This is a genomic window from Nitratireductor aquibiodomus (assembly GCF_900105565.1).
GTDB lineage: Bacteria > Pseudomonadota > Alphaproteobacteria > Rhizobiales > Rhizobiaceae > Nitratireductor > Nitratireductor aquibiodomus.
In genome coordinates this window covers 1,770,001-1,826,416 of the sequence record NZ_FNSL01000001.1, presented here as the reverse complement: position 1 = coordinate 1,826,416, position 56,416 = coordinate 1,770,001, and the positions used below count along the sequence as shown (strand labels likewise).

53 protein-coding genes and 1 tRNA gene (2 of these 54 running past the window's edge) are annotated in these 56,416 nt (G+C 61.1%); 36 read left to right on the top strand and 18 right to left on the bottom strand.

Features of this window, described 5'->3' with window-relative positions:
• The 3 genes from BLW55_RS08620 to BLW55_RS08610 all read left to right on the top strand — a co-directional run.
• A protein-coding gene (locus BLW55_RS08620) for a hypothetical protein (protein WP_007010096.1) crosses the window boundary here: on the top strand, positions 1-338 show its 3' portion. The gene continues 295 nt to the left of window position 1, outside the view; the window shows 338 of its 633 coding nt (coding positions 296-633); its start codon lies beyond the left edge, outside the window; it ends in the stop codon at positions 336-338.
• Positions 339-405: 67 nt separating this feature from the next.
• Positions 406-948 (top strand): hypoxanthine phosphoribosyltransferase, encoded by a 543-nt coding sequence (gene hpt, locus BLW55_RS08615; protein ID WP_007010095.1) that lies wholly within the window; start codon positions 406-408, stop codon positions 946-948.
• A 71-nt stretch (positions 949-1,019) separates the two neighbouring features.
• Positions 1,020-1,385, top strand: coding sequence for a response regulator (locus BLW55_RS08610; RefSeq protein WP_007010094.1), 366 nt, complete (start codon positions 1,020-1,022; stop codon positions 1,383-1,385).
• Between the two features lie 38 nt (positions 1,386-1,423).
• Here the strand turns inward: BLW55_RS08610 and BLW55_RS08605 are convergent, their stop codons facing one another.
• From BLW55_RS08605 to argH, 4 genes are all read right to left on the bottom strand, one after another.
• Positions 1,424-4,003 carry a TIGR02302 family protein gene (locus BLW55_RS08605; protein ID WP_090328249.1) on the bottom strand — a complete coding sequence of 860 codons (2,580 nt, stop codon included), beginning with the start codon at positions 4,001-4,003 and terminating at the stop codon, positions 1,424-1,426.
• 122 nt (positions 4,004-4,125) lie between these two features.
• Positions 4,126-5,397: a diaminopimelate decarboxylase gene (gene lysA / locus BLW55_RS08600; protein WP_090328246.1), complete on the bottom strand. Its 1,272-nt coding sequence runs from the start codon at positions 5,395-5,397 to the stop codon at positions 4,126-4,128.
• A gap of 74 nt (positions 5,398-5,471) precedes the next feature.
• The gene (gene lptM / locus BLW55_RS08595) at positions 5,472-5,675 is read right to left on the bottom strand and encodes an LPS translocon maturation chaperone LptM (RefSeq protein WP_007010092.1); all 204 of its coding nucleotides are present in this window, start codon (positions 5,673-5,675) and stop codon (positions 5,472-5,474) included.
• 36 nt (positions 5,676-5,711) lie between these two features.
• Positions 5,712-7,133: an argininosuccinate lyase gene (gene argH, locus BLW55_RS08590; protein ID WP_040665461.1), complete on the bottom strand. Its 1,422-nt coding sequence runs from the start codon at positions 7,131-7,133 to the stop codon at positions 5,712-5,714.
• 32 nt (positions 7,134-7,165) lie between these two features.
• Here argH and tlpA point away from each other — a divergent pair, with 32 nt between their 5' ends.
• Complete coding sequence (gene tlpA, locus BLW55_RS08585; protein ID WP_090328245.1) at positions 7,166-7,846, top strand: thiol:disulfide interchange protein TlpA; 681 nt, start codon at positions 7,166-7,168, stop codon at positions 7,844-7,846.
• Between the two features lie 66 nt (positions 7,847-7,912).
• On the opposite strand, the gene BLW55_RS08580 is transcribed toward tlpA, so the two are convergent.
• Positions 7,913-8,269, bottom strand: a complete 357-nt coding sequence (locus BLW55_RS08580; RefSeq protein ID WP_007010089.1) for a 6-pyruvoyl trahydropterin synthase family protein — start codon at positions 8,267-8,269, stop codon at positions 7,913-7,915.
• A 272-nt stretch (positions 8,270-8,541) separates the two neighbouring features.
• Between BLW55_RS08580 and BLW55_RS08575 the strand changes: the two genes are divergently transcribed.
• Together BLW55_RS08575 and BLW55_RS08570 are read left to right on the top strand one after the other, a co-directional pair.
• Complete coding sequence (locus tag BLW55_RS08575; protein ID WP_007010088.1) at positions 8,542-9,069, top strand: putative pterin-binding protein; 528 nt, start codon at positions 8,542-8,544, stop codon at positions 9,067-9,069.
• 44 nt (positions 9,070-9,113) lie between these two features.
• Positions 9,114-11,510, top strand: a complete 2,397-nt coding sequence (locus BLW55_RS08570; protein WP_036539288.1) for a putative bifunctional diguanylate cyclase/phosphodiesterase — start codon at positions 9,114-9,116, stop codon at positions 11,508-11,510.
• 37 nt (positions 11,511-11,547) lie between these two features.
• On the opposite strand, the gene BLW55_RS08565 is transcribed toward BLW55_RS08570, so the two are convergent.
• Both BLW55_RS08565 and BLW55_RS08560 read right to left on the bottom strand, forming a co-directional pair.
• Entirely contained in the window at positions 11,548-13,173 is a 1,626-nt protein-coding gene (locus BLW55_RS08565; RefSeq protein WP_090328242.1) for an AMP-binding protein, read from the bottom strand.
• Positions 13,174-13,222: 49 nt separating this feature from the next.
• Positions 13,223-13,307, bottom strand: a tRNA-Leu gene (locus BLW55_RS08560).
• Between the two features lie 156 nt (positions 13,308-13,463).
• Here BLW55_RS08560 and BLW55_RS08555 point away from each other — a divergent pair.
• Positions 13,464-14,045, top strand: coding sequence for a YqaA family protein (locus BLW55_RS08555; RefSeq protein ID WP_090328240.1), 582 nt, complete (start codon positions 13,464-13,466; stop codon positions 14,043-14,045).
• A 9-nt stretch (positions 14,046-14,054) separates the two neighbouring features.
• Positions 14,055-14,561, top strand: coding sequence for a disulfide bond formation protein B (locus BLW55_RS08550; protein WP_090328237.1), 507 nt, complete (start codon positions 14,055-14,057; stop codon positions 14,559-14,561).
• Between the two features lie 53 nt (positions 14,562-14,614).
• Here the strand turns inward: BLW55_RS08550 and BLW55_RS08545 are convergent, their stop codons facing one another.
• Complete coding sequence (locus tag BLW55_RS08545) at positions 14,615-15,172, bottom strand: HNH endonuclease (protein WP_065818220.1); 558 nt, start codon at positions 15,170-15,172, stop codon at positions 14,615-14,617.
• Positions 15,173-15,304: 132 nt separating this feature from the next.
• A complete protein-coding gene (locus BLW55_RS08540) occupies positions 15,305-15,949 on the bottom strand; it encodes a DNA-3-methyladenine glycosylase family protein (protein WP_090328234.1) in 645 nt (214 codons plus the stop codon).
• Between the two features lie 88 nt (positions 15,950-16,037).
• Here BLW55_RS08540 and gluQRS point away from each other — a divergent pair, with 88 nt between their 5' ends.
• Positions 16,038-16,940, top strand: a complete 903-nt coding sequence (gene gluQRS, locus BLW55_RS08535) for a tRNA glutamyl-Q(34) synthetase GluQRS (RefSeq protein WP_007008804.1) — start codon at positions 16,038-16,040, stop codon at positions 16,938-16,940.
• Here gluQRS and BLW55_RS08530 read toward each other — a convergent pair.
• The gene (locus BLW55_RS08530; RefSeq protein WP_025029214.1) at positions 16,924-17,214 is read right to left on the bottom strand and encodes a hypothetical protein; all 291 of its coding nucleotides are present in this window, start codon (positions 17,212-17,214) and stop codon (positions 16,924-16,926) included. The genes gluQRS and BLW55_RS08530 overlap by 17 nt on opposite strands.
• Before the next feature lie 133 nt (positions 17,215-17,347).
• Between BLW55_RS08530 and BLW55_RS08525 the strand changes: the two genes are divergently transcribed.
• Positions 17,348-18,253, top strand: a complete 906-nt coding sequence (locus BLW55_RS08525; RefSeq protein ID WP_090328232.1) for a DMT family transporter — start codon at positions 17,348-17,350, stop codon at positions 18,251-18,253.
• Here BLW55_RS08525 and BLW55_RS08520 read toward each other — a convergent pair.
• The gene (locus tag BLW55_RS08520; protein WP_025029216.1) at positions 18,217-19,071 is read right to left on the bottom strand and encodes a YihY/virulence factor BrkB family protein; all 855 of its coding nucleotides are present in this window, start codon (positions 19,069-19,071) and stop codon (positions 18,217-18,219) included. The genes BLW55_RS08525 and BLW55_RS08520 overlap by 37 nt on opposite strands.
• Before the next feature lie 99 nt (positions 19,072-19,170).
• Here BLW55_RS08520 and BLW55_RS08515 point away from each other — a divergent pair, with 99 nt between their 5' ends.
• From BLW55_RS08515 to BLW55_RS08485, 7 genes are all read left to right on the top strand, one after another.
• Complete coding sequence (locus tag BLW55_RS08515) at positions 19,171-20,004, top strand: SDR family oxidoreductase (protein WP_007008807.1); 834 nt, start codon at positions 19,171-19,173, stop codon at positions 20,002-20,004.
• Positions 20,005-20,023: 19 nt separating this feature from the next.
• Positions 20,024-20,224: a twin transmembrane helix small protein gene (locus BLW55_RS08510; protein ID WP_007008808.1), complete on the top strand. Its 201-nt coding sequence runs from the start codon at positions 20,024-20,026 to the stop codon at positions 20,222-20,224.
• A gap of 8 nt (positions 20,225-20,232) precedes the next feature.
• Positions 20,233-20,814, top strand: a complete 582-nt coding sequence (locus BLW55_RS08505) for a cob(I)yrinic acid a,c-diamide adenosyltransferase (RefSeq protein WP_007008809.1) — start codon at positions 20,233-20,235, stop codon at positions 20,812-20,814.
• A gap of 40 nt (positions 20,815-20,854) precedes the next feature.
• On the top strand, positions 20,855-21,622 hold the full coding sequence (locus BLW55_RS08500) for a rhomboid family intramembrane serine protease (RefSeq protein ID WP_007008810.1): 768 nt from the start codon (positions 20,855-20,857) through the stop codon (positions 21,620-21,622).
• 187 nt (positions 21,623-21,809) lie between these two features.
• Positions 21,810-22,559, top strand: coding sequence for an electron transfer flavoprotein subunit beta/FixA family protein (locus BLW55_RS08495; protein ID WP_007008811.1), 750 nt, complete (start codon positions 21,810-21,812; stop codon positions 22,557-22,559).
• A gap of 19 nt (positions 22,560-22,578) precedes the next feature.
• Entirely contained in the window at positions 22,579-23,508 is a 930-nt protein-coding gene (locus tag BLW55_RS08490; protein ID WP_007008812.1) for an electron transfer flavoprotein subunit alpha/FixB family protein, read from the top strand.
• 202 nt (positions 23,509-23,710) lie between these two features.
• Positions 23,711-24,592, top strand: a complete 882-nt coding sequence (locus BLW55_RS08485; RefSeq protein ID WP_007008813.1) for a 3-hydroxybutyryl-CoA dehydrogenase — start codon at positions 23,711-23,713, stop codon at positions 24,590-24,592.
• 18 nt (positions 24,593-24,610) lie between these two features.
• Here the strand turns inward: BLW55_RS08485 and BLW55_RS08480 are convergent, their stop codons facing one another.
• From BLW55_RS08480 to secA, 4 genes are all read right to left on the bottom strand, one after another.
• Positions 24,611-26,896: an acyl-CoA dehydrogenase gene (locus BLW55_RS08480; RefSeq protein ID WP_090328230.1), complete on the bottom strand. Its 2,286-nt coding sequence runs from the start codon at positions 26,894-26,896 to the stop codon at positions 24,611-24,613.
• Between the two features lie 87 nt (positions 26,897-26,983).
• Positions 26,984-28,249: a GNAT family N-acetyltransferase gene (locus BLW55_RS08475; RefSeq protein WP_090328227.1), complete on the bottom strand. Its 1,266-nt coding sequence runs from the start codon at positions 28,247-28,249 to the stop codon at positions 26,984-26,986.
• Complete coding sequence (locus BLW55_RS08470) at positions 28,246-29,658, bottom strand: lipopolysaccharide biosynthesis protein (protein WP_177175057.1); 1,413 nt, start codon at positions 29,656-29,658, stop codon at positions 28,246-28,248. Before BLW55_RS08470 ends, BLW55_RS08475 begins: the two co-directional genes overlap by 4 nt.
• A 254-nt stretch (positions 29,659-29,912) precedes the next feature.
• Positions 29,913-32,642, bottom strand: coding sequence for a preprotein translocase subunit SecA (gene secA / locus BLW55_RS08465; RefSeq protein ID WP_090328224.1), 2,730 nt, complete (start codon positions 32,640-32,642; stop codon positions 29,913-29,915).
• A 244-nt stretch (positions 32,643-32,886) separates the two neighbouring features.
• Between secA and BLW55_RS08460 the strand changes: the two genes are divergently transcribed.
• The 6 genes from BLW55_RS08460 (at position 32,887) to BLW55_RS08435 (ending at position 37,105) form a co-directional block, all read left to right on the top strand.
• The gene (locus BLW55_RS08460) at positions 32,887-33,798 is read left to right on the top strand and encodes a peptidylprolyl isomerase (protein WP_090328221.1); all 912 of its coding nucleotides are present in this window, start codon (positions 32,887-32,889) and stop codon (positions 33,796-33,798) included.
• A gap of 180 nt (positions 33,799-33,978) precedes the next feature.
• Entirely contained in the window at positions 33,979-35,220 is a 1,242-nt protein-coding gene (gene argJ / locus BLW55_RS08455) for a bifunctional glutamate N-acetyltransferase/amino-acid acetyltransferase ArgJ (protein WP_090328219.1), read from the top strand.
• A 3-nt stretch (positions 35,221-35,223) separates the two neighbouring features.
• Positions 35,224-36,027: a GNAT family N-acetyltransferase gene (locus tag BLW55_RS08450; protein WP_081784697.1), complete on the top strand. Its 804-nt coding sequence runs from the start codon at positions 35,224-35,226 to the stop codon at positions 36,025-36,027.
• Complete coding sequence (locus BLW55_RS08445; protein WP_007008820.1) at positions 36,024-36,437, top strand: (deoxy)nucleoside triphosphate pyrophosphohydrolase; 414 nt, start codon at positions 36,024-36,026, stop codon at positions 36,435-36,437. Before BLW55_RS08450 ends, BLW55_RS08445 begins: the two co-directional genes overlap by 4 nt.
• Before the next feature lie 103 nt (positions 36,438-36,540).
• Positions 36,541-36,861 carry a hypothetical protein gene (locus BLW55_RS08440; RefSeq protein WP_090328217.1) on the top strand — a complete coding sequence of 107 codons (321 nt, stop codon included), beginning with the start codon at positions 36,541-36,543 and terminating at the stop codon, positions 36,859-36,861.
• A gap of 76 nt (positions 36,862-36,937) precedes the next feature.
• Positions 36,938-37,105 carry a Flp family type IVb pilin gene (locus tag BLW55_RS08435; RefSeq protein WP_007010843.1) on the top strand — a complete coding sequence of 56 codons (168 nt, stop codon included), beginning with the start codon at positions 36,938-36,940 and terminating at the stop codon, positions 37,103-37,105.
• A gap of 20 nt (positions 37,106-37,125) precedes the next feature.
• On the opposite strand, the gene BLW55_RS08430 is transcribed toward BLW55_RS08435, so the two are convergent.
• On the bottom strand, positions 37,126-37,995 hold the full coding sequence (locus BLW55_RS08430) for a methyltransferase domain-containing protein (RefSeq protein ID WP_090328215.1): 870 nt from the start codon (positions 37,993-37,995) through the stop codon (positions 37,126-37,128).
• Between the two features lie 125 nt (positions 37,996-38,120).
• On the opposite strand from BLW55_RS08430, the gene BLW55_RS08425 reads away from it, so the two are divergent.
• The 4 genes from BLW55_RS08425 to BLW55_RS08410 are packed head-to-tail and all read left to right on the top strand — an operon-like array spanning position 38,121 to position 40,440.
• On the top strand, positions 38,121-38,864 hold the full coding sequence (locus BLW55_RS08425) for a ComF family protein (protein WP_244509025.1): 744 nt from the start codon (positions 38,121-38,123) through the stop codon (positions 38,862-38,864).
• A 27-nt stretch (positions 38,865-38,891) separates the two neighbouring features.
• Positions 38,892-39,158: a glutaredoxin 3 gene (gene grxC, locus BLW55_RS08420; RefSeq protein ID WP_025030550.1), complete on the top strand. Its 267-nt coding sequence runs from the start codon at positions 38,892-38,894 to the stop codon at positions 39,156-39,158.
• Positions 39,155-40,018, top strand: coding sequence for a carbon-nitrogen hydrolase family protein (locus tag BLW55_RS08415; protein ID WP_007010839.1), 864 nt, complete (start codon positions 39,155-39,157; stop codon positions 40,016-40,018). The genes grxC and BLW55_RS08415 overlap by 4 nt, the downstream gene beginning before the upstream one ends.
• Positions 40,015-40,440 (top strand): DUF1178 family protein, encoded by a 426-nt coding sequence (locus BLW55_RS08410; RefSeq protein WP_007010838.1) that lies wholly within the window; start codon positions 40,015-40,017, stop codon positions 40,438-40,440. The genes BLW55_RS08415 and BLW55_RS08410 overlap by 4 nt, the downstream gene beginning before the upstream one ends.
• Positions 40,441-40,446: 6 nt before the next feature.
• Here BLW55_RS08410 and ubiG read toward each other — a convergent pair whose 3' ends face one another.
• Complete coding sequence (gene ubiG / locus BLW55_RS08405) at positions 40,447-41,196, bottom strand: bifunctional 2-polyprenyl-6-hydroxyphenol methylase/3-demethylubiquinol 3-O-methyltransferase UbiG (RefSeq protein ID WP_007010837.1); 750 nt, start codon at positions 41,194-41,196, stop codon at positions 40,447-40,449.
• A gap of 394 nt (positions 41,197-41,590) precedes the next feature.
• Here ubiG and BLW55_RS08400 point away from each other — a divergent pair, with 394 nt between their 5' ends.
• From BLW55_RS08400 to BLW55_RS08360, 9 genes are all read left to right on the top strand, one after another.
• The gene (locus tag BLW55_RS08400; RefSeq protein WP_090328210.1) at positions 41,591-42,865 is read left to right on the top strand and encodes an aspartate kinase; all 1,275 of its coding nucleotides are present in this window, start codon (positions 41,591-41,593) and stop codon (positions 42,863-42,865) included.
• Between the two features lie 74 nt (positions 42,866-42,939).
• Positions 42,940-45,210, top strand: a complete 2,271-nt coding sequence (gene ptsP, locus BLW55_RS08395) for a phosphoenolpyruvate--protein phosphotransferase (protein WP_007010835.1) — start codon at positions 42,940-42,942, stop codon at positions 45,208-45,210.
• 21 nt (positions 45,211-45,231) lie between these two features.
• Entirely contained in the window at positions 45,232-46,311 is a 1,080-nt protein-coding gene (gene prfA / locus BLW55_RS08390) for a peptide chain release factor 1 (protein ID WP_090328207.1), read from the top strand.
• Entirely contained in the window at positions 46,304-47,188 is an 885-nt protein-coding gene (prmC, locus tag BLW55_RS08385; RefSeq protein WP_090328204.1) for a peptide chain release factor N(5)-glutamine methyltransferase, read from the top strand. Before prfA ends, prmC begins: the two co-directional genes overlap by 8 nt.
• Positions 47,189-47,506: 318 nt before the next feature.
• The gene (locus BLW55_RS08380; protein WP_090328201.1) at positions 47,507-48,196 is read left to right on the top strand and encodes a DUF4167 domain-containing protein; all 690 of its coding nucleotides are present in this window, start codon (positions 47,507-47,509) and stop codon (positions 48,194-48,196) included.
• A 214-nt stretch (positions 48,197-48,410) separates the two neighbouring features.
• Complete coding sequence (gene clpB, locus BLW55_RS08375) at positions 48,411-51,032, top strand: ATP-dependent chaperone ClpB (protein WP_090329928.1); 2,622 nt, start codon at positions 48,411-48,413, stop codon at positions 51,030-51,032.
• A 23-nt stretch (positions 51,033-51,055) separates the two neighbouring features.
• The gene (locus BLW55_RS08370; RefSeq protein ID WP_090328199.1) at positions 51,056-51,421 is read left to right on the top strand and encodes an MmcQ/YjbR family DNA-binding protein; all 366 of its coding nucleotides are present in this window, start codon (positions 51,056-51,058) and stop codon (positions 51,419-51,421) included.
• A 128-nt stretch (positions 51,422-51,549) separates the two neighbouring features.
• Positions 51,550-53,052 (top strand): L,D-transpeptidase, encoded by a 1,503-nt coding sequence (locus tag BLW55_RS08365; RefSeq protein ID WP_090328196.1) that lies wholly within the window; start codon positions 51,550-51,552, stop codon positions 53,050-53,052.
• A gap of 77 nt (positions 53,053-53,129) precedes the next feature.
• Positions 53,130-54,689, top strand: coding sequence for an MFS transporter (locus tag BLW55_RS08360; RefSeq protein WP_177175056.1), 1,560 nt, complete (start codon positions 53,130-53,132; stop codon positions 54,687-54,689).
• Positions 54,690-54,697: 8 nt separating this feature from the next.
• Here BLW55_RS08360 and BLW55_RS08355 read toward each other — a convergent pair whose 3' ends face one another.
• Positions 54,698-56,416, bottom strand: the 3' portion of a protein-coding gene (locus tag BLW55_RS08355) for a M23 family metallopeptidase (RefSeq protein ID WP_007010827.1). It continues 219 nt past the right edge of the window; only the last 1,719 of its 1,938 coding nucleotides appear in the window; the start codon falls outside the window, past its right edge; the stop codon is at positions 54,698-54,700.

The window sequence follows — 56,416 nt, the reverse complement described above, 5'->3', positions numbered from 1 at the left end:
TATCCGGCGGTCACAGCCTTGTTCGGGGCATGGATGTTTCCAGGGTCGAAAACCCAGAACAGGTTCTCCGGCTTGTTGATGTCACATCGCGGGTGGAGCGGCAGGGGGGCAATGCCCTGCTCATCGTCGACGGCGCTGCGCTCAACGGTGGCGATGGGCTTGTCGCGCTGCCGCCGATCTCGATCAACGTTCTGACGGAAAACGGCTCGACAACACGCTATTTTTTGGGGACAAACGACCAGCATCTCGGTCCCGGCGCGCGCTTTCCCTTCTCGAGCCGGCTTGTCGCGCCTAGGGAAGGGGTCAAGTCCGTCTCTGTGACGTTTCACGCGTCGTAGGTCATCTGGTTTATGCGTTCCGGACAGCAAGTGCTGCCGGAAGTGCCCTGACAGGAGTTCGCCGCCCATGCCTGTTGTTCGCGGCAAGGAAATCGAGGTTTTGTTTTCTGCCTCGACCATCGCCAGGCGCAATCTGGAACTCGCCAAGGACATCGCTTCGCGCGAGTATGACGATCTTCTGGTCATTTCCGTTCTCAAAGGGTCGTTTATCTTTGCGGCGGACCTGATCCGCGCAATGCACGATGTCGGCATTTCGCCGGAAGTGGAGTTCATCATGATCTCCAGTTATGGCGCCGGCACCGAAAGCGGCGAGATCAAGGTGCTGCGTGACATCGACAACGATGTCAGCGGCCGTGACGTTCTGCTCATCGATGACATTCTGGAATCGGGCAAAACCCTGAAGCACACCCGGGAACTGATGCTCTCGCGGGGCGCAAAGTCTGTTTCCATCGCGGTGCTGCTCGACAAGCATTCGCGGCGGCAGACGGAGGTCGATGCCGAATTCGTTGGCTTCGAATGCCCTGACTATTTCGTGGTCGGCTATGGAATGGACGTGGCCCATGCCTTCCGCGAACTGCCTTTTGTCGGCGTCGTGAAGGGCGATGCCTGAGCGGCGGTATTTTAGACAAGTGAAGGCTGGCTCGTTTACCGAAGCGTAATCGGATGGGGCGAAAACAGGCCATGGCTAAGCTTTTGATCGTTGAGGACGATGAGTCCGTCCGTACTTTTACCGCCCGGGCACTGAGTGCCGCCGGTCACACCGTGGAAACCGCGGGTGACGGCCTTGAGGGGCTTGAGAAGATCAGCGCCACGGCCGGCGATTATGATCTCGTTCTTTCGGACATCCGTATGCCGGCGATGGACGGTATCGAGATGGCGCGTGCCGTGGCCGACGCGTTTCCCGGTCTCCGACTACTTCTGATGACCGGCTATGCGGATCAGCGCGAGCGTGCCGTGGAACTGGAAGGCACGGTTTCCGGTGTCGTGAACAAGCCATTCACGCTGAGTGAGCTGCGCCAGCGCGTTGGCGAGGCACTGGCCGCCTGATGCCCGCGCTGTAACGGTCAGCGCCCCTTCACTGGGGCTCACTGCATATCGAGCAGCCGTTCCAGATATTCTTTTTCAAGCGCGGGGCTCAGGGCATCGCCGAGGCGTTTGCGGATTGCTTCGAGAATGCGGCGCGCGCGCTGCGTATCAATTTCATCCGGCACCTCGACCGAATCGCCGAAATCGGGGCCCGTGGTCGACTGCGGGCGGCCGAGCGGGTCGCGTCCGTTGTTGCCCTGCCGATAACCCTGATCGCCACCGCCCTGCTCGCCGCGCATGGCCTGCTGCAACTGGTTCATCATGTCCTGCGCGCCGCGCCGCAGTGCTTCCAGCGCGCGGCCCTGCTCACCGACGGCCTGTTCGCCTTCGCCTTCGCCGAGCGCGCCTTCGGCTTCTCCCATGGCTTCGCCGGCTTCGCCAAATCCTTCTCCGGGTTGAATGCCGAGCCCCTCAAGCCCCTGCATGAGACTTTCGAGGTCCTGCCGAAGCGTGCCCTGACCCTGCTGTAAACCGCGCATGGCATCGGCGAATTCCTGAGGTGACATGCCCTGACCCTCGCCAGGTTGCTGACCCTCGCCAGGTTGCTGACCCTGGCCGGGCTGATCCTGTCCCTGCTGACCCCGTTCGCCCTGCTCCCCCTGCTGTCCGCGCTGCATCTGGTCCATGCGGAAGGTCTCGTTCATCAGTTCCTGCTGGCGCCGCATCAGATTGCCGAGCTCGTCCATCTGCTGGCGCATCTCCGATTGCTGGTTGCCGGACTGCCCCTGCTGCGAGCGCCCCGCCTGCAGATTGTTCATCATGTTTTCGAGCTGGGAGAGAAGCTCGCGGGCCTGATCACGCGCGCCGGACTTGGCCAGTTCCTCGATCTGATCGAGCATGCGGTCCAGATCGTTCTGGCTTAGCATCTGGCCGTTCTCCGGCAGTTGCTGGGCCATGTTGGGGTTCTGCTGTGCACGCTCAGCAAACTCACGCAGGAACTCCTGCATGGCGCTGCGCAATTCGTCCATCAGGCGGGCGATCTCTTCGTCGCTCGCACCTTCCTCAAGCGCCTTCTTCAATGCTTCCTGTGCCTGCCGGAGGCGTTTCTCGGCGGCCGTCAGATCGCCGTCCTCGATGATGAGTGCAATTTCCCACAGGTAGTCGACGACATCGCGGAGCTGGTCATCGGTCCGGGCTGTCTTGAGCCTTGAACGCGCGGCGGAGACCCCAAGAAACTGCGACAGGTCCTTCAGCGTTTCTTCGGGCCATGTCATGACGGCATCCATCATGGCCAGCACGCGCGGTTTCCTGGTCGCGTCGAGTGCCAGCGTGCGCCGCTGCTCGATGAGAGCCTTGGCGAGAGGATTGGTGAAGGTTCGCTCGGGCAGCGCGAACACCTTCGCTTCGCTCTTTGCTTTCTGCCCCGCGTCGTCAACGGCACGCAGGATCATCTTTACCGAACTGCCGGCCCAGGGGTGTTCTGTCAGGTCGCGCGAGGTTTTCGCGGCGATTGTGCGGCCATCGCGGCGGGGCAGCGTCAGGGGCAGGTCGGGCGCTTCGTAAAGGGGGCGGGCGTTCGGGGCTTCATAGGTCTGCTGGAAGATCGCCTGTGCCTCCGCGGGGCCGTAGTCGTCTTCGATTTCATAGGCGAGTTCCAAAGCGCCACTCACAGCCCGTTTCGGCTCCTCGGCAAATCGGATGTCCGGCGGGCTGTCGGGCGTTACGGAGAAAAGCCAGCTTTCGATTTCCTGGCCGTCACGCTTCAGGACCAGTTTTCCGTCTTCGTTCAATGTGCCGGCGAAGCGCCGGGCGGCGGTGTCTGCCGAGAGGGCCTCGCTCTGTGATGCACCTTCGGGTGCGATCGGGGTCTCGGTATCGCTCGAATCGAGGAAGGACAGGGTTTCGCTTCCCGAGCCACCGGTTACCCGCAGAGCGAGTATGCTGCCCTGCGGAACGGTGAAGCTCTTCGTCTCCCGGTTTGCCTCTGCTGTGAGATAGACCGGTGCACGACGGGTATAGGTCGGCGGGGTGACCCAGGCATCAATGCGCGGTGGGACGATTTCGGCACCGCCATGCGCCCGGAACGCATCCATGACGCTGCCACCATAGGGGCCGGTGGAGAACGTCGCGGCAATCACCAGGAGCAGGGCGGCGGCGGCGCGCAGGCCCCACGGATCTTTTTCCGGCACCCCGGTTTTGGGCAGGTCGCCATGAAGATTGTCGAGCCTGCCCGCCATGCGTTTCTGGTGCTCTTTCCAGAGCGCTTCGGCAAAACCGTCGCGATTTCCGGCGAGCCGGTCGGACTGGACTGCGACAGGTTGATGCGCCAGCTGATTTGCACGTTCGATGCGTCTGTCGATCTCAGAAGGGCCGGGACGGCGGAAACGACGAAGGGGCCATAATGACGCAAGGCCCAGCAGCCCAAGAACAGCGATCACGCCGTAACGGGCCGCGTCGGGCATAAGGCGGAAGAGACCCAGCCATGAAATGCTGAGAAACAGGCTGATAAGGACGAGGAGTGGCAGAATGAGCGGCCAGAGGCGCTCCAGCACCATGACGAGGCGCGTGGCAAACCGGGTGCGGGCGAGCCGGGAAAAGCGACTGCCTGTGCGCTCATGCCTTGAAGTTGTTTCAGCCATAGACGCTCTCAGCACGGTGCCGTAGCGCACGTGAATCGCACGCCCTGTCGTTCACAAGGATAGCAGCAAACCGGGCGAAGGCGAGGCGGCACGCGAAATTGTGATCCGCGCGCCCTGCGATTTCAGTCTGTCAGCCAGTCGGGTATCGAATCAAGTTCGATAAGCTCTTCGTGGCTGGGGCGGGCCCGGATCACATGGAACCGGTCGCCGTTGACGAGCACTTCGGGCACCAGTGGGCGCGAATTATAGGTGCTCGCCTGGACAGCGCCATAAGCACCCGCGGAGCCTATGGCGATGAGATCGCCAGCCTTGAGTGCGGGGAGCCTGCGGTCCAGCGCGAGATAGTCACCCGTCTCGCAGACCGGGCCCACCACGTCGGCAACCATGGTTCCCGCATCCTGCCGCGCTTCGGCAACCGGCCTGATCGAATGGAAGGCTTCATAGAGCGTGGGGCGGATGAGGTCGTTCATCGCCGCGTCCACGATGACGAAGTTCTTCGCTTCGCCTTCTTTCACATAAACCACTTCCGACACGAGGATGCCGGCATTGGCGGCGATCAGGCGGCCGGGCTCGAGCATGACCTTCAGGCCGAGTTTCTTCATGTGCTTGCGCACGACCTCGGCATAGGCGTCGGGCAGGGGCGGCTGGTCGCCATCCTCCGCGTAGGGAACGCCAAGGCCGCCGCCGAGATCCACATGCTCGATGGCGTGGCCGTCGGCGCGCAGGGTTTCGGTCAGCTCCGTCAGCAGAGCGAAAGCATCGTCAAAGGGCTGCAACTCGGTGATCTGGCTGCCGATATGCATGTCGATGCCGGACACTTTCAGGCCCGGAAGCTCGGCGGCCTGCGCATAGGCGGCGCGGGCATCCTTCCAGCCGATGCCGAACTTGTTCTCGGCCTTGCCGGTGGAGATTTTCCTGTGCGTTTTCGCGTCGACATCCGGGTTGATGCGCAGCGAGACATTGGCCGTCAGCCCCAGCGTGGTGGCGCGGGACGAGAGCTGTTCAAGCTCGGGCATCGATTCGACGTTGAAGCAGAGAATGCCGGCCTGGAGCGCGAAGTCCATTTCGCGCGCGGTCTTGCCGACACCGGAAAACAGGATCTTGCTGGCAGGCACGCCGGCGGCCAGCGCGCGGCGCAGCTCGCCTTCGGAGACCACATCCATGCCGGCGCCGAGGCGGGCGAGCGTGGTTAGCACGGCCTGGTTGGAATTTGCCTTCATGGCGTAGCAGACGAGCGAATCCAGCCCCTCGAAGGCTTCCGAGAAGACACGGTAATGACGCGTCAGCGTTGCCGTGGAATAGCAGTAGAACGGGGTGCCGACGGCTTCCGCGATGGCGGGCACCGACACGTCTTCGGCGTGCAGGACGCCGTCACGATACTCGAAATGATTCACGGCAGGATACTTTCGGCTGGGCGATTGGACGCGGGGTTGCGCCGCCGCGCGGCGCAGGCCCTTTTGGCTCTGTTCTAGAGAAGACCATCGAGAATGAAGGGACGATCCTCAACCGGTTTCTCCGGCGCCGGCGGCACGGGCTGGTCGTTGCGTTCTGCTTCCTTGCGTGCATCCAATGCCGCCTCGTAAGGCGAATCAAGCGGAGCCTTGCGCCCGCAGGCGGCAAGGCCAAGCGCGAGGCCGAGCATGACAAGGGTGAGCGTGCGGCGGGCCGTCATGAGCGTTCCATTCCTCGAAAGTGCGTGCGCTGCGTTTTAGCGCTTTTTGGCGGGCGTTGCATCCCGTTTCAGGCGTTTCTTCCAGTAACGGATCTGACGGCGCACTTCCGAAGGTGCCGTTCCGCCATAGGAGGTACGGCTTTTCACGGAATTGCCGACCGACAGCACCGAGAAAACGCCATCGTGAATGGCCGGGTTGATCGCCTGAAGGTCTTCCAGCGCAAGTTTTTCAAGCCCGCACTTCTTTTCCTCGGCGAGCGCCACGGCGCGGCCCGTCACGTGATGCGCCTCGCGGAACGGCAGGCCCGCTTCACGCACCAGCCAGTCGGCAAGGTCGGTGGCGGTGGAGAAGCCGGCTCCGGCGGCCTTCTTCATGGCGGTGGTGTTGACCTCCATGTCACCGACCATGCCGGTCATCGCGGCCAGCATCAGGTCGAGTGTTTCGGCAGCGTCGAAGACGGCTTCCTTGTCTTCCTGCATGTCCTTGGAATAAGCGAGCGGCAGGCCCTTCATCACCGTCAGCAGCGCGATCAGGTCGCCATTGATGCGGCCGGTCTTGGCGCGGATCAGCTCGGCGGCGTCCGGGTTCTTCTTCTGCGGCATGATCGAGGAGCCGGTGGAGAAGGAATCAGACAGGCGCACGAAGCCGAACTGCGGCGTCGACCAGATGACGATTTCCTCGGCCAGCCGGGAAAGATGCGTGGCGCAGATGGCTGAGATCGACATGAATTCAAGGGCGAAATCGCGATCCGAGACGGTATCGATGGAGTTGCGTGTCGGCTCGCGGAAGCCGAGCGCCTCCGCCGTCATGTGGCGGTCGACCGGGAAGCCCGTGCCGGCAAGGGCAGCCACGCCGATCGGGCTCTCATCCAGCCGCTCAATGGCGTCGCGCACGCGCGAACGGTCGCGGCCAAACATTTCGACATAGGCCATCATGTGATGGCCGAACGTCACCGGCTGCGCCGACTGGAGATGCGTGAAGCCCGGCATCACGCTGGCGGCGTGCTCTTCGGCACGGGTGAGGAACGCTTCGATCAGGCCGCCAAGCGCGGCATCGATGCGCTGCAGCTCTTCCTTGACCCAGAGACGGAAGTCGAGTGCCACCTGGTCGTTGCGCGAGCGCGCGGTGTGCAGGCGCCCGGCAGTGGGGCCGATCAGCTCTGCCAGGCGTGCCTCGACATTCATGTGAATGTCTTCGAGCTGTGCCGAGAAGGTGAATTTGCCGGCCTCGATCTCTGACAGGATCGTGTTCAGCCCGTGAACGATCTTTTTTTCGTCTTCCGCCGAAATTATGCCAGTCTTCGCCAGCATTGCGGCATGGGCCAGACTGCCGCGGATGTCCTGGGCGTAGAGCTTCCTGTCGAAGCCGATGGATGCGTTGATCGCCTCCATGACGGCATCGGGTCCTGAGGCAAAACGTCCACCCCACATGCGGTTGCTGGCTTGGTCTTCGCTCATCATGATAACCGGGCGCTAGTGTGGAAAGAAGAATGTCGAAGCAGAAACAAAAATTCCCGGCACTCCGTCTGGTCGTCCTGGCTGTCGCTGCGGGCGCCATCGCGGGTGCGATTGCGGTATACGTGAAGGGCGGGCTGGATGGCAACATGGCGGCGACGCCGATTGTCGCTGAAGCCGACAACGCAGCCTGTTCTGCAAAGCAGGTAAAGGCCAAAGCGGTGGGCGATGCGGCAACAGGGCATGTCGCGGCGATGCTCGCAGCCGACCCGCCGCGTTCGCTCAAAACTCTGAGCTTCAACGGGCCCGATGGAGAAGCGATGACCGTCGCTGACTTTTCGGGCCGGGTTATGCTGATGAACCTGTGGGCCACCTGGTGCACGCCATGCCGGGAGGAAATGCCGGCGCTGGATGCACTGCAGTCAGCAAAGGGGTCGGACGCATTCGAAGTCGTGGCGGTGAATGTCGATCGTGGCGATGATGAAAAGCCCACCACCTTTCTTCAAGAGACAGGCATTGAAGCCCTGGGCTACTACCGTGATGCCTCGATGAAGATTTTCAACGACCTTAAAAGCCAGGGGCTGGCGCTCGGTTTGCCGGTCACGCTGCTAATCGGTGAAGACGGATGCCTGCTTGCGCACATGAACGGTCCGGCGGAGTGGGGCAGTTCGGACGCTGAGCGGTTGATCGACGCTGCTCTTGCAGAACCGCAATAAACTCAATCGGGGAGCCATGGCTCCCCGAAGCGATATTATTGGCCATGCGAGGACGGCGAGGGCCCGTCAGGCAGCTTTGGCCGGCTGATAAACACAGCCTTCCGCCTGGCCCTCGGCGCCGCGCTTCAGTTCGACACGTTGAAGGGCAGGGGATTTCTCGGCCAGCCTGTCGTAAATCCACTTGGCAAGGTTCTCGAGCGACGGCACGGAAAGGCCTTCGATATCGTTCAGGTAGGTATGATCGAGAATTTTGTGAATCTCGTCGATCTGCTTCTCTACTTCGTAAAGATTGGCAGCCCAGCCAAAGACCGGGTCCGGCTCGCCGACGAGATGGACGGAGACCTTGAAGGAATGGCCGTGGAGGCCGGAATATGGCTCCAGCTTATGCGCTGCCTCGAAGGTGAATTCCTTGTACGTTTCCACTTCCTAAACCCCTGATCTGCAAATACATTTGTTGGTTCTGGGTGCTTTTTCTCCCGCGTTGCATCGCATTGGGAGAGATCTGGACTCACGACCGTTATGCGAGCCGGCCTGTCTATTGTATAGTCCTTTTGGCTTAGAGCTTTGGCACTGGCTGCGGAGCGTGTCAATCATCAGCAGCGTCTGTGTCGAGTGGCCGCGCCGTTAACCTGTTGTTGGTTAGCCGGCACTATTGTGGACTGCGTTGGAGTTTACGCCACTAAAGAGGCTGAAAAATGCACAATAAAAAGCTCGTGGGAGGTTGGGTTGCGACGGCGACGTTGCTGCTCTTCTCGTTTATTGTCCCCGCTTTCGCACAGGACGCTACTCTGCAGAAGCCGCAGGGGGATGTCATCCTGACGATTGACGGCAACATCGGCGCAACCAATGGCGATGGTGTTGCCGATTTCGATCTCGCAATGCTTGAGGCCCTGAAATCCGCAAAGATCCGGACAAGCACCCCTTGGTTCGATGACGCGGTCGAATTCGAAGGGGCTCTCCTTTCCGAATTGATGACCCTGGTCAAGGCCGATGGCGACGAACTGGTTGTGACGGCACTCAACGACTATCAGGCGCCGGTTCCGATCGCGGATTTCGCCGAGCACGGCACCATTCTCGCGTATAAGCGGGACGGGAGTTACATGCCGATTAGCGATAAGGGGCCTTTGTTCATCGTGTATCCATATGATTCCGACCCGGAACTGAACACGCAGAAGTATTTCTCGCGTTCTGTATGGCAGGTTCGACGCTTTACCGTTCGGTAAGCGTCTGACAGGCCTTGCCCATGTCGGACCTGGAGACAAGAAAAATGAGGCGCCGCACGGCATCGCGCGTGGTGCAGATGGTGCTGTCCGTCGGCATGATCGCGCTTGCCGTTGCGGCGCTTTACATCTCTGTCCTGGTCTTTCAGCGTCAGGAAGCGCTAACGCAGATATTCCGCTACAACATCGCCTATAGCGCGAGCCAGGGCATGAATGAGCTCTTGCGCTTTCGCCAGAGGCTCACCGCGATGCTGGTCGAACCTCCACAGGCCAGCAGGCAGGACGTGGAACTGCGGTATCAGATCCTGATGAGCAGGCTCAGTCTGTTCGAGCAGGGCGAGTTCATAAACTTTGTCTCCGTGGTGCCCGAAAACAGGGAAACGGTTGATCAACTGGCTTCGGCAGTGCAGCAGATCGGCACGTTTATCGGCGAGATTGACAGGCCCGAGAACGCGCAAATCGCGCTTGATCTCACGGCGCCGCTGGAAAGCAAGATGGTTGCTCTTGCTTCCAAGGCCAATGAATATGGTGCGACAGCTCAGGCAAAGGATCAGGGGGAGCTTCTGAGGCTCCACTGGCTGTTCTCGGCGCTGGCACTTTCGCTTGTCATAACCGGGTTTGTGTTCATAGCCATGCTGAGATGGCAGCACCGGCTGCAGATCAGTGTTCAGCAACGGCTCAAGGCAACCAATGAAGACCTGCTGCGCACCAGTGCGGAACTGAGCGAAAGCGCGCAGGCCGCCCGTCGCGCCAACGATGAACTGATCACCCAGAACCTGCTGTTCAACACGGCCCTGAACAATATGTCCCACGGCCTGTGCATGTTCGATGCACAAGGACGGCTTATCGTCAGCAACCAGAAAATGGAAAGCATCTACGGGCTGACACAGGAGCAGCTCCGGCTCGGCACCTCTCTGCACCAGCTTATCGGCGACATGGTGGAGGCTGGTGCCAGCGGGGAAGACGAGGCAGAACAAGTCGCGCAACTGCAATCGAGGCTGATCGAGCAGAATCGCTCCGATACGCTGACGCAGGAACTGCGCGATGGGCGGACGATCCTGATTTCGCATCAGCCCATGCGCGGCGGCGGCTGGGTTGCAACTTATGAGGACATCACCGAACGCCACAAGGCGCAGGCTCAGGTCGCCTACATGGCGCGCCACGATACGCTTACCGATCTGCCAAACCGTCTGATGATGCGCGAGCAACTGGAGGAAATCCTTGCCAGCAGCAATGAACGCGGTCTCTCAACGGCGGTAATGTGCGTCGACCTCGACAACTTCAAGAGCATCAACGACACGCTCGGGCACCCCGTCGGCGACGCTTTGCTTCGTGCGGTGGCTGGTCGCATTCGAAACACCGTGCGTGAGACGGATGCGGTGGCGCGTCTCGGCGGTGACGAATTCGTCGTCGTTCAGGGAAATGTCGAGAAGCCGGAACAGGCGAGCAGCCTCGCCAAGCGGCTGATCGATGCGCTCGACGATCCCTACATAATCGAGGGGCATCAGGTGCTTACCGGAGCGAGTGTCGGTATTGCCGTTGCCGACCCTGACCATGAGGCCGCGGACGATCTTCTGATGCAGGCCGATGTGGCCCTTTATCAGGCGAAAGGGGACGGCCGAGGCGTATTCCGCTTCTATGAAGAGGGCATGAACAAGCGTCTGCAGCGGCGCAGGGCACTTGAGGCCGAGCTTCGCTCTGCCAATCTGGACGAGCAGTTCCACCTGGTGTTCCAGCCGATCATCGGGCTGGGAACAAACAAGGTCACGACTTTCGAAGCCCTGTTGCGGTGGACGCATCCCGTTCACGGGCCTGTCTCTCCGGACGAGTTCATCGGGATCGCAGAAGATACGGGTGCCATCGTTCAACTGGGCGAATGGGTGCTGCGACAGGTCTGCATGGAGATGAAGTCGCTGCCTGACGACATCAGCATTGCCGCCAACCTGTCTCCCATGCAGTTCAAGCGGGATGACATTGTCGAGACCGTTGCGCGCGTTCTTGTGGAAACCGATACACCGGCAAACCGGCTGGAGCTGGAGATCACGGAAACACTTCTGCTTGAAGACAACCGGAAACTGCATGCGGATTTGCGGCGTTTGCGGCAGCTTGGCACTCGGATATCGCTCGACGATTTCGGTACTGGCTATTCATCGCTCAGCTACCTGCAGAAATTTGCCTTCGACAAGGTCAAGATCGACCGTCTTTTCATCAAGGAAATCACCAAGAGCGCGGACCAGGCAGCCATCGTTCAGACCATCGTCAATCTGGCTTTTACGCTTGGCATGACCACCGTCGTGGAGGGTGTCGAGATGGAGGAGCAGTTGCGCATCATTCGCGCGATGGGATGCGACGAGGCGCAGGGCAATCTCTTCAGCAAGCCCATCCTTGCCAGAGACATCCCCGGCTTCCTCGACGAGCACAAGCGCAGACGCTACGCAGCCTGACTGCCGATGCCGGTGTTGTGACGCCAGACGTGCCGGCCTATTCGCTTCTCGCGCGTTCCCGGAATATGCGGCGGATCACCTTGCCGGTCGTCGTTAACGGCATGGATTCGACGAAGGCGATCTCACGGGGGTATTCGTGGGCCGAGAGGCGCTCGCGGACCCACAGGCGAATTTCTTCCGCCAGCGCTTCGCTGGGTTCCGTTCCTTCACGAAGAACAATGTAGGCCTTTACGATCTCCGTGCGCACGGGATCAGGCTTGCCGACGGCTGCAGCGAGAGCGACCTTGGGGTGGCCGGTCAGGCAGTCCTCGATCTCGGTCGGTCCGATACGGTACCCGGCCGAGGTGATGACATCGTCATCGCGCCCGACGAAGTGGATATAGCCTTCCCCGTCACGGATGCCCTGGTCGCCCGTGGTCATCCAGTCGCCGATGAATTTATCGCGGGTTGCCGCTTCGTTTTCCCAGTATCCGAGGAACATCACGGGATCGGGCCGCAGGACGGCAATGTCGCCGGGCTCGCCGACGCGCGCGGGGTTGCCTTCACCATTGATGACCGCAACGCGGTGGCCGGGAACGGGAAGGCCGATGGCGCCGGGCTTGCCGACTTTCAGTGCATGACAGGAAGAGAGGACCAGATTGCATTCGGTCTGGCCGTAGAACTCGTTGATGTGAAGGCCCAGTTCGCCCCGCGCCCACTCGAATGTTTCGCGGCCGAGGGCTTCTCCACCAGAGCCTATGGTGCGTAATGAAAGATCGAACCGCTTCTGGATCCCCGATACCGCCTTCAGCATACGTAGCGCCGTCGGCGGGATGAAAGCGTTGCGTACCTTCATCTTTTCCATGAGGCCGAGCGCCGTTTCGGGGTCGAATTTCTCAAACCGTCCGGCGACGACCGTTGTTCCGAGATAAAGCCCGGGTAAGAGAACGTTGAGAAGGCCACCCGCCCAGGCCCAGTCGGCGGGTGTCCATAAGAGGTCGCGGTCCTGCGGTAGGAACTCGTGGTGAAACTGCACGCCAGGCAGGTGTCCGAGCAGAACCCTGTGCCCGTGCAGAGCGCCTTTGGGTGGACCTGTCGTGCCGGACGTGAAGATCATCATAGCCGGATCGTCGGGGCCAGTGTCGGCCGGCGTGAAACGGCCGTGATTGTCGGCGACGATCCTGTGAAAATCGAGCGCCCCCGCCCCGGCGCCATCGACGCAGACCGCGAGCTTCAGCGCCGGCAGGCGGTCGCGGATATGCGCGACCTTTGCAAGGCCGCTCCCCGTGGTGATGACGGCTGCCGCGCCCGCCGTAAAAAGCCTGTATTCGAGGGCCTCCGCGCCGAAGAGGAGGGCGAGCGGCACGGCCACCGCCCCAAGCTTGTAGATCGCGGCATGGGCGATTGCGGTCTCGAATGACTGCGGCAACAGCAGCGCCACCCGGTCCCCCCGCCCCAGTCCTGCCCTGGCAAATCCCGAGGCGAGCGCGTCCGACCGCGCGGCGAAGTCACCATAGGTCAGCGTTGCGGGGTTGCCGTCGGGGCGGTGTTCAAGGAGGGCAATGCGATCGGGGGCGCGCGCAGCCCATGCGTTTGAGATGGCGGTCCCGATGTTGAAGGTCTTGGGAATGTTCCAGCGGAACCCGTCGTAAAGCTGCCGATAGCTCTCGCGCCGTTCAAGCATTGCCGTGCCAATCCTCCCCCTGTCCCGCACCACGATGCTCCGGGGAAAGTGGTGCCCCTGGCCGGGATCGAACCAGCACTCCTTGCGGAACTCGATTTTGAGTCGAGCGCGTCTACCAATTCCGCCACAGGGGCCCGCCGCGAACGGCCGGACAGGTGCGGACTATACGGGGAAGCGGGCTTCCGTCAACACTTCGCATGGCAAATCGTCAGACCTGCCACGTCTTTCACCATCGCCGTTGCGTCGGAGCGCTGCAGCGGCTAGACAAAACCGCTCATCGAGGACCCTCCATGCTTCGCAAACTTTATGACTGGACCATGTCGCTCGCTGCCACACGGCATGCGGAAAAGGCCCTGGGTTCCGTGTCTTTCATCGAGAGTTCGGTGTTTCCCATTCCGCCGGACGTTCTCTTGATCCCCATGGTCCTGTCCGAGCGTGCTAGATGGCTGCGCTATGCATTCATCTGCACCATAAGCTCCGTTCTTGGCGCGCTTCTCGGCTACGCGATCGGGGCTTTTCTTTACGAGACCGTCGGGCAGCCGATCCTGGCCTTCTATGGCAAGGAGAATGCATTTGAGCAGGTGGCCGGCTGGTACAATGAATGGGGTGGCTGGGGTGTGCTTTTCGCTGCGGTCACACCGTTTCCCTACAAGGTGCTGACGATCTTTTCGGGCGCCACCGGGCTCAATCTCCTGGTCTTCGTCGTCGTCTCGGTGATCGGGCGGGGCATGCGCTTCTTCCTCGTTTCCTGGCTGCTCTATAGGTTCGGCGCCCCGATCCGGGTGTTCATTGAGAAGAACCTTGGCCTTCTTTTCACCCTTTTCATGGTTTTGCTGATCGGCGGTTTCGTTGCCATCCGATACGTTTTCTAGAGGCCCTTCATGTCCCTTACCGCTCCCACCGGTGTTACCCAGACCCTGAGCGCCGGACTGCTTGTTGTCGGCCTGGCTGTAACCGTGGGCATAGCGCTCGGTTTCGAGCATATCGGAGGGTACATTCCGTGCATGCTGTGTCTTGAGCAGCGCACGCCCTATTATATCGGTGTGCCGCTGATGCTGCTTGCACTCCTGGCTTCATGGCTGAAAGCGCCGCCGCCTGTCACCCGGGGACTGCTGCTCGTCGGCGCCGCGCTGATGCTCTATGGCATGGCCCTTGGCATTTATCATTCGGGCGTCGAATGGAAATGGTGGGAAGGTCCGGCCGACTGCGGCGCCGGTGCGGCCGGCCAGAACCTGGGCGGCAATCTGCTCGACCAGCTTAACGCGGTGATCCCGCCATCATGCAGTGAGGCCGCGGGGCGTTTCCTGGGGCTTTCATTTGCCGGCTGGAACGTTCTCGCGAGCGCCCTGTGGGCGTTCATCGCCCTGCGGGCGGCCTTCAAACGCTAGAGCATCGGACCGAATATCGCTCCGTTCATCCGCTTGAAGCAGCGACCGGCGCGTTACGGCTCCAGCTCGACATCCCAGTAGAGGTAATCCATCCAGCTTTCATGCAGATAGTTGGGTGGAAAAAGGCGCCCATTGTTGTGCAGGTCGTGCACGGTGGGGCGATAGGGTTTTTGCTGCGGCCACATCTTTGCGCGGGCGGGCATGACACCGCCCTTTTTCAAATTGCAGGGCGAGCAGGCCGCGACCACATTTTCCCAGGAGGTAACGCCGCCAAGACGGCGGGGAATGACATGGTCGAAGGTCAGGTCTTCGCGAGTGCCGCAATACTGGCACTGGAAACGGTCGCGCAGGAACACGTTGAAACGTGTAAAGGCGGGGTAGCGCGACGGTTTTACATAGGTTTTCAGGCTGATAACGCTCGGCAGTCTCATCGCAAATGAGGGGGACGAGACCTGCTGGTCGTATTCGGCAACAATGTTGACCCGGTCGAGGAAGACTGCCTTGATGGCATCCTGCCACGACCACAGTGACAAGGGATAGTAACTGAGCGGTCTGTAGTCCGCATTCAGCACCAGAGCAGGCATGCTGTCTGGCGAAGCCGCGATCGTCACGTCCTTGAAGCTCCTTCAACTGGCCAAGTCGATCGATGCGGATACTGTAAGCCTGCCGTGACAGGAATGTGAAGCGCATATTTTGCTTTATGACACGTCAAACATCTGGATTTTCGCAGTTTTTTACTCCCGTCAGGGCAACGGAGCCGCTTCTGCGCCCTTCATCTCACGATAATAGGCCCAAAACAGGCGTGCTGCGACGGCCCGAAGCGGCGACCATGATTCGGCCAGACCCGCGAGGCTCTTTGCATCGGGCCGCTCAGGCAACCCAAGGGCGTCCGCCACGGCCGCCTGCAGGGCCACATCGCCGGATGGAAACACATCGGGATGACCGGCGGAGACAAGAAGATAGACCTGCGCTGTCCAGGGGCCGATCCCGTGGATCGCCGTCAGGCTGGTGATGGCCTCACCGGCGTCGCGTGCGCACAGGGTCTCAAGGTTGAAACCATCTTCCACGATCGCCCGAGCGAGTGCCAGGACTGTGCGCTGCTTGGCGCGCGACAGGCCAGCGGCGATCAGCGGTTGCTCGCCCGCAGCAAGAATGGCATCGGGCGTGAGCGGATTGATAAGCCCGATCAGCCGGGCTTCGATGGCATTGGCACTGGCACGCGAAACCTGCTGCGACAGGATGATGGAAACAAGGCTTGCAAAGCCGGGCGCGCTGCGCCTCAGAGGAATGTCGCCGGCGCAGTCGCGCACGGCCTGAAGGCGGGCATCGATTGCAACCAGAGCCTCGAGTGCCTGCAGGATGTCCGCGTCCGTGTCTATGCGTTTCATTGGGTTGGTGTGGCCTGTTCTTGCCGAGCGCAGAAGAAAGCCGTAGCAATCGTCACATGCCGACCGCAACCCGATTCACGCATCACTCATGACACGCCCGGTCTTCCGGTTCGCACCGAGCCCGAATGGCCAGCTTCATCTGGGTCACGCTTATTCGGCGCTTTTGAACCAGCAAATGGCGCGGGAGACGGGAGGGCGCTTCCTGTTGCGCATGGAAGATATCGACGTGACCCGCTGCACGCCCGAACTGGAGCGTGGCGTGCTGCGCGACCTCGTGTGGCTTGGCCTTCAATGGGAGCAGCCGGTGCGCCGACAGTCGGATCATTTTGACGATTACCGTGCGGCTCTTGAAAGGCTGATCGACGCGGACCTTGTCTATCCGGCCTTCATGAGCCGGGGGGAGGTGCGGGCGCGCATCACCGAGTACGAGGCGGGTGGCGAGCGCTGGCCGCGCGACCCGGATGGTGCGCCGGTCTATCCCGGGAAAGACCGCCATATGAGTGCACGGGAGCGCCGGGCGCTGATCGATGAGGGCGCGCCCTTTGCATGGCGACTCGACATGGCCTCGGCCATCGACCATGTCGGGAACACGCTCGACTGGAACGAGGCAGGGCAGGGGCCGGAAGGGGAAACGGGCCGTGTGCGGGCAATGCCGGACAGCTGGGGTGACGTCGTGATCGCGCGAAAGGAAATCCCGGCAAGCTATCATCTATCGGTGGTGGTCGACGATGCGCTGCAGGGCGTCACGCATGTAGTGCGTGGGCGCGATCTTTTCCACGCGACTGCCGTGCATCGTGTGCTTCAGGAACTGCTGGGTCTGTCGGTGCCGCAATATCATCATCATGACCTTGTTCTGGACGATGATGGCCGCAAACTCTCCAAGAGCCGGGGCGATACAAGCCTTGCCGCGTTGCGCGAGAGCGGTGCGACGCCGGGTGACATAGCTCGGATGATTGGCGCTCCTGCGCCTGACCCTAGCTCAGCCGTCTGAGAACCGCCTTGACGATGACAAGGACAAGGAGCGCTGCAAAAGCGCCGCCAAGGCCGGCGGTTCCTCCTTCAGTAAGGCTCGAAAACCGAACTCCCCGCTGGTTCGCCAGATAGATGGTGCCGAAGAATGCGGCGGTGATGATCATGGCATTGCCCATCGCGCCGAACCCGTCGTCCTTCATGGCGGCGTCGAGACCGAGCGAGAGAATGTAGGCAATCATCGTGACGGCGACGAGCGCGAAAATCAGCCAACTCGTATCCAGTTTCATCAGCATGTGCGCATCCCCCGGCGGCGCCTTGGATCACTTTCATTGATCCTACGATGGAAATGTTTCGCTTTCCTTGCCGGGGGTGAGGCTGATAAAGCCGCGGTTGATCACCGCGCCGTCGTATTCAGGGACACATCCGATGAACGATTTCACAAGGGCGATCCCGGCCCTGTTCGTCCTGCTCTGGGCGACCGGTTTCATCGGTGCGCGCTACGCAATGCCGTGGGCCGAGCCCTTCACCTTTTTGTGGGTGCGTTGCGCCCTGACTTTTGGTGTCCTGCTGCTGATCATTCCGATGGTGAATGCGAAGGCAATCGGCCCGCGTAACGCGTTTCATGCTGCAGTAGCGGGTGTGCTGATGCACGGGGTCTATCTGGGCGGCGTCTTCTGGGCGGTGCGCCATGGGTTGCCGGCGGGGTTCGTCGGGCTCATCGTGGGACTTCAGCCCATGCTGACGGCGGTGATCGCGGGACTGTTCCTGGGAGAGAAGGTGACCGGAAAGCACTGGCTTGGTCTCCTCGTCGGACTGGTTGGCGTTGTTACGGTCCTTTCACCGAAATTCGGCTCCATCAGCGGCGGCGTGACAGTGGCGACAATTGGCGCGGCTGTTGTGGCGGTGATCGCCATGAGCGTCGGTACCGTCTGGCAAAAACGCTTTGTTGCGACCGCCGATCTCGTGACCGTCACGCTCTATCAATATGTCGGTGGCTGGGCGGTGACGTTCCTCGTTTCGCTGCTGATCGAGACACAGGAGTTCGTGCTCAACGGTGAACTGGTCTTCGCCATGACGTGGCTGGTGTTCGTGCTTTCGCTGGGCGCGATCTTCCTGTTGATGATCCTCATTCGAGAAGGCGAGGTGGCACGGGTCGCTTCGCTCTTCTATCTCGTGCCGGCGGTGACGGCGCTTATGGCATGGTTCCTCTTTAATGAGACCCTGACGCCGGTGCAGCTTGTTGGCATGGCCATCACGACGTTCGGCGTGGCCCTTGCCACCCGCCGTACGCCGCGTCAGCCGGCTCCGGCCACGGCGCGCGCTTCCCGGTAGCGCTTGATTGAGGCATTCAGTTCTCCGCCGAGAATGAACACGGCCGAGATGATGTAGAGAAACACCACCGCGATCATGATCGATGCGAGGCCGGCATAGGTGCTTGCGTAGCTGCCGAAGCGCCCGAGATAGGCGGCGAAAAGGCTCGATCCGATGAATGATCCGAAAAGCGTGAAGACGACGCCCGGCAGCACATCCCAGAGACTGCGTCGGCCGGCGGGCAGCCAGAGGTGGACCGAGATCAGGGCGAGTATAAGCACGGTCAGTGCGATGACGTAGCGCCAGAAGGTGATGGTGCCGACATAGGGGGCGATCCATTCGAGATTGCTGGCGGCGATGCGCAGCGCCACCGGTGCGATGACAAGCAGAAGGCTGATCGCAAGAAAGCCAAGCGTTGCGACGAGCACGAAAAACAGGCTTTGCGCACGCAGGCGGAAGATCGAGCGCTTCTCACTGACCCGATAGGCGCGGTTGAGGGACAGACGCAGCGCCTCCACGCCATTGGAGGCGAACACACCGGCCAGCACGACACCGAAGGTCAAAACATCGCTGCGGCGCACGCCAAGCACATTGTGGACTTCCCGCGCAATTGGCTCTGCGACCTCTTTCGGCCACGTATCGAATATGAGGTCGACGGCCTGCTGTGAAAATGCGTCTGCGCCAAGAAAGCTTGCCAGCGCGGTGGCGAATATGAGGAATGGAAACAGGGCCATCAGCGCCGAAATGGCAACGTGACTGGCCATGGCCCAGCCGTCATCGGTGTTGAAGTGCCCGAGCGCATCGCCGATGATGCGTCTGGTGGCTTTCAGTCCGCGCACGGTTCTTCCCTTCGCTGTTCTCGATGCTTCTTCTTGTTGTTTCACATCGGCCAATATGTGAAACCGTGACACTTATAGACAAGTGCTGACAGGAAATTCATGGGCACGGATCGCACGATTCTGATCACCGGCGCTTCCTCCGGTATAGGTGCATGGTGTGCTGGCGCGCTACGCAGGGACGGCTGGCGTGTGTTTGCAACGGTGCGGCGGACGGAGGACCGGGCGCTCCTTGAACAGGAAGGTATCGAGCCGTTCTATCTCGATTATGCGGAGCCCGAATCAATCGCCGCGCTTGTGGAGAACGTGCTGGAGCGCACTGGCGGCTCACTCGATGCACTTTTCAACAATGGCGCCTACGCTCAGGCCGGCGCCGTCGAGGATCTTCCGGTGGAAGCGCTTCGCCACCAGTTCGAGGTCAATGTTTTCGGCTGGCACGATCTCACACAGCGCCTGGTTCCGGTGATGCGGCGGCAGGGGCATGGACGCATCGTTCATTGCTCCTCGATCCTGGGCCTCATCCCCATCAAATACCGCGGTGCCTACGCGGCCTCGAAACATGCGCTCGAAGGCCTGATGCTGTGCCAGCGTGCCGAGCTTGAGGGCTCGGGCATCCACGTTTCCCTGATTGAACCGGGACCCATCGAGTCCAAAATCGCCAGCAATGGGCTCCCATGGTTCGAGCGCTACATCGACCATGAAAACTCCGTACATAGGGAGGCCTACAAGGCGCAGCTCGCCCGCCTGCGGCAGGGTGGCGTGAAATCACGATTCAAGCTCGGGCCGGAGGCGGTTTATGCGCGGCTTTCTCATGCGCTCCTTTCCCCGCGCCCAAGGCCGCACTATGTGGTAACCACACCGGCGCGTATCGGTGTCGCATTGAAACGGCTCCTTCCGGCGCGCATGTTGTACCGTTTCCTGTCGAACCAGGGCTGAAACCGAGAAGAAAGCCGCCATGTCCACAGTCTTCAACATTCTCTCCATCCTTGTGATGATGGCGGTCGTGATCGTCCTCATCCGCGGTCTCATGAACATGATGCGCGGAGGTTCGGCCAACACGTCGAACAAGCTCATGCAGGCCCGGGTCATTCTACAGGCGGTCGCCATCGTCTTCGTCGTGCTTGCGCTCTACTATGCGCGTTCAAAGGGTGGCTGAGCGATCTCGTGGTCAAGCTGAACAAGATCTATACCCGCACGGGTGATGACGGGACGACGGGTCTCGGCTCGCGTGAGCGCCGCCTGAAGTCCGATCTCAGGGTCACGTCCTATGGCACTGTCGATGAGGCGAACGCCTGTATCGGCATGGCGCGTGTTCATCTGGCGGAAACGGAGCCGCGCATCGATGCGATGCTTGCGCGCATCCAGAACGATCTCTTCGATCTGGGAGCCGATCTCGCCACGCCGGATACCGGCGGGGTGCTGGAATACGAGCCCCTGCGGATCGTGCAGAGCCAGGTTGAGCGGCTGGAAGCGGATATCGATGCATTGAACGCCGGGCTGGCGCCGCTGCGGTCGTTCGTCCTGCCCGGTGGCAAACCGGCCGCGGCTGCGCTGCATCTCGCGCGCACCGTTTCACGGCGCGCCGAGCGCCTGATGGTGGAACTGCGGAACGTCGAAGGCGAAATCGTCAGCGATGCTGCGATGCGTTATATCAATCGCGTCTCCGACTTCCTGTTCGTTGCCTCACGCGCCGTGAATGACAACGGCGCGCTCGACGTGCTATGGGTGCCCGGGCAGAACCGCTGAGATATTCGGGCCGGGATCGGGGCCCGCAAAGAGGGCTCCGATGTTCATACCGCTGTACGATGCCAACAGCCTGCGGCACATAAAACGGCAATATGTCACGCTGGCAATCATTGCGGTCAACGTGATTGCCTATCTGGTGACAGCGGTGGGGGGCACGGATTTCGCATTCGCCGCCGCGCTCGGTCTTGGTTATATCCCCTCCGTCTCCAACGATCTGGCGGTGCTGCCGCCGGAGCTCGATCTGGTTCCGGAGCCGCTGACCTACATCACCTATTCGTTCCTGCATGGCGACCTGATGCATCTGGGTGGCAATATGCTGTTTCTGTGGGTGTTCGGCGACAATGTGGAAGACGCGCTGGGGCATTTCCGATACCTGATCTTCTATCTCGCCTGCGCTGTTGCTGGCGCCTATGTGCATGGTTTCATTGCGCCGGATTCCAATGCTCCGCTCATTGGCGCGTCCGGTTCCATCGCGGGCATCGTCGCTGCCTATCTGATCCTGCATCCAAGAGTGAAAGTCTGGGTGCTGGCATTTGCGCGCATTCCCATTCGCATCCCCGCCTTCATTCTTCTCGCTCTCTGGATCGGATTTCAGTTTCTGATGCTGGTGATCGATACGGAGAATCAGGTTTCCTGGGCCGCTCATGCGGGCGGTATTCTGGCTGGGGCTGTTCTGGTGTTCATCCTGAAGCGCGGCGATGTCCCCCTTTTCGACCGGCGGCTGGAAAAACCGCGTGCGGTGGAGCTTGAAAAACCAGATGCCACTCGCCCGCTTGAAACCGAACAACCGCGCTGGGGGCGACAATAGGGCATTTCTGCATATTGACGTGAACGTCAGGCCTCTCTACGGTCCCGCCAACTCCGGCAGCACGCCGCATGAGGGGGAGGAGGAGTGTTCTGAATTTCCCTGCACATGTCGGCATTCAGCCAACCGGCGGGTCCATCTGCTGGTATCCAGCATCAGAACCGAAGTCCACCATGGAAGGTGATTGCGCATGAAAGTCCTTGTTCCGGTCAAGCGGGTCATCGACGCCAATGTGAAGCCCCGCGTGAAGGCGGATGGCTCTGGTGTCGAGCTGACGAACGTCAAGATGGCGATGAACCCGTTTTGTGAAATTGCGGTCGAAGAAGCGATCCGCATGAAGGAAGCCGGCAAGGTCGAAGAAATCGTCGCCGTTTCGATTGGCCCGGACAAGGCGCAGGAAACGCTGCGCACCGCGCTCGCCATGGGCGCTGACCGTGCAATCCTCGTCAAGACAGACGATGCGGTCGAGCCGCTCGACGTTGCGAAGATCCTCAAGGGCGTGGCCGATGAAGAGAAGCCGGAGATCGTGATCCTCGGCAAGCAGGCCATCGATGACGATTCCAACCAGACCGGCCAGATGCTCGCGGCCCTGCTCGGCTGGAGCCAGGGCACCTTCGCGTCGGATGTGGAGCTTGCCGACGGCAAGGCCAGGGTCACCCGCGAGGTCGACGGTGGTCTGCAGGTGGTCGAACTGAAGCTGCCGGCCATCGTGACTACGGACCTGCGCCTGAACGAACCGCGCTACGCTTCTCTGCCGAACATCATGAAGGCCAAGAAGAAGCCGCTCGACACCAAGGCGCCGGGCGATTACGGCGTCGAGGTGAAGGCGCGGCTGAAGGTGCTCAAGACCGAGGAACCGGCGGGCCGGAAGGCAGGCATCAAGGTGGGCTCGGTGGCCGAACTGGTCGATAAGCTCAAAAACGAAGCCGGCGTGCTTTAAGCGGAGAGGGAGAGACAAGATGGCCATTCTTCTGGTTGCCGAACACGACAACGAAACCCTTTCCGACCAGACCGCCAAGGCGCTCGCCGCCGCGAGCCAGATCGGCTCCGATGTGGACGTCCTGGTCGCCGGCAAGGGGGCGAAAGCCGCCGCCGATGCCGCTGCGAAGCTCGCCGGCGTGCGCAAGGTGCTAGTCGCGGAAAGCGATGCGCTTGCGGAACGCCTTGCCGAACCGCTTGCCGATCTCGTGGTTTCGCTGGCTGATGGGTACGACACATTCGTCGCCCCTGCGACGACCACCGGCAAGAACGTGATGCCGCGCGTGGCGGCCCTTCTGGATGTTATGCAGGTGTCCGACGTGATCGAAGTGGTCGATGCAAAGACCTTCAAGCGTCCCATCTATGCCGGCAATGCGATCCAGACCGTTGAAGCAACCGACGCCAAGCGCGTTGTCACCGTCCGCACGGCCTCTTTCCAGGCGGCGGGCGAGGGTGGTTCGGCTGCGGTGGAGAGCGTCGACGCTCCTGCCGAGGCCGGGCTCTCGTCATTCGTGGAAAACCGCATCGCTGAAAGCGACCGGCCGGAGCTGACCTCGGCCAGGATCATCATTTCGGGCGGCCGTGCGCTGGGCTCGGAAGAGAAATTCAACGAGGTCATCCTGCCTGTTGCCGACAAGCTGGGCGCCGCTGTTGGTGCTTCGCGTGCGGCGGTCGACGCGGGCTATGCTCCCAACGACTGGCAGGTCGGCCAGACAGGCAAGGTGGTCGCGCCCGATCTCTACATCGCCTGCGGCATTTCCGGAGCGATCCAGCATTTGGCCGGAATGAAGGACTCCAAGGTGATCGTTGCGATCAACAAGGATGAAGAAGCCCCGATCTTCCAGGTCGCCGATTACGGCCTGGTTGCAGACCTTTTCGACGTGCTGCCGGAGCTCGAAAAGGCGCTTTAAGTCAAACAAGAACACCGGAATCTCAGGCAACAGCCCCGCTTTCGAGCGGGGCTTTTTTTGGTCTCATTCAAAGGCGGCGGTGCCGGACGAATGTCGGGGAAGGATTTTGACCGCGGGGGTAGACGCCATTGCGCCTCCCATTTAGTTTGCAGCGCAACAACAGTGACGAAAGATGCGCATCGCATCTCACGGGGTTTTCGACATGACTGGAAAGATTGGGAAAGTGGGTGTGATCGGCGCGGGTCAGATGGGCAGTGGAATTGCCCATGTCGCCGCACTGGCAGGCTATAACGTAAAGCTCTACGATCTTTCCGCCGAGCGGATCGAGGCGGGCATCGCGACTATTTCCGGCAACATGGCGCGCCAGGTTTCGTCAGGGAAACTCGAGGATAAGGTTCGTCAGGACGCACTGGCGCGCATCGCACCGGCCACCACCATGGAAGCGCTTGCCGACATGGACCTCGTGATCGAGGCGGCTACCGAGGATGAAACGGTCAAGCGCAAGATTTTTGCGCAGCTCTGTCCGGTGCTCAATCCGGAAGCCATCGTCGCCACCAACACCTCGTCGATCTCCATCACGCGCCTTGCCGCGCAGACCGACCGGGCCGAGCGCTTTATCGGCATTCACTTCATGAACCCGGTTCCGGTGATGAAGCTGGTGGAACTCGTGCGCGGCATAGCCACCGAGGACGATACGTTCGAGAAGGCGAGGGGCTTTGTTGAAAGCCTCGAAAAGACGATCACGGTCGCCGAGGACTTTCCCGCCTTCATCGTAAACCGCATCCTTTTACCGATGATCAACGAGGCGATCTACACGCTCTACGAGGGCGTCGGCACCGTGGAAGCCATCGACACGGCGATGAAACTTGGCGCCAACCACCCGATGGGTCCGCTGCAGCTTGCCGATTTCATCGGGCTCGACACCTGCCTGTCTATCATGCAGGTGCTCTATGAGGGATTGGCGGACTCCAAGTACCGTCCTTGCCCGCTGCTGGTGAAATATGTCGAGGCAGGCTGGCTTGGTCGCAAGACGGGGCGCGGCTTCTACGATTATCGCGGCGAGACGCCTGTCCCGACGCGTTAACGCCGGCTCGCTCCGGCTCTATTCAGCGGCCTGCCGCTGCGGTGTTTTGCGCCGCGTGGCAGGCTTTTTTGTTTTGTGCTGCGCGGCCGTTGCCGAAATCTCCTCCATGGGGAAGGCGTCGACAGCGATAACCTTTTCTACGGCTTCCCGCGCTTCGCGCAGCTGTGTGAATTCGGCATCGCTGATGAGGTCCATATCGTGGGCCTCCTGTGCGTCGTTGATGTTCTTGGCCCGCATCTTCTTTTTGATCGGGGCGGCGTCGACGACAAGCTGGAAAGCGCGTTCCAGGTCCTTGAGCGGGTGTGCGTCATGCCCCTGCCCGAGATAGAGGTCCGGCGTCAGCCGCTCCCGTTGCTCCGATGGTTTCAGCAGGATTTCGGCAAGCCTTGTGATGAGCCTGTCCGAAGGCGCCGGGTTGGGAACGCCCGCAGGAAACGCGATCAGGCGCACCAGCCAAGCAGCCGGCCGCGCGGGAAGATTGTCGAGAACACCACGGAAGGCAATGCCGATGCGTGCTTCACCAGCCTGCATGAGGTAATCGACGATTGGTTTGTCCTCAGCGAAACGCCCCTCGCTTTCATAGCGTTTGAGAACGGCCCCCAGAAGATAGAGTTCAGCGAGGATATCGCCCAGTCGTGCCGAGAGCATCTCTCTGCGCTTGAGCGACCCGCCAAGTGTCAGCAACGCGAAGTCCGACAGCAGCGCGAAGGCGGCCGAATGGCGCGAGAGCGTTTTCCAGTGGTGGGGCATTGCCGCACCTTTTGGCGCAGGGCTGAGGAAACCGCCCGTCCAGCCGCGCAGGAAGGCGCGACCGGCGGTCTTGAAAGCATGGCCGACATGCTTCCAGAAGGTTTCGTCGAATAGATCGAGCCCTTCCTCCCTGTCCTCGTGTGAGAGCGCCAGAAGTTCTTCCAGCATATAGGGGTGGGAGCGAATTGCACCCTGACCGAAAATCATCAGATTTCGGGTGAGGATGTTGGCGCCCTCCACGGTGATGCCGACCGGCACCGCGCGATAGGCCGCTCCCATGTAGTTGCTCGGTCCGTCTATGATTGCCTTGCCGCCGTGAATGTCCATGGCATGCTCGACGGAACGGCGCATGCGCTCTGTTGCGTGATACTTCATGATGGCCGAAATGACCGAGGGCTTGTGGCCCTCGTCCAGCGCCGCAAGTGTCGTACGCCGTGCGGCGTCGATGAGATAGGCATTGCCGCACAGCTCGGCCAGCGGCTCCTGAATGCCCTCAAACATGCCGATTGGCACGTTGAACTGCGTGCGTACCCGGGCATAGGCGCCGGTGGCGCGTGCGCACATGGCGGCGGATGCGGCCGACTGCGAGGGAAGCGAGATGCTGCGCCCGGCAGCGAGCGCCGTCATCAGCATGGTCCAGCCCTGACCGATCTGCTTCTCGCCACCGAGAATGTGGTCGAGCGGCACGAAGACATCCTCGCCATAGAGCGGTCCGTTCTGGAAGAAGGTGAACTGCGGAATATGCCGATCGCCGTGACGCACGCCCTTTGTGCTGGTTGGCAGCAGCGCGACGGTGATGCCCAGATCCTCGCCGCGACCCAGATGATTCTCCGGATCCTGCATCTTGAAGGCGAGACCCATCACGGTGGCCACGGGCCCGAGCGTGATGTAGCGCTTGTGGAAGTTGAGGCGAAGGCCAAGCACCTTCTTGCCCTTCCAGGTGCCGTATTCCACCACGCCGGTGTCTGTCATGGCTGCGGCATCGGAGCCGGCATGCGGGGAGGTGAGGCCGAAGCAGGGGATTTCGCGCCCGTCGGCCAGCCGCGGTAGCCAGTGCTTGCGCTGCGCGTCGGTGCCGAAATGCATGAGCAGTTCGCCCGGACCGAGCGAGTTGGGCACCATGACCGTCACGCCGGCGACGATGCTGGCGGAGGAGAGCGTGCGCACCACCTCCGAATGGGCGGTGTTGGAGAAGCCGAGGCCGCCAAATTCTTTCGGTATGATCATGCCGAAGAATTTGTTCTTGCGCATGAAATCCCATACGGCGGGTGAAAGGTCGCGGTCTCGCCAGTTGAGCGTCCAGTCCTCGACCATGGCGCAGAGCTGGCGCACCGGACCATCCATGAAGGCCTGTTCCTCTTCGGAAAGGCGCGCCGGCGGCATGGCCAGAAACTGCTCCCAGTCGGGGTTTCCGGTGAAAAGTTCGCCGTCCCACCATACCGTTCCTGCATCGATCGCCTCCCGTTCCGTCTCCGAAATCGGCGGCATGATCTTGCGGGCCCAGTTGTAGATGGGCTTCGAAACGCGGTCTCGGCGAAAGGTCTTGAAACGCATGGCCGGCCTCCAGTGTTGTGGCAATATATCAGGCTTGCCCCTGTGAGGCGAACGGGTGGCGCTGCGGGATGGTTCCCGTCTGTCGGTTCAGCCGCGCAGGCGGTTTCGCAGAATGCGCAGACGATTGCGCACGCGGCGCGCGAGGCCTAGCTGGGCCGCTGCCTTGCGAACATGGCGATCCGCATCCGGGGTGAGCCCGACCACCATCGTTCCCAATGGGCGGCGTTCGCCCCACAGACGGCTCATCACCGGGTGATCGGGCACGGCGCAGGAGTCCGTCATGACAATGTTCGGGTCATCGAGATGGGTTTTCGTGACCTCGATCATGAGGAGCGTGCCTGGAGAATATGTGGCGAAGGCTTCGTCATAGGCCGTTTTCCACGTGTAGGCCGTGCCGTTCTCAATGAAGACGATCAGGCAGGCGATGACCGTATCGTCGAGCGTCAGCATGTGGATGCGGCACATGTCGCGTTCACACAGCCGGTGAACCGCCTCGCGGGCAAAGGCAGCCCGATAGCGGTCGATCGCCATGGCCGAGCGCTCGCGCCCCTTCCAGCCGGACGCTTCGAGCGTGAGAAAGGCCTCGATGCCATGCCGCACTTCGTCCGGGTGGCGGGCGATTTTGTACTCGAGATTGCCCAGTTCTCCGAGACGCCGCTTGAGGCGCCGGAACTCGCGATAGTGATGCGCGCGCAGCGAATCGCGCAGATATGTGTCGCCGTCCAATGCGCTTTCGAGGGTCGGGCGCTCGACCCGGTTGGTGATCTGGAGGGGCAGGTTGCGTGCGTCCACCACCGTGCGCAGGATCGCAGCAAAGGCCCCGTCGAGGCCGACATCCGGGAGGACGAAAACCCCGGGAAGATCAAGATGCGGGCGGGCCAGCATGGCGAAGAAGTCTTCTATCACGCCGGCCGGATCGTCGTAGTCGACGAGCGGTGTGCCGAGCGGGCCGAATGGATTGGCCCAGGTGCGCAGAACGGGGACGCTGAAGGGCAGAACCGGGCGCTCGACGGTGAAGGGCACGAGAAGGCGCAGACGGCTGCGGTCCTCCGTTCCGTCACGAATTACGGCAAGCCGGACTTCGCGGTCTTCCAGCCGCGGCATGGCCGGTGCCAGGAACCGGGGGTTGAAGAAGATGTTCGTCTCGATCGAGCGCGCTGCCAGATAATCCAGCTCATCCACGAGTTCGAAGCCAGCTGACGCCGGATAGACGGCGAGCTTGCGTTTTTGATCTTCTGTGCTCAGAGAAGCAAGACGATCCGTATCGGGTTCGAGCGTCGCGTCGCGAGACTGATCGCTCCCAGTGCCCACCGCGCCGCCGCTTGTCTCTTCAAGGAGAGGGGGGATACTCAAGGGGTGGACTCCTTTCGAATGCCTGGAAGAAAGACCAGCATGCGGATGCCAAGCTTCTGCCAGGCCGTGAATGAAAGCGTGGCTGCTTCGAAAAGAATGGCGATACCCGTGGCGATCGCTGCGCCCCACAGGCCGTATAGCGGTATCAGGATCATGTTGAGCCCGATATTGATACCAAGTGTGACGGCATAGATGGCGGCGCAGATCTTCTGGTGGCCGCTCATGGTGAGCAGGCTTTCCGCGGGCCCGACAGCGGCGCGGGCGACGACACAGGAAACGAGCAGGAAGAGGAGAGGATAGCCGACGGTAAAACCGCTGCCGAAAAGCATTAGCATCGGTTTGCCGATAACGAGCACGACAACACCCATGGCGAGCGATGGCCAGAAGGTCCAGCTGACGGTTTCCGCAGCGAAGGCCGCAAGCCCGCTGCGATCTCCACCATGCATATAGGCCGAATAGCGCTGTGCAACGCTCGCCTTCACCGCGAAATAGACGAAATGCACCAATGCCAGTGTCTTCACGGTGGCAAAATAGACGGCCACGTCGGTTGGAGCCATATAGCGCCCGACCATGAGGACGTCCGCATTGGTGAGCAGGAAATAGAAGCTTTCGACGAGGAAAATCGGCAGTGACACACTCACCCAGTGCTTCATCGCAAAGCGGGGTTTGACGGCGGGCAGGTTTCTGTCGACGCGGGTGGTGATGCTTACGAACTGTATGAGCGTCGTGACGTAAGTTGCAATGATGGCCGTGACGATGGCGGTTTTCGCGTCGGGCGCGTAGCCCGTCAGAACGGCTATCGCCATGAATAGCAGAATGAGCACGGGGCGTATGAAATAGGCCGGCAGCAGCGCCCAGATAACCCATGCATTGGCGCGTGAAACACCCTGCAGCAGGTCGCTGAGCGCCAGCATCGGCAGGCAGATCAGGCCGAGATAGAAGGGTACGATGTAGTAGGATTCGATAACAGGCTCGAGGAAACGAAGCCCCACAAGACCAGCAAGCATGAAAAGCGTCGACGTGCCGAGCACGAAAAGCCTGCCGGCAATATTCACGCCGCGCAGTTCCGCAGCGTCCCCTTTTGTCCGGTATTCGGGGATGAAGCGGATGATTGCCGTGTGAAAGCCGAGGCAGGAAATATTGCCGAGGATGATCATCGTCACCCAGACGAGCACATAGATGCCGTATTCGAAACCGCCCATCCAGCGCGCCAGAAACACCTGGCTGAAGAAGGCGATCACGGCGTTGATGATGCGGATGGCAAAGGCGATGAGCGCGTTGCGGCCCGCCTCTCCGCGTGCATCGCGGGCGCTGAACAGGCTGTCGACTTTTGAAAGCCATGGACGCGCGCGCTCGGCAAGCTGCGTCGGCAGCAAGCGATCACCGGTTGCCGTGGCTGAAAAACGCACCACCCCACTCCTCTCAAGACAGCTGCTGCCCGCTTTAACGCAAACTGTTTAAGAATAAAGAAAGGCCCACTCCTAATGCATGTCGCTTTCAAATGAATTCATTTGAAAGACAACGAACATGCATCATTTAAAAGTGTTACAGCGTCCTTTGCGCGTCTTGTAAGACGCGCGGCGCTGTAGCCGGCTTTCGAGTGCACAGACAAAAAAAAGCCGGGCGTAACCCGGCTTTTGACTACATTTCCTGTGTAGTTGCCTCAGGCGAAAGCGCCGTGGCAGTGCTTGTATTTCTTGCCGGAACCGCAGGGGCATGCCTCATTGCGGCCGACCTTGCCCCAGGTCGTGGGATCGTTCGGGTCGCGTTCCTCCGCAGGTACGACACTGCTTTCGCTGCGTGCAAGGGTCATCGTGTCGCCACCGGCAAATTCATCCTCGCCTGTGGAACCATCTATATGATGAGCCTGCATGTCGGGTGCTTCAGGCGGCGGGGCATCGGCGGCCTCGCGGACCAGTTCGACACGCATGAGCTGCGAAGTGACCACCTGACGCAGATTGCTCAACATGGCCTGAAACAGCTCGAAGGCTTCGGTCTTGTATTCGTTGAGAGGATCACGCTGGGCGTAGCCGCGGAAGCCGACAACCGAGCGCAGATGATCGAGATTGACCAGATGCTCGCGCCACAGATGGTCGAGGGTCTGCAGGAGGATGGACTTCTCGACATAAGTCATGATGTCGGGCCCGAAGCGCTCTGCGCGATCTTTCGCGGCAGCCTCTGTCGCCTCGGTGATACGCTCGCGGATGTCGTCCTCGGCAATGCCCTCTTCCTGCGCCCATTCCTCGATGGGCAGATCCAGGTTGAGCGAGGCCTGCACGGCCTCACGGAGCTCTTTGGTCTCCCATTGCTCGGCATAGGCCTTCTCGGGGATATGCCGGGCCACCAGATCGTCGACCGTATCCTGGCGCATTTCGGCGACCGTTTCGGAAAGGTTCTCGCCGTCCATGAGTTCGATGCGCTGCTCGAAGACGACCTTGCGCTGGTCGTTCATCACGTCGTCGAACTTGAGCAGGTTCTTGCGGATGTCGAAGTTGCGCGCCTCGACCTTCTTCTGCGCCTTTTCAAGCGCCTTGTTGATCCAGGGATGGACGATGGCTTCGTCTTCCTTGAGACCGAGTTTCTGCAGCATCCCGTCCATCCGGTCGGAGCCGAAGATGCGCATCAGATCGTCCTGAAGCGACAGGAAGAACTTCGAACGGCCGGGATCGCCCTGACGGCCTGAACGTCCGCGCAACTGATTGTCGATGCGGCGGCTTTCATGGCGTTCCGTCGCCAGAACATAGAGGCCGCCTGCGGCGAGCGCCTGCTCCTTCAGTTTTTTCACATCCTCGCGGATGGCCTGCTCTTTCGCATCACGCTCCGGGCCGGCTTCCATGTCGCCCAGTTCTTCGGCAATCCGCATGTCCGGGTTGCCGCCGAGCTGGATGTCGGTGCCGCGGCCGGCCATGTTGGTGGCGATTGTGATCGCACCGGGCTTGCCTGCCTGCGCAACAATGAAGGCCTCGCGCTCGTGATGGCGGGCATTCAGCACCTCGAAATCCTTGACGCCTTCCTGGCGCAGGCGTTCGGCGAGGAACTCGGATTTCTCGATCGAGGTCGTGCCGACGAGGATCGGCTGCCCCTTGGCGCTGGCTTCCTTGATTTCCCGGACGATGGCCTTGAACTTCTCTTCGACGGTCCGGTAGACCTCGTCGTCTTCGTCAAGGCGCTGGATCGGCAGGTTTGTGGGGATCTCGATGACTTCGAGGCCGTAAATATTGCCGAACTCCTCCGCTTCCGTCGATGCCGTGCCGGTCATCCCGGCCAGCTTGTCGTACATGCGGAAATAGTTCTGGAAGGTGATCGAGGCGAGCGTCTGGTTTTCCGGCTGGATCGCCACATTTTCCTTGGCTTCGAGCGACTGGTGGAGGCCTTCGGAGAAGCGGCGGCCGGGCATCATGCGGCCGGTGAACTCGTCAATGATGACGATCTCGCCATTGCGGACGATGTAATCCTTGTCGCGCTGGAACAGCTTGTGGGCCTTGAGCGCATTGTTGAGGTGGTGGACGATGGCGACATTCTCGATGTCGTAAAGCGAATCACCTTTGAACAGGCCGGCTTCGCGCAGCATGTTCTCCATCTTTTCCGTGCCTTCTTCCGTGAAGGTCGCGGTGCGCTGCTTCTCGTCGACTTCGTAATCGTCTTCTACGAGATGCGGAATGAAGGTGTCGATCTTGTTGTAAAGTTCGGAGCGGTCGTCCAGCGGACCGGAAATGATGAGTGGCGTGCGCGCCTCGTCGATAAGGATCGAGTCCACCTCATCGACGATGGCGAAGGAATGTCCGCGCTGCACCATCTGGTCGCGCTCATACTTCATGTTATCGCGCAGATAATCGAAGCCAAGCTCGTTGTTGGTGCCGTAAGTGACGTCGCAGGCATAAGCCGCACGGCGTTCCTCATCCGACATGCCGTGCACGATGACGCCCGTCGTCAGGCCGAGGAAGCCATAGAGCCGCGCCATCCACTCGGAGTCGCGCTTGGCAAGGTAATCGTTCACCGTCACCACATGCACGCCCTTACCAGACAATGCGTTGAGATAGACGGGAAGCGTGGCAACCAGCGTCTTGCCTTCACCGGTCTTCATCTCGGCGATGCAGCCATCATGGAGCACCATGCCGCCGATGAGCTGTACGTCGAAGGGGCGCATGCCCAAAGCACGCTGCGAAGCCTCTCGCGCCACCGCAAAGGCAGGAACAAGAATGTCGTCGAGCGATTTTCCTGCGGCAAGTTCCTTGCGGAACTCTTCGGTTTTTCCGCGCAATGCCTCGTCGGACAGCGCCTTCATTTCGTCTTCGAGCGCGTTGATCGCGGCGACGCGCGGGCGAAAACCCTTGACGCGGCGATCGTTTGAGGAGCCGAAAACCTTGCGGGCGAGACCGCCGAGACTGACCATCCAGTGGTCCTTTCACTTCCTGACAGACGGCACGTATGGAGCGGGGTTCAAACCCCGCTCGTGCCGAGCGAGAGCAATTATATAACAATCAACGCCCGGAAAACGGTTCTGGACGCAGGACATCAGGACAGATAAGAGGGGCCAAGAGTGATGTCAACGCCGCGTTAAACATGCGCTCTTGCGCAAAATTCCGCCATATTCATAGGCGGTTTGGGCAAATTCTGAATCACGAACGGAGAGTTTCATGCTGAAATCGTTTCGCCGTTTCCTGGCCGTTCAGGTTGGGGCCGGTCTGACGCTGGCCGCTGTGGGCTTCATGCCCGCCCACGCTGCCGATGCCGATGTCCTCGCCACCGTCAACGGTATGGAGATCACGGAGGGCGATTTGGCCGTCGCTGGCGAGGAGTATGGTGCGCAGTTCGGCAATCTGCCGGAACCGCAGCGCCGCGCCGCACTGCTTTCGGCATTGATCGAAATTCGGCTTCTGGCCTCGAAGGCTGAAGAAAAGGGCCTCGCGGACGGTGAAGATTTTGCCAAGCGTCTTGCCTTCTTGCGTCAGCAGGCGCTCCACGCGGCGTTTATCGAAAAGGTGGTGGACGGTGCGGTCTCCGAGGATGAGGTGCGCGCCAGCTATGACAAGCAGATTGCTGATGCCCCTGCCGTTAACGAGGTGCGGGCACGCCACATTCTGGTGAAGACCAAGGAAGAAGCAGAAGCGATCATCAAGCAGCTCGAAGAGGGCGGCAATTTCGAGGAAATCGCCAAGGAGAAATCCACCGATGGTGCTGCCGCCAATGGCGGCGACCTTGGCTATTTCACATCAGGCCAGATGGTGCCGGAATTCGAGAAGGCCGCTTTCGCGCTCAATCCAAGCGAATATTCCAAGGAGCCGACCGAGACGCAGTTTGGCTTCCATGTGATCAAGGTCGAAGACAAGCGGGCCAAGCAGCCGCCTGCATTTGACGCCGTGAAGGACCGCGTGCGTTCCATGCTGGTGCGCGAGAAATATGTCGAGGAAGTCTCTGCCCTCCGCGATGCTGCCGAGGTCGATGTAAAGGATCCGGCGCTCAAGGAGTTCATCGATGGCATTGAGAAGCAGCGCGAAGGCGCGGCTTCGGAGACTGGTGAGGTCGAAGAGCCAGCCAAATCCGAATAAGACTTCCGATAGCCTGAATTGAAAGCGGCGGGCGTCTGACGCCCGCCGCTTTTTGTTTTATCAGATGATCGCCGGCAGCCGGGTTCCGCGGTCGTGAGACGCGGGTTTCGGCTTGCGTCCGAAAAAAAACTCGGGCAGACCGACAGACACCAAAAGTCGCAACCTCGGTAAGTCTGGCCAATGTCCGCTGCAATCTCTCCCCTTGCTCCGAAAAAATATCCCTCCATGCCGATTGTGGACGGTGTGCGCATCGCAACGGCTGAGGCGGGCGTGAAATACAAGGGGCGAACGGATCTTCTTGCGATGGTGTTCGATGAAGGCACGACCGTTGCCGGCGTTTTCACCCGCTCCAAATGTCCTTCGGCCCCCGTCGAGTTCTGCCGTGAGAACCTGGCCGGTGGGGCCGCGCGCATTCTCGTCGTGAATTCCGGGAACGCCAATGCCTTTACCGGCAAAAAAGGCCGCGCGACAACGGCTGCCGTCGGCGAGGCCGCAGCCGGGGCGGTTGGCGCGGGCAGGGATGCGGTTTTCATGGCATCCACCGGGGTGATCGGAGAGCCGCTTCCCGCTGAACGCATCACCGGTTTTCTGGAAGGCATGGCGCGTGATGCGAAGCCCGAGGGCTGGCTGGAGGCGGCCCGGGCCATCATGACCACAGACACCTATCCGAAAGTGGCGACGGCAACCGCCAGCGTCGGCGACGTGGATGTGGTCATTAACGGTATTGCCAAGGGCGCCGGCATGATTGCGCCGGACATGGCGACGATGCTGTCTTTCCTGGCAACCGATGCGCCGATTGCGGCACCCGTTCTTCAGGAACTCCTCTCCAAAGGGACGGGCAAGACTTTCAACGCCGTTACGGTGGACAGCGATACATCCACCAGTGACACGCTGATGATGTTCGCAACGGGGGCCGCGGCCAGGAGGGGCGCGCCGGTGATCACCGATGCCAGAGACCCCAGACTCGCCGGGTTCCGTCGGGCATTGAACCGCATCCTGAAGAACCTCGCCCTGCAGGTGGTGCGTGACGGCGAGGGTGCACGCAAGCAGCTTGAGATCACCGTGACCGGGGCGAAGTCGTCCCGCTCGGCAAAGAAGATTGCACTCTCCATTGCCAACTCACCGCTCGTCAAAACGGCCGTTGCCGGCGAGGACGCCAATTGGGGGCGGGTCGTGATGGCAGTGGGGAAGGCGGGTGAGCCGGCAGAACGCGACCTTCTGTCGATCTGGTTCGGCGACATTCGCGTTGCCCATAAGGGCGAGCGTGACCCTGGCTATTCCGAAGAGGCGACATCCGCCTATATGAAAAAGGATGAGATCGCGCTGCGCGTGGATCTTGGTATCGGGCGTGGCAAGGCCACTGTGTGGACCTGCGACCTGACCAAGGAATATGTCGCCATTAATGGCGACTACCGGAGCTAGGGTGTGCCAGGCCAGGTGAGGCAGGACGCAAAAAAAGACTTCGCGATCATCCGCCGCTTTGAAGCGGCGGGGTTGCGTGCGTGGCCGGCAGAGACCGTTGCCTATGACGGCACCTGGGTTCTGCGATTGACGGCGGGCCATCCGGCCAAGCGGCTGAATTCCATCAACCCGCTCGATCCCGGAGACTACCGCAATCTCGAGACGCGGATCGAACGGGCGGCAGAGCAGTTCAGCGCTTATGGGCGGCCGGTAACCTTTAGGCTTTCCCCGCTTGCAGCACCGGAAATCTCCAGCTATCTCGATCAGCGGGGCTGGGCGACGCTTGGGCATTCGCTGGTGATGGCGCTCGATCTGCGCGAGGCGGATCTTGCCGAGGCGATGGATCAGATCCCGCTCAAGGACCGGCGACGTTTCGTCAATGCCACGCTGAAGGTTCATGGGTACGAGGAGCTTCATCGTGCCGGGCTTTCCCGGGTCATTGGTGCGATCCGGCCCGAAACGGGGCTTTTCGTTCTGGAAGAGGGCGAAGAACCGGTTGCGACGGCCATCTGCGTGCATGACAGCGATCTGGCAGGCCTGTTCGAGATCGCGACAAGGCCTTCCTGGCGCGGGAAAGGCTATGGGCGCCGTGTCCTGCTTTCAGCACTGAAATGGGCGCGGTCGCATGGTGCGGAACGGGCCTGGCTGCAGGTAGAGGCCGACAATGCGGTGGCACTGCGCCTATATCGGGCGCTCGGGTTCCGCGAAATCTATACATATCATTATCGTCAGCCAGGGCCGGCGGGCGAGACGGAGCGCGCCGTATGAACGATCAATCCAAACGGATCCTCCTCGTCGCGGCCTGCGCGCTGGTCGACGCGGACGGACGGGTGCTCCTCGCCAAACGGCCGGAGGGCAAGGCCCTGGCCGGGCTGTGGGAATTTCCCGGCGGCAAGGTGGAGGCCGGTGAAACGCCTGAGAACACGCTTGTTCGTGAACTTCACGAAGAACTGGCGATCGAGACGAAAACGGCCTGTCTCGCACCGCTTACTTTTGCCAGCCACACCTACGAAGATTTTCACCTCCTGATGCCGCTCTATGTCTGCCGCCGCTTCTGGGGCACGCCACGGGCCCAGGAGGGGCAGGGACTGAAATGGGTGAGGCCGCGTGACATGCGCGATTATCCCATGCCACCTGCGGATGCGCCGCTCATACCCTTCCTGATCGATCTGCTTTGAGCCGCCTGCCAGGGTTAATCCTTCGTTTACGCAACAATGACAATTTGATTGTGGGGACGCGCCGCATTCGCGGCTGGGTTTAACCTTCTGGTGAGGGGCTGTGATGACGTTCGGCGAGACAGGCGATGGGGAGCGCGCGGAGTGGACCGTGCGCGCTGGTCATATGGGCATGGGAGCGCTTCGGGTTGCATTGCTGTTTGGCACGGCAGGTGTTGCGCTGGCACTCGTCCTGACACCGATTGCCGAAAAGCGCACACGCTCAAATGTTGCGCAGATTGGCGCGCCGTTTGGCATAGATCCCATAACGACCGCTTCCACCAAACGCGACAGCCGAAACTATACGATCCGGCGCAGCGTGCTTCAGCCCTCGCGGAACTCCGTATGTGTCATCCACCAGAGCGGCCGTCACAGCGGAGATTGCTGACAAACCTCCCGGTGGCTCTCAGGGTTTCTTAAGGCTTTCACCCTACGGTCGCACTTCAATCAGGGGAGTCCCGCGGATGGGAAGGCACTTTCTCAAGGACACGTCAGGCGCGACCGCGATCGAGTATGCTTTGATCGCCGGGCTGATTTCGCTGGCCATTATCGTCGGTGCCCGACAGACCGGAAATGAGCTCAGGGCGTCTTATAATAACGTTGCCGACCAGGTAGGCACTACCAATCCCTGAGACCTCCATAAGCACTGCACTTACTTTCTGGGGTGCTTTTCCAGCGCCTCTTTCAGAGACATTTTGGCACTGCCGGGAGCCAGCGGCTTCTGTTGCGATTCGTGCGGTGCCCAGCCCGACATCCACACAATGTTGAAAGTTGCCCTGATCCGGCCGTCGGGGTCGGAAAACCGTTCCGCATAGATCTGCGCGGCACGCACGAACAGCGCGCGGGTTGCGGGTCTGCGCGAGCGGGCCGCAAGGGTGCTGGTCGCGCCCATGGAACGCAGATCGCGCATCAGGTCGAACATGGTCGCATAGCGGACGGTGACGGTTTCGAGGTCGGCCACAGGCAGAGCAAAACCTGCACGCTGGAGAAGGCCGCCCACGTCACGGACATCGGCAAAGGGACTGACACGCGGCGCGGCCCCCTGGGAGAGCTCCGTCTCGGCCGCCAGAAGGGCTTCCCGCAACTCCTGGAGCGTGCCCGCGCCGGCCATGGCTCCCAGGAACAGTCCATCCGGCTTCAACGCGCGTCGAATCTGCGAGAGCATTCCCGGAACGTCGTTCACTTCGTGCAGGCTGAGGAGCGAGACAATGAGGTCGAAACTGCCGGGTTCGACCGGCAGCGTTTCGGCATCTGCGACCATGCCGTTCTTCTCGAGAAAAGCCGGATCTGCCTCAATGCGGGTGATGTCGTCTGTCTTGCCGCTCGTGCGGATGGCGCGCGCAGCGTCGTCTGTCAGGCAGAACGCAGCGGCGGCACGCTCGAACCGCCGTTCGACGGTCGCCAGCCTGTCTTCGAGATCGTCCGCGGCCCGTTGCATCAGGAAGCGGGCGCCCGGATCGCCCTGCATCAGGGCCCGCTTCTTGCGCAGAAGGGCGAGTTCGCTGTCGAAGAGCTGTTCCATGCGGGGTCCTCTGTTTGAGGATGCGCCATCGCATAAAATCGGTATGCTGGCAAAGAGCAATGCCTTTTGGGGAAATGGCGGCTTGGGGGAAGCTGGTGACTGGAGTCTCGCGATTTGCAGGCGTGATGACGGGTTGGCTGCAGCGTGTGCTGTTCCCACCGGTGTGTCTCGGCTGTTCGAATCTCGTGACTGAACCGGGGACGCTTTGTCCATCCTGCTGGGGGCGATTGCGGTTTCTGGAGCGGCCGTGGTGTCCCGTGATGGGCACGCCGTTCTCCATCGATCTCGGCGAAAATATGCTTTCTGCCGAAGCGATTGCGAATCCTCCGCCGTTTGCGCGGGCGCGCTCGGCGGTCGTCTATCAGGGCGTCGCGCGCAAACTGGTGCAGGGGCTGAAATTCCGTGATCGCACGGACCTTGCCCCCTGGATGGCCCGGTGGATGCTGCGCGCAGGAGGCCAACTACTGCCCGACGGCGATCTGGTCATCCCCGTGCCGCTGCATCGCGCCCGCTTTCTGGCGCGGCGCTTCAATCAGTCGGCGGAACTGGCGCGCGCCGTTGCGCGTGAAGGCAGGCTCGATTATGCGCCCGAGGCGCTTGTCCGCGTCCGGAGCACGCGCCAGCAGGTCGGACTGGGTACCCGCGAGCGCGAAGCCAATGTGCGGGGGGCTTTTCGTGTGCCTGATGCGTCGCTGCCGCAGATCAAATCGCGCGGCATCATTCTGGTGGACGATGTCTACACCACAGGCGCCACGGTTGTTGCGGCCGCGCGTGTTCTGAAACGGGCCGGGGCGCACCATGTCGATGTCCTGACCTTTGCGCGCGTTCTGCCGGGGGACTTCCGGGCAGACGATCAAGGCCCTATATAAGCCTGCAAGAAGAGTATGGAGCCGACTATGGCCGATGTGACGATCTATACCCGGATGATGTGTGGTTTCTGCAGTGCCGCCAAGCGCCTGCTCGACAGCAAGGGCGTCTCCTATACGGAGCATGACGCAAGCTTTTCCAATGAGCTGCGCCAGGAGATGATCCAGCGCGCAAACGGCCGCTCTACATTCCCGCAGATTTTCATCGGCGATACCCATGTGGGCGGCTGCGATGAGCTGCATGCGCTTGAGCGTGCTGGAAAGCTCGACGCGATGCTGACGGAGGCCCGGGCATGAGCAAGCTGGTCGCCGCCGCCCTTCAGATGCGCTCTGGCACGGAGCCGGAGGCGAATGCCGACGCTTTCGAGGCTCTGGTGCGTGAGGCGGCGGGCCAGGGCGCGCAGTATGTGCAGAGCCCGGAGATGACCGGTGTTCTGGTGCGGAGCCGCGAAGATCTGGCCTCGCGGATCGCCGGAGAGCGTGGGGCACTTGTGGTCGACCGGGCGCAGGCGCTTGCGCGGGAACTTTCGATCTTTGTGCATCTCGGCTCCACCGCTGTTGCGCTGGACAATGGCCGTGTGGCGAACCGCGCCTTTCTTTTCGCGCCCGACGGTGAGCTCGTCACCACCTATGACAAGCTCCACATGTTCGATGTGGATCTCGACAATGGCGAGAGCTGGCGCGAATCAGCCACATATGCGCCCGGCGAACGGGCTGTTGTGGCCGATCTTCCCTTTGGCCGGCTTGGCTTCGCCATCTGCTACGACCTGCGTTTCCCGCAGCTTTTCCGCGCGCTCGCAAGGGCAGAAGCCCAGGTGTTGACCGCGCCGGCGGCGTTTACGCGCCAGACCGGTGAAGCGCACTGGCATGTGCTGGTGCGGTCTCGCGCCATCGAGAATGGCGCATTCATGATCAGTGCTGCACAGGGCGGCCTGCATGAGGACGGGCGAGAGACCTATGGCCATTCGCTGATCGTCGATCCATGGGGCCGGGTGCTGGCCGAAGTGGATGGAGACGCACCGGGCATTGCCATTGCCGAGCTCGATCTCGATCAGGTGGCGGCCGCGCGCGCGAAGATTCCGAATCTGAAAAATGCGCGCGATTTCTCGGTCGCGCGGGTTTCAGGCGGCGTTTCGGCCGAAAGGAAGGCCTCATGATCAGTTTCAATCTGATCTGCGAGCACAATCACGCGTTCGAGGCATGGTTTCGCAACAATGCGGATTTCGATGGTCAGAAGGAGCGCGGTCTCGTTTCATGCCCGCATTGCGGCTCCGGCGATGTGGAAAAGGCTCTGATGGCGCCAGCGGTCTCCACCGGAAAGCGGCGCGAACAGATAGCCCTTGCCATGGGCGAGCAGCAAAAAAAGGCGCTGGCCCAGCTCAAGGAACTTTCAAACAAGGTGCGGGAGAACGCGGACTATGTCGGCGACAGGTTTGCCGAAGAAGCGCGCAAAATCCATTTCGGCGAGACCGAGGCCCGTGGCATTTACGGCGAGGCAACCTCCGAAGAAGCCGCGTCGCTCGTGGAAGACGGCGTGGAGTTCATGCCGCTGCCACTTTTCCCCGAAGAACAGAACTGACGCGGTTCAGGCGGCGGGCTTTGTTGCCGCGACCATGTAGTTGACATCCATGTCGCGCGAACGCTGCCAGCGGTCGCCGATGGGGTTGTAAACCACGCCACTGCGGTCGATGATCTTGATGCCGGTGCTGGTAAGGCCTTTTTCCAGTTCGCTCGGACGCACGAGTTTTTCATACTGGTGTGTGCCGCGGGGCAGCCAACCAAGCACATATTCAGCGCCAATGATCGCCAGCCCCCACGCTTTCAGCGTGCGGTTGATCGTGGCGACGAACATAAGGCCACCGGGCTTCAGCATGGCGCCGCACTTGGACAGAAAGAGGTCCACGTCAGAAACATGCTCCACCACTTCCATGTTGAGGATGATGTCGAAACGTTCACCGGCATCGGCAAGGGCTTCCGCTGTCGTGGCGCGATAGTCGATGGAGAGCCCGCTCTGCCCGGCATGAATTTTCGCCACTTCAATGTTGGTTTCGGACGCGTCCGCGCCAACCACGTCTGCGCCGAGACGCGCCATGGGCTCGCACAAAAGCCCGCCGCCGCAACCGATATCGAGCATGCGCAGCCCTGCAAAGGGCTTGGCGGCATGCGGGTCGCGGCCGAAATGGGCCGCCACATGGTCGCGTATATAGGCCAGACGCACGGGATTGAACTTGTGCAGCACACCCATTTTGCCAGCCGGATTCCACCATTCCGTCGCCAGCGCGGAGAAATGCTCGATTTCACGCGTGTCGATCGTTGTTTGCCGTGCCTCGGACATGGAAAACCCCTCGCTGGGTGTTGCTCTAGAGCATCGGACCGAAAAGTGGAATCCGGTTTTCGGGCTATTCCGATGCCCCATTCATAGCTTAGATCGTCCTTTGTGCGTCCGGATGGACGCAAGGCGATCTAAGTCAGGCCCATGAAGTCGGGGTGCGGAGCCTGATTGTCAAGGCGGGAATTGTCTCGGCAGCGCTCGCTGACCCAAAAGCGCATCTGGAATGAATGGTTTTAGCACGGTTCCCTCGCGCCCGGTGGGCTCTGTTACGTTGCTTGCAGATAACCGATCTTTTGGGTATGGAGTGCGCGGCGCAGGGTGGGGCTCCGCAGCTGCGTCGTGTTGTGTCCGCCTCTTTCGGGCGGTTGGAATTCCCGAGCAAAGGCACTCCGTTCCCATGGCGCGCATCGTGATGAAGTTCGGCGGAACCTCCGTCGCCGATATTGACCGCATCCACAATGTGGCACGTCACGTCAAACGCGAAACGGATGCAGGGCATGAAGTGGCCGTTGTCGTTTCGGCCATGTCGGGCAAGACCAACGAACTGGTTGGCTGGGCGCAGGCCATGCCCAGGGCCACCGGTGCAGAATCTCCTTTCTTTGATGCCCGCGAATATGACGCCATCGTTGCCTCGGGCGAGCAGGTTACCAGCGGTTTGCTGGCGATCGCCCTTCAGTCCATGGGGGTCGATGCGCGCTCCTGGCAGGGCTGGCAGATTCCGATCCGCACCGACAGCGCGCATGGCGCGGCGCGTATCGAGGATATTGACGGCAGCGAGATCGTCCGCCGCATGGGCACCGGCCAGGTTGCGGTGGTTGCGGGTTTTCAGGGCATCGGTCCCGACAACCGCATCGCTACGCTGGGGCGCGGTGGCTCCGACACCAGCGCCGTCGCGGTCGCCGCCGCTGTGAAGGCCGATCGCTGTGACATCTACACCGATGTCGATGGCGTCTACACGACCGATCCGCGCATCGAGCCCAAGGCACGCCGCCTGCCGAAAATTTCGTTTGAGGAAATGCTCGAAATGGCCTCGCTTGGCGCCAAGGTGCTGCAGGTGCGGTCGGTGGAACTGGCCATGGTGCATAAGGTCAGAACCTTCGTCAGATCGTCTTTCGAGGATCCGGATGCGGCGGGTATGGGTGATTTCGACAACCCGCCCGGTACGCTCATTTGCGATGAGGATGAAATCGTGGAACAGCAAGTCGTCACCGGCATCGCCTACGCCAAGGACGAGGCGCAGATATCGCTTCGTCGCGTCGCGGATCGTCCCGGCGTGTCTGCCGGCATTTTCGGTCCGCTCGCCGAGGCCAACATCAACGTCGACATGATCGTGCAGAACATCTCGGAAGATGGTTCGCGCACGGACATGACCTTCACCGTGCCTTCAGGCGACCTTGAAAAGGCCGTTTCGGTGCTTGAGAAAGTGCGCGAGACGATCGGCTTCGACGCGATTCAGTCGGAGGCGGGCCTGGTAAAGGTCTCCGTTATCGGCATAGGCATGCGTAGCCATGCCGGCGTTGCCGCGATCGCCTTCAAGGCCTTGGCGGAGAAGGGGATCAATATTCGTGCGATCACCACATCGGAGATCAAGATTTCGATCCTGATCGACGGTCCTTATGCAGAATTGGCGGTCCGCACTTTGCATTCTGTCTACGGTCTCGATAAGCAGTAGAAAACAACAACCCGAAAACCGGCTTCTGCCTTGCTCCTGTACGCGGCTGGCATTGGCCAAGGGAGAGGGGTTCGATGCGAGATTCTGCCGGCGGCCCGAGAGTGCTGTTAAGGCGATTGCGGGAATTGATGGCCGAGGCGCTCGATCCACAGGAGCGTCTCGACCATATTGTTCGTGAAATCGCCCAGAACATGGTCGCCGAGGTCTGCTCGCTTTATGTGCTGCGTGCCGATTCGATGCTGGAACTCTACGCCACCGAGGGTCTGAACCCCGGTGCCGTTCATCTGGCCCAGCTTCGTCTTGGCCAGGGCCTGGTCGGCACCATTGCGGCCAGCGCACGCCCGCTCAACCTTTCAGACGCGCAGAAGCACCCCGCATTCACCTATCTGCCGGAAACCGGGGAAGAGGTTTATCATTCCTTCCTCGGTGTACCAGTCCTCCGGGCCGGGCGCACGCTGGGCGTCCTCGTCGTGCAGAACCGCACCATGCGGCATTACCGCGAAGACGAGATCGAGGCGCTGGAAACGGTGGCAATGGTCATCGCGGAGATGATCGCCACGGGCGATCTGGCAAGGCTTACCCGGCCGGGCATCGAGCTCGATCTCAGCCGCCCCGTCAGCATGACGGGGCTGCCCTTCAACGAGGGCGTGGGGCTTGGCCATGTGGTGCTGCATGAGCCGCGTATTGTCGTTACTGCGCTTTTTAACGAAGACAGCGATGATGAACTGGACCGGCTCGAGACAGCGCTCGATTCGCTCAGGCTCTCCATCGACGATATGCTGTCGCGGCGTGACGTTGCCTTTGAGGGCGAGCACCGTGCGGTTCTTGAAGCCTACCGGATGTTCGCCAATGATCGCGGCTGGGTGCGTCGCCTCAAGGAGGCGATCAACAACGGTCTGACCGCAGAAGCGGCGGTCGAGAAGGTGCAGAGCGACATGCGTGCGCGCATGATGCACATGACCGATCCCTATCTGCGCGAGCGGATGAGCGATTTCGACGACCTCGCCAACCGCCTGTTGCGCCAGCTCATGGGGCGGGGGCCCGATGCGCTGGCGGAAATTCTGCCGAAGGACGCAATCATCGTCGCCCGTTCCATGGGCGCGGCCGAGCTGCTTGATTACCCCCGCCAGAAACTGCGCGGTCTTGTGCTGGAGGAGGGCGCGCCCACCAGCCACATCGTCATTGTTGCCCGCGCGATCGGCCTTCCGACGGTCGGTCAGGTCAAGGGTGCCGTCTCCATGTCGGAGAATGGCGACGCGATCATCGTCGATGGCGAAGACGGGCAGGTGCACCTGCGACCGCAGGGCGATGTCGAGGAAGCCTATGCCGAAAAGGTGCGTTTCCGCGCCCGGCGTCAGAAACTCTACCAGGAACTCCGTGACCGTCCGACGGAAACAAGAGACGGCGTTCCCGTCGACCTGATGATGAATGCCGGGCTGGCCGTCGATCTGCCGCAACTGGCGCAATCGGGCGCGGCAGGCATCGGGCTTTTCCGCACCGAACTGCAGTTCATGGTGGCTGCGGCCTTTCCACGCGTCGAGGCGCAGGAGCGTCTCTATCGGGAAGTGCTGGAAGCGGCCGACGGAAAGCCGGTCACGTTCCGCACCATCGATATCGGTGGCGACAAGGTGCTGCCCTATTTCAAGGGTGCGCAGCATGAGGAAAACCCGGCGCTTGGATGGCGTGCCATCCGCCTGACGCTCGACCGCCCAGGGCTGCTTCGAACGCAGATCAGGGCGCTTTTGAAGGCGGCGGGCGGTCGTGAACTGCGCATGATGCTGCCGATGGTCACCGAAGTGAGCGAAGTGCGCCAGGCGCGCGACATCATCGACCGGGAAGTGCGGCATCTTTCGCGTTTCGGCTATCTCCTGCCGACGCGCCTCAAGCTCGGCGCCATGATCGAGGTGCCGGCTCTGCTTTGGCAGCTTGAGGAATTGATGCAGGCGGTGGACTTCGTCTCCGTGGGTTCCAACGATCTTTTCCAGTTCGTGACCGCGACGGACCGCGGCAACACGCGCATCGCGGAACGTTTCGATCCCCTGAGTGTGCCCTTCCTGCGTATTCTTCGCCAGATCGTGCGTGCCGGCGACCAGTACGGCACGCCCGTGACGTTGTGCGGTGAACTGGCAGGAAGGCCGATCTCTGCGATGGCTCTGCTCGGCATTGGCTTTCGGTCCATTTCCATGGCACCGGCGGCCATTGGCCCGGTAAAGGCAATGCTTTGCGAATTGCTCCTGTCAGACCTTTCGGTCGTGATGGAAGAAGCCCTTGCCAACCACAGCGCATCCACCGATATTCGCGCGCTGCTTCGCGATTTCGCGAACAAACACTCAATTGCTCTCTAGAACTGACAGGCTTTCCCGTCGATGATCGACTTGCCGCGCGACCGCATGGACCAGGTTCTCAAACGTTTCGAGCTTATCGAAACGCAGATGGCGGCTGGGCCGGAACCGGATGTTTATGTGAAGCTGGCTTCTGAATATTCCGAGCTGCAGGAAGTTGCCGGCAAGATTCGCGAGCTGCGCCAGGCCGAAGCTGAACTCGATGATCTCAAATCGATGCTTGCCGATCCGGCGACCGACAAGGAAATGCGCGAGCTCGCAGAGGCTGATGTTGAGGGCGTCGAGGGACGCATTGTGACACTCGGCGAAGAGATGCAGATCCTTCTCCTGCCGAAGGATGAAGCCGACGACAAGAACGCCATTCTCGAAATCCGTGCGGGCACCGGCGGCGACGAGGCCGCACTTTTCGCTGGCGATCTCTTCCGTATGTATGAACGCTACGCCGCGGAGAAGGGCTGGCGAGTCGAGGTGGTCTCAGTCAGCGAGGGCGAGGCCGGTGGCTACAAGGAAATCATCGCCACCGTTTCTGGTCGCGGCGTGTTTTCGCGTCTGAAATTCGAATCAGGCGTTCATCGCGTGCAGCGTGTTCCGGCGACGGAAGCGCAGGGGCGCATTCACACGTCCGCCGCCACTGTTGCAGTGCTTCCGGAGGCCGAAGATATCGACGTCGATATCAAGCCTGACGACATCCGCATTGATACGATGCGTGCTTCGGGTGCGGGCGGACAGCACGTCAACACCACCGATTCGGCGGTGCGCATCACCCATATCCCAACTGGCATTGTCGTGCTGCAGGCGGAGAAGTCTCAGCATCAGAACCGGGCCCGCGCCATGCAGATCCTGCGTGCACGCCTCTTTGACATGCAGCGCATGAAGGCGGCTGACGAGCGTTCCGAAGCGCGGCGTCTGCAGGTGGGAACGGGCGATCGTTCCGAGCGCATTCGCACCTATAATTTCCCGCAGGGGCGCCTTACGGACCATCGCATCAACCTCACCCTCTACAAGCTTGACCGGGTGATCGAAGGCGATCTCGACGAGGTGATCGATGCCCTGATCTCCGATCATCAGGCAAAACTGCTCGCGGAAACCGGGGCGGATGGCTGACGCGCAGACGCTTGGGGCGCTTCTGGCGTGGGCGCGGGAGCGGCTGGCAAAGGCAGGTATCTGCGAAGCGGCCCTCGACGCGCGTCTTCTGGTCGAACATGTCACGCAAACCACGCGGCTTGACGCCGTATCACGGCCTGAAAGGCCCATTACCGATGCTGAGCGCGCTCTGGCAGAACAGGTGGTCGAGCAGCGCATTGCCGGCAAACCCGTGCATCGCATCATCGGCCACAGGGAGTTCTACGGACTGAATCTGAAGCTCTCCAGGGAAACTCTGGAACCGCGCCCGGACACAGAAACGCTTGTCGACCTTGTTCTGGAAGAAGCGCGCCGCCTTGGCGGCGAAGACCGCCCCTGGCGCATTCTCGATCTGGGAACCGGAACCGGTGCAATCGCCCTTGCCCTGCTCAGCGTTTTGCCTGCGGCGCACGCCGTTGGCGCGGATATTTCCGCTGATGCGCTTGCAACGGCGCGAGCCAATGCCGATATGAATGGTTACGGAGCGCGGTTTGAGACACGTCTGTCCGACTGGTTTGAAAGAGTTGACGGACGTTTCGATTTCATCGTCTCGAATCCGCCCTATATTCGGGAAGACGACTGGCGTGACCTCGCCATAGAGGTCCGCGGGCATGACCCGCGCCGCGCACTGGTTGCCGGCGAAGATGGTCTGGATGCCTACAGGCGGCTTGCTGATGAATGCGCCGATCATCTGGCGGTCGGTGGAACCGTGGCCGTAGAGATCGGACATGACCAAAGGGAGATTGTGACCGGGCTTTTCACCGAGCAGGGCTTCCGTTTCAAAAAGCTTGGCCGAGACCTCGCCGGGCACGACCGGGTGTTGATTTTTTCTCTGGAAACAGCTCGTGAACGAGGTTGAAAAAAAGCTTGGCTTTGCAAAAGAATGCCGCTAGGTTCCGGCTACCGGATGGGACGAAGCAGACAGCACCGTTATCGATTCGGTTCCCGAGGACCAGCTGTCGTTAAAGGCGTTTACGCCTCTGCTTCATTGTGGGGATTATCCGGCAACTGATATGAAGCGGAACAGCTATGGCATTGGCGCCCGCGTCAAGCGGAGCGGCGTACAGCCAAGGGGAGATGTGAGACTGCTGGCTTCCCGCCGTCGTCCGCTATCTGAAAGAGTATCGTTTCAAAAAATCTGTCTCGAACAAGCAGTCTCGAAAACCAAGAGAGTCGAATGAGGCCACAACAGCAGAACAGGCGCATGCGCGGTCGCGGCAACAACAACCGCAAGGGCCCAAATCCGTTAGCACGCAGCTACGAGAGCAATGGCCCGGATGTAAAAATCCGCGGAACCGCACAACAGGTGGCAGATAAATACGCTACGCTGGCGCGCGATGCGCAGAGTTCCGGTGATCGCGTGATGGCCGAGAATTACCTGCAGCATGCGGAGCACTACAATCGCATTATCGCTGCAGCCCAGGCCCAGCTTCAGCAACAGCAGCAGACGCGCGAAAATCGTGAGGATTCTGATGTTGACGGTGACGACCAGGACGTCGCGGAGGCAAACGGCGGCAATCACAAGCCCCAGCGCCAGAAACGCGTCGAAGATGGCTCCGGCCCGCAGCCCGAAATCAAGGGTGTGCCGGCAGAGCTGGCGCTGAATGGCGATGAAGGCAATGCGAATGCCGGCAATGGACATTCCGCCGACGGTATGAACGGCACCGCTGAAGACGAGAAGCCAAAACCTGCTCGCCGCGGGCGCAAACCCGCCGCTGCAAAGGCGGAGGACGGCGAAGAAGGTCAGGAAGGCGAGAAGCCGGCGAAACGCCCGCGCCGCACCCGTGCCCGCAAGACCGAGGACGCTGAAAGCGGCGAAGCTGCGGCTTCGGCAGCGGTCTCTGAAGAGATTGCCGCTCAGGGCTGAGCATTTTGACATAACGACACATCGACGGCGGGGCTTCCCCGCCGTTTTCGTTTGATCTCCATCTTGTGCCGATAGGGATATGTTCCCATATCCCAAACAGTTGGGCTTGCCACAGAAGACCGTGATAATCTGATCCGATCACGGTTTATGGGAGCCCGTCGCATTGGTCGTTGCCGGTGCTGCAAAGCAGGCCGGCAGGGAAATGGAGACACTTATGAACTTTGAGAAATATTCGGAGCGGGTGCGCGGTTTCATCCAGGCCGCACAGACTTTCGCACTCACCAGCAACCATCAGCAGTTTACGCCGGAGCATCTGCTCAAGGTGCTTGTTGACGATGAAGAGGGGCTTGCTGCCTCCCTGATCGAAAGGGCCGGCGGTCGCGCCGAAGACGTGCGCCTCGGGGTCGAGGCGGCGCTGAAAGCCATGCCCCAGGTGGAAGGTGGCAATGGCCAGCTCTACATGGCCCAGCCCCTTGCAAAGGTTTTTTCAACTGCCGAGGAACTGGCAAAGAAGGCCGGTGACAGTTTCGTCACCGTTGAGCGCCTTTTGACGGCGCTTGCGGTGGAAAAATCTGCCAAAACCGCAGACATCCTGTCCAGGGCGGGCGTCACGCCGACGGCGCTGAACCAGGCCATCAATGACATTCGCAAGGGCCGCACGGCCGACTCGGCCAGCGCCGAGCAGGGCTATGACGCTCTCAAGAAATATGCGCGCGATCTGACCGCAGATGCCCGCGCTGGCAAGCTCGACCCGGTGATTGGCCGCGACGACGAGATTCGCCGCACGATCCAGGTGCTGTCCCGCCGCACCAAGAACAATCCCGTTCTCATCGGCGAGCCGGGCGTCGGTAAGACGGCCATTGCCGAGGGTCTCGCGCTGCGCATTGTCAATGGTGACGTACCCGAATCGCTGAAGGACAAGCAGTTGATGGCGCTCGATATGGGCGCGCTGATTGCCGGTGCGAAATATCGCGGCGAGTTCGAGGAACGTTTGAAGGCTGTCCTGTCCGAAGTGACGGCCGCCAGCGGCAACATCATCCTGTTCATCGATGAGATGCATACGCTCGTCGGGGCCGGCAAGGCCGATGGTGCCATGGACGCTTCCAACCTTCTGAAGCCGGCCCTCGCGCGCGGCGAGCTTCACTGCGTCGGTGCGACGACGCTCGATGAATACCGCAAGCACGTGGAAAAGGATGCGGCACTGGCACGCCGTTTCCAGCCGGTTTTCGTCAGCGAGCCGACCGTTGAAGATTCGGTTTCGATCCTGCGTGGATTGAAGGAGAAGTACGAACAGCACCATAAGGTGCGGGTCTCGGACTCGGCCCTGGTGGCTGCTGCGACACTCTCCAACCGCTATATCACGGACCGGTTCCTGCCCGACAAGGCCATCGACCTGGTGGACGAGGCGGCATCCCGCCTGCGCATGCAGGTGGATTCCAAGCCGGAAGAACTTGATGAAATCGACCGGCGCATCATGCAGCTCAAGATCGAGCGGGAAGCGCTTAAGGCGGAAAAGGACGAAGCATCCAGGGACCGTCTGGCGAAGCTCGAGAAGGAGTTGACCGACCTCGAGGAGGAATCGACGCGGCTCACCAGCCTGTGGGCGGCCGAGAAGGACAAGCTCGGCCTTGCCGCTGACCTCAAGAAGCAGCTCGACGAAGCCCGCAACGAGCTGGCTATCGCCCAGCGCAAGGGTGAGTTCCAGCGTGCCGGCGAGCTGGCCTATGGCCAGATTCCGGAACTCGAAAAGAGGCTCGCCGAGGCCGAGGTCCAGGGTGAAGAAGAAGGTGCTACGGGCATGGTCGAGGAGACCGTGAAGCCCGACCATGTCGCTCACATTGTCTCGCGCTGGACCGGTATTCCGGTCGACAAGATGCTTGAGGGCGAGCGTGAAAAGCTGCTGCGGATGGAGGACGAACTGGCCAGGCGCGTCGTCGGTCAGGGTGAAGCGGTTCAGGCCGTCTCCAAGGCTGTACGCCGTGCCCGCGCCGGCCTGCAGGACCCGAATCGACCGATCGGCTCCTTCATGTTCCTCGGCCCGACGGGTGTCGGCAAGACGGAACTGACCAAGGCGCTCGCCAGTTTCCTGTTCGACGACGAGCAGGCCATGGTGCGCATCGACATGTCGGAGTTCATGGAAAAGCACTCGGTGGCCCGGCTGATCGGCGCGCCGCCCGGCTATGTCGGCTATGAGGAAGGCGGCGTTCTGACGGAGGCCGTTCGTCGTCGGCCCTATCAGGTCATCCTGTTCGATGAGGTCGAAAAGGCGCATCCCGACGTTTTCAACGTGCTCTTGCAGGTGCTTGATGACGGGCGCCTGACGGATGGTCAGGGCCGCACGGTCGACTTCCGCAACACGCTGATTGTCATGACATCGAATCTCGGTTCCGAGTACCTCGTGAATCTCGGCGAAGGCGATGATGTCGATAAGGTGCGTAGTGAGGTGATGGATGTGGTCAAGGCTTCGTTCCGGCCTGAATTCCTGAACCGGATCGATGAAGTGATCCTCTTCCACCGGTTGCGCCGGCAGGATATGGGGCAGATCGTCGAAATCCAGCTGCAGCGTCTGGAAAGGCTGCTTGCAGACCGCAAGATCACCCTCGATCTCGATGGCGAGGCAATCGAATGGCTGGCGAACAAGGGCTACGACCCCGCTTATGGTGCGCGTCCTCTAAAACGCGTGATCCAGAAAGAGCTTCAGGATCCGCTAGCCGAGAAGATTCTCCAGGGTGAGATCTTCGATGGCTCGACCGTAAAGGTCACGGCGGGTTCCGATCGGCTGAACTTTCGGACGCGCAAAGCATCTCTTGAAGAGCGGGCCGAACAGGCGGCGTAACGCGACAAAGCCGGGGAGGGCACATGCAGATCGATAGATACAACGCGGTTTGCGGTGCCCTTCCGCACGCCACCCATGTTGTTCAATGGGGTGGCTCACATGTCTGGAAGGTGGGTGGCAAGGTGTTCGCCATCGGCAGTCAGGCCAGTCAAGGAAACGTTGCGGTTTCCTTTAAGTGTTCGGATATGGCGTTCGACGTGCTCCGGGAGCAGCCGGGACTGCGTCCTGCGCCTTATCTGGCTTCGCGCGGCATGAAGTGGATCCAGCGGCAGACAGGGGAAACGATGGGTGATGATGCGCTTGCGGATTATCTGGCTGAAAGCCACCGGATCGTGGCTTCGGGCCTGACCCGAAAGCTCAGGCGGGAACTGGGGCTCGATACGGCCTGAGCCCGCCGCGAAAATGCCACAACCGCCGCCATCTTCACGTCCGGTTCATCTCCTATGGTAAATCATTCGTCAAATGGCGAATCGCCGGCGGGCGAACAGCCTATCCGTGTGGGATGAGACGAGGGGCGATGAACGTGAAACTGAATTTGCTGACCGCTTTGTGTCTGGCCATGGGGCCGACGGCTGCCTGGGCCGCGATGCCGGAGGTTGAGACACGGCGCAACGGTCAGATATTCCAGTCGGCCAGTGACGTTGCAGGCAACCAGACGGTGCTCAATGCCGAGCCCGCAGAAGCGCCCATAGAGCTCGCGCAGAATTACGATTTCGATGTCTACATCGATCAGTATGGCCGCGAAATCATCGTCGATGCCTTTACTGGCGAGGTGGTGGAAATCCGCCCGCCGGCACCAGGCAGCAGGCAATATGAGCGCCGGCCCTCGCGCCCGCGCGAATTCAACGGCCAGGTTTATGATTTTTCGGATCCGCGCGAGGTCGACCGTTATCGGCGCGATCGTGGCAGGGCGCGCAATGCGCCCGACAATCGCTATTCGGATCCCTATGCGAACCGGTCGTATGACGAGGCTCCTCGATACGACGATCGCAATGTTTATCCCGAAGCTCCGAATTATGGGCGCGCGCCGATCGAACGTGCGCCGCTCGACGCGCCAGACCCGCGTGACAGTATGGCGGCTATCCCCGACGAGGACACCGGCTTCAGTTCCGGATCGGGCAATGCGTCCGGCTCCCCGACGCTGTCAAAGGACAGCGCTGTGGTCATGCCGCGCGGTGTCAGCGAGGATGTGACCCGGTTCCAGGTGCTGCTCGATCGTGTCGGTGCCTCACCCGGCGTGATCGATGGCCACACCGGCGACAATGTGAACAAGGCGATCCGGGCCTATCGCGAGATCACGGGGCAAACCCTCAGGACTTACGACAAGGAATGGATCGAGGCGGAGCTGGAGCGCACCGGCGGCCCGGCCTTCAAGGAGTACACCATCACTGCCGAGGACGCCGCGGGGCCTTATGTTGCATCGATTCCGGCGGATTATGCGCACAAGGCCCAGCTCGACGCGCTGTCCTATACCTCCGTTGTGGAGATGCTGGCAGAGCGTTTCCATATGGACGAAAAGTATCTGACCGCGCTCAACCCGGACGCGAATTTCAATCGACCGGGGACGATCATCAGGGTGGTCAATGTCGGGAAACCCATGAAGGCGGCTGTCACCCGCATCGTGGCCGACAAGAGCGCGAAACAGCTGCGTGCCTATAATGAAGACGGCCAGCTTGTCGCTGCGTATCCCGCGACGATCGGTTCATCCGACACACCCTCGCCAACGGGAACACATACCGTGGCACGGATCGCCCTCAATCCGGAATACACCTACAATCCAAAAATCAACTTCAAACAGGGCAACAACGACAAGGTCCTGACCATACCGCCTGGTCCCAACGGTCCGGTCGGTTCTGTCTGGATTGCATTGTCCAAGCCGACCTACGGCATTCACGGTACGCCCGATCCTTCCAAGATCGGCAAGACGGCTTCGCATGGCTGCATCCGCCTGACCAACTGGGATGCCGAGGAACTGGCGAAGCGTGTCAAGCCGGGAGTCACCGTAACCTTCGCCGAGTAGGTGAGGTTGGCGCAGATTGCGGCGGTGCGCCGCCCTGATTGATTGATGAGGCGCCGTTTGGCGGCTACGCTCCCTCCATGCAGGGACCATGCGAGATAGAGCCGGAGCTCGCCCTTGACGCTGCGTCGGAGCGAACGTTTTGCCCGGCCTCGCGTCGGCACTATGTGCTGCTGGCCGCCATACTGGCATCGGCGCTCGGTTTCATTGACGGATCTGTCGTATCGGTCGCCATGCCGGCGATGCGCGCAGACCTTGGCGCTTCTCTTGCCGATGCGCAGTGGATTTCCAACGCCTACGCACTGGCGCTGGCGGCTCTGATCCTCGTCGGTGGCGGAGCAGGCGACAAATTCGGCCTGCGAAAGACCTTCATCGCGGGCATCGTTCTTTTCATCCTGGCTTCAATGGCGTGCGCCGCCGCTCCATCGGCCAGCACCCTGATCCTCTCGCGCGGGGTGCAGGGGGTGGGTGCGGCGTTCATGGTGCCGGGCAGTCTGGCGATCATCGCCAAGGCCTATCCCAAGGAGGAACGGGGCAGGGCGATTGGAATATGGGCGGCATCTTCCGCCCTGACCACGGCGATCGGCCCGGTTTTCGGCGGTCTGCTCCTGTCGGTCTTCGGTGATGCTGCCTGGCGTGTCATTTTTGCGATCAATCTGCCGCTCGGGGTGCTTGCTGTCGCAATGCTTCTGCGTGTGCCGGCGGATCAGCCGACGGGTGATCGAAAACTGGATGTCGCGGGCGCGGTGCTTGCAACGCTTGCCTTTGGCGCCATGTCCTATGGCCTGACCACGCTCTCCGCTGAAAACGCCGGGAGCGGCGGTGGGTCCGCTGCGACCCTGCCCCTGATCCTTGGAGCAATCCTACTGGTCGGCTTCGTTGCCTGGGAGCGGTCGCGCAAGGCGCCGATGATCGATCTGTCGCTGTTTGCCATCGTGCCCTTTTCAGGTGCCAACATTGCGACCTTTGTCCTCTATTTCGCCCTGTCGGGCATCCTCTTCTACCTGCCCATGCTGCTGATTGCGGGCTGGGGGCTGGGAGAGGCAACGACGGCCTTTGTTTTTCTTCCCCTGTCTGTCGCCATTGCCGGCCTGTCGGGGCCCGTCGGCCGTTTGTCAGATGCTGTCGGACCCCGCCTGCCGATAACGGCGGGAAGTCTTGTCGTGGCACTGGCTTTTGGCGGGCTGGCGGCGATTTCCGGTGCTGGCATTCACCGGTTCTGGTCGGGCGCATTTCCGATGATGGTGTTGATGGGGCTGGGGATGGCGCTGGTCGTCTCACCCCTCTCCACGGCAGTCATGACCTCGGTGAACGATGAGGACACCGGTGCCGCTTCAGGCATCAACAATGCCATCTCGCGTATCGCGGGCCTGATGGCCGTTGCGGCGATGGGAGCTTTCGCCGCGCATCGCTATGCCAGCGCAGTTGGGTCGGAAAGGGCGCTTGTGCCCGGGTTTGGGGAGCCGACCAGCTCGGCGCTGCCCGAAGCGCTGGAGGCGGCCCGTGTCACTGCAAGCGATGCCGCGTTCTCGGGGATTGCCTGGATAATGTGTGGGTTCTGTGTGGCTTCCGCGCTTGTTGCCTGGCTCACCCAGCAATCGAAGCAGGCCGGACCGTCAGGCGGTGCTGCCGCGGACTGAGGCGACGGTCAGCTTCCGCTCGATGCCACCGAAAGCGGAGCATCCTCGTTTTCTTTCAGCAGTTCATCGATGCGGCTGCGTTCGCGTTCGAAGGCCAGCAGGTCTTCGCCCTTGAGTGCGCGATTGTCAGGCAGGCGCACGCGCATCGGGTCAACCTTGGTGCCGTTGACGATCATCTCGTAGTGAAGATGGTTGCCGGTCACCAGACCGGTTGCGCCGACATAGCCAATCACCTGGCCCTGGCGAATGCGGGCGCCAGCTGTCACGCCTTTGGCAATTCCGCTCTGGTGGTTGTAGGAGGTCTTGAAGCCGTTGTTGTGGCGGATGATGGTTTGCCGGCCATAGCCGCCGGCCCAGCCGGCCTTCTCCACCACACCATCGCCGGCAGCAATGATGGGCGTGCCGCGTGGCGCGGCCCAGTCGACCCCGGTGTGCATCTTGCTGTAACCGAGCACCGGGTGCCGGCGCATGCCGTATCCTGATGTGAAACGACCATTTGGAACAGGGTTTCTCAGCATAAAGCGCTTCGAACTGCGCCCCTCGCTGTCAAAGTAATCGACGGTCCCGTCGTCAAACTGAAAGCGATAGAATGTGCGTGTCGTGCCGCCAAAACTGGCTTTGACGTAAAGCAGTTCAGACTGGTCGGTGGCATTTTTCTCCGTGTCGGGTGCAGAGAAGAACACTTCGAGCCTGTCTGTGGGAGAAAGGCGCGACTGGAAATCCACGTCGGCAGACAGAAGCTTCACCAGGCGCTTGGTCATCTCCGGCGTCAGGCCATAAGCGTATGCGGCGCGGTAGATGCCATCATAGACCCGGGGCAGATCGGCGCGCGGCATCCGGCGGGGCGCGGTCGGGTGGTCGAGCGCAGCAAGAAGAACGGGATTCATCTCCGGTTCCTCTGCCGGCACGTATTGATCGCGATCGTCCAGGGCGATGGTCACGATATGCTTCCTGCCCTCATAGACGCTCGTGCGCACGACGCGGCTTTGTTCGCCGCGCATTTCGACGCCCACGCGCAGCAGCGTGCCGGCCTTGAGGTCGGGCGCATTGAGCAGCTTGGTGATCGCTTCGACCATACCGTCCACATCGTCGCCCCTGTAGCCCGACTGGGCAAAGACTTCCGCAATCGCACGCTCGGTGCGGAAGGGGATCAGGTCCTCGGCGAATTCGGGTGCGGTTTCCCGCGCGGTTCGCGCGGCTATGGAAACGTTCTCGGGTATGACGCGCGCGCTGAAGGCTGCGAGTGCCTGTGTGGAGAATGTGTCACCAAAACGCTGCGGGTCCACATAGTGCAACGCTGCGACCTGAACGTCACCGTCGGTCAGGATTGCGCCCGTGTTGCGCACGGCAACCTCCACCTCTTCCGTGCTCAGGCTGCGGGCCGAACTGAAATCGGAGGAGTGAAGCGGAAAATCATGACTTTTGAGGCTGACCTCGCTCTCGACCTTGGCGCCGTAGATAAGGCCGGTTCGCGCGGTGCTCGTGGCTCCGTTTTCCGCGAACACGGCAAGCGGGTCGAATGGCGGGTAGTCCTTCTCCGTTGGATGATTGGCTGTCAGCGCCATCTTGGCGTGGACGAAGGGCAGCGTTCGGATGACATCGGTGTCGCCGCTACGCATGACCGTCGACACTTCCATCATGCGCCTGTCTTCGCCGCGGCTGATCGTATGCGGCGTGACGAGGCGCGCGGTCTTTGCGGCTTCGCCGGCGGGGTCTGCGATCTCGCC

What these genes read in the sequence shown, in the direction of transcription:
- hpt (WP_007010095.1), top strand. Translation starts at nt 406, where the DNA reads ATGCCTGTTGTTCGCGGCAAGGAAATCGAGGTTTTGTTTTCTGCCTCG.
- BLW55_RS08610 (WP_007010094.1), top strand. Translation starts at nt 1,020, where the DNA reads ATGGCTAAGCTTTTGATCGTTGAGGACGATGAGTCCGTCCGTACTTTT.
- BLW55_RS08605 (WP_090328249.1), bottom strand. Translation starts at nt 4,003, where the DNA reads ATGGCTGAAACAACTTCAAGGCATGAGCGCACAGGCAGTCGCTTTTCC.
- lptM (WP_007010092.1), bottom strand. Translation starts at nt 5,675, where the DNA reads ATGACGGCCCGCCGCACGCTCACCCTTGTCATGCTCGGCCTCGCGCTT.
- argH (WP_040665461.1), bottom strand. Translation starts at nt 7,133, where the DNA reads ATGAGCGAAGACCAAGCCAGCAACCGCATGTGGGGTGGACGTTTTGCC.
- tlpA (WP_090328245.1), top strand. Translation starts at nt 7,166, where the DNA reads ATGTCGAAGCAGAAACAAAAATTCCCGGCACTCCGTCTGGTCGTCCTG.
- BLW55_RS08575 (WP_007010088.1), top strand. Translation starts at nt 8,542, where the DNA reads ATGCACAATAAAAAGCTCGTGGGAGGTTGGGTTGCGACGGCGACGTTG.
- BLW55_RS08570 (WP_036539288.1), top strand. Translation starts at nt 9,114, where the DNA reads ATGAGGCGCCGCACGGCATCGCGCGTGGTGCAGATGGTGCTGTCCGTC.
- BLW55_RS08565 (WP_090328242.1), bottom strand. Translation starts at nt 13,173, where the DNA reads ATGCTTGAACGGCGCGAGAGCTATCGGCAGCTTTACGACGGGTTCCGC.
- BLW55_RS08555 (WP_090328240.1), top strand. Translation starts at nt 13,464, where the DNA reads ATGCTTCGCAAACTTTATGACTGGACCATGTCGCTCGCTGCCACACGG.
- BLW55_RS08550 (WP_090328237.1), top strand. Translation starts at nt 14,055, where the DNA reads ATGTCCCTTACCGCTCCCACCGGTGTTACCCAGACCCTGAGCGCCGGA.
- BLW55_RS08540 (WP_090328234.1), bottom strand. Translation starts at nt 15,949, where the DNA reads ATGAAACGCATAGACACGGACGCGGACATCCTGCAGGCACTCGAGGCT.
- gluQRS (WP_007008804.1), top strand. Translation starts at nt 16,038, where the DNA reads ATGACACGCCCGGTCTTCCGGTTCGCACCGAGCCCGAATGGCCAGCTT.
- BLW55_RS08530 (WP_025029214.1), bottom strand. Translation starts at nt 17,214, where the DNA reads ATGCTGATGAAACTGGATACGAGTTGGCTGATTTTCGCGCTCGTCGCC.
- BLW55_RS08525 (WP_090328232.1), top strand. Translation starts at nt 17,348, where the DNA reads ATGAACGATTTCACAAGGGCGATCCCGGCCCTGTTCGTCCTGCTCTGG.
- BLW55_RS08515 (WP_007008807.1), top strand. Translation starts at nt 19,171, where the DNA reads ATGGGCACGGATCGCACGATTCTGATCACCGGCGCTTCCTCCGGTATA.
- BLW55_RS08510 (WP_007008808.1), top strand. Translation starts at nt 20,024, where the DNA reads ATGTCCACAGTCTTCAACATTCTCTCCATCCTTGTGATGATGGCGGTC.
- BLW55_RS08500 (WP_007008810.1), top strand. Translation starts at nt 20,855, where the DNA reads ATGTTCATACCGCTGTACGATGCCAACAGCCTGCGGCACATAAAACGG.
- BLW55_RS08495 (WP_007008811.1), top strand. Translation starts at nt 21,810, where the DNA reads ATGAAAGTCCTTGTTCCGGTCAAGCGGGTCATCGACGCCAATGTGAAG.
- BLW55_RS08490 (WP_007008812.1), top strand. Translation starts at nt 22,579, where the DNA reads ATGGCCATTCTTCTGGTTGCCGAACACGACAACGAAACCCTTTCCGAC.
- BLW55_RS08485 (WP_007008813.1), top strand. Translation starts at nt 23,711, where the DNA reads ATGACTGGAAAGATTGGGAAAGTGGGTGTGATCGGCGCGGGTCAGATG.
- BLW55_RS08480 (WP_090328230.1), bottom strand. Translation starts at nt 26,896, where the DNA reads ATGCGTTTCAAGACCTTTCGCCGAGACCGCGTTTCGAAGCCCATCTAC.
- secA (WP_090328224.1), bottom strand. Translation starts at nt 32,642, where the DNA reads ATGGTCAGTCTCGGCGGTCTCGCCCGCAAGGTTTTCGGCTCCTCAAAC.
- BLW55_RS08460 (WP_090328221.1), top strand. Translation starts at nt 32,887, where the DNA reads ATGCTGAAATCGTTTCGCCGTTTCCTGGCCGTTCAGGTTGGGGCCGGT.
- argJ (WP_090328219.1), top strand. Translation starts at nt 33,979, where the DNA reads ATGTCCGCTGCAATCTCTCCCCTTGCTCCGAAAAAATATCCCTCCATG.
- BLW55_RS08445 (WP_007008820.1), top strand. Translation starts at nt 36,024, where the DNA reads ATGAACGATCAATCCAAACGGATCCTCCTCGTCGCGGCCTGCGCGCTG.
- BLW55_RS08440 (WP_090328217.1), top strand. Translation starts at nt 36,541, where the DNA reads ATGACGTTCGGCGAGACAGGCGATGGGGAGCGCGCGGAGTGGACCGTG.
- BLW55_RS08435 (WP_007010843.1), top strand. Translation starts at nt 36,938, where the DNA reads ATGGGAAGGCACTTTCTCAAGGACACGTCAGGCGCGACCGCGATCGAG.
- BLW55_RS08430 (WP_090328215.1), bottom strand. Translation starts at nt 37,995, where the DNA reads ATGGAACAGCTCTTCGACAGCGAACTCGCCCTTCTGCGCAAGAAGCGG.
- BLW55_RS08425 (WP_244509025.1), top strand. Translation starts at nt 38,121, where the DNA reads ATGACGGGTTGGCTGCAGCGTGTGCTGTTCCCACCGGTGTGTCTCGGC.
- grxC (WP_025030550.1), top strand. Translation starts at nt 38,892, where the DNA reads ATGGCCGATGTGACGATCTATACCCGGATGATGTGTGGTTTCTGCAGT.
- BLW55_RS08415 (WP_007010839.1), top strand. Translation starts at nt 39,155, where the DNA reads ATGAGCAAGCTGGTCGCCGCCGCCCTTCAGATGCGCTCTGGCACGGAG.
- BLW55_RS08410 (WP_007010838.1), top strand. Translation starts at nt 40,015, where the DNA reads ATGATCAGTTTCAATCTGATCTGCGAGCACAATCACGCGTTCGAGGCA.
- ubiG (WP_007010837.1), bottom strand. Translation starts at nt 41,196, where the DNA reads ATGTCCGAGGCACGGCAAACAACGATCGACACGCGTGAAATCGAGCAT.
- BLW55_RS08400 (WP_090328210.1), top strand. Translation starts at nt 41,591, where the DNA reads ATGGCGCGCATCGTGATGAAGTTCGGCGGAACCTCCGTCGCCGATATT.
- ptsP (WP_007010835.1), top strand. Translation starts at nt 42,940, where the DNA reads ATGCGAGATTCTGCCGGCGGCCCGAGAGTGCTGTTAAGGCGATTGCGG.
- prfA (WP_090328207.1), top strand. Translation starts at nt 45,232, where the DNA reads ATGATCGACTTGCCGCGCGACCGCATGGACCAGGTTCTCAAACGTTTC.
- prmC (WP_090328204.1), top strand. Translation starts at nt 46,304, where the DNA reads ATGGCTGACGCGCAGACGCTTGGGGCGCTTCTGGCGTGGGCGCGGGAG.
- BLW55_RS08380 (WP_090328201.1), top strand. Translation starts at nt 47,507, where the DNA reads ATGAGGCCACAACAGCAGAACAGGCGCATGCGCGGTCGCGGCAACAAC.
- clpB (WP_090329928.1), top strand. Translation starts at nt 48,411, where the DNA reads ATGAACTTTGAGAAATATTCGGAGCGGGTGCGCGGTTTCATCCAGGCC.
- BLW55_RS08370 (WP_090328199.1), top strand. Translation starts at nt 51,056, where the DNA reads ATGCAGATCGATAGATACAACGCGGTTTGCGGTGCCCTTCCGCACGCC.
- BLW55_RS08365 (WP_090328196.1), top strand. Translation starts at nt 51,550, where the DNA reads ATGAACGTGAAACTGAATTTGCTGACCGCTTTGTGTCTGGCCATGGGG.
- BLW55_RS08360 (WP_177175056.1), top strand. Translation starts at nt 53,130, where the DNA reads ATGCAGGGACCATGCGAGATAGAGCCGGAGCTCGCCCTTGACGCTGCG.